Genomic DNA, 56,445 nt, shown 5'->3' on the forward strand with positions numbered 1-56,445 from the left:
GCAGGGCGAGCACATGCAGGCCGTGTTCAACACGCCCGACACCCACAACCTCGTCGTCTGCACACTCTGCTCCTGCTATCCGTGGTCGGTGCTTGGCCTGCCGCCGGTCTGGTACAAGTCGCCGCCCTATCGCAGCCGCGCGGTGATCGATCCGCGCGGGGTGCTGGCCGAGTTCGGGCTGGTCCTCGACCCGCAGACCAAAGTCCGCGTCTGGGATTCTACCGCCGAACTCCGCTATCTGGTCATCCCGATGCGCCCGGCTGGTACGGAAAGCTGGAGTGAGGAACGGCTCGCCGGCCTTGTTACGCGCGACTCAATGATCGGCACGGGCGTTGCGACCGCCCCGGAGGCGGCATGAACGGCCCCCACGATCTCGGCGGCCAGATGGGCTTCGGGCCGGTTGCGCCCGAGACAGATGAGCCGTTCTTCCACGCCGATTGGGAAAAGCGCGCGCTGGGCGTCACGCTTTGCGCTGGCGCGATGGGCCACTGGAACATCGACGAGAGCCGCCACGCGCGCGAATCCCTGCATCCGGCGGTCTATTACGGTTCCAGCTATTACGAGATTTGGACGAGGGCGGTGGAGACGCTGTTGAAGCGCCACGGCTTCCTCAGCGACGCCGAGCTGGCTGCGGAAGCGGCACTTGAAACAGGCACCCCGCCGCGCAGGGTGCTGAAGGCAGCCGACGTGCCTGCGGTTCTGGCACGGGGCGGTCCGTGCGACCGGCCGGTTGCCGCCGAGCCCCGCTTTTCCGTAGGCCAGCGCGTGCGCGCCCGCAACATGCACCCGACCGGCCATACGCGCCTGCCGCGCTATGTGCGCGGCAGGACGGGCGTGATCGAGGCGGTGCATGGCGGCTTCGTGCTGCCTGACACCAATGCGCATGGTCAAGGCGAGAACCCGGAACGGCTCTACACGGTCGTATTCGCTGGGCCGGAGCTCTGGGGCGACGGAGCCGACCCGACCCTGACAGTCTCGGTCGACGCCTGGGAGAGCTATCTTGAACCGGCCTGACGCGTCGCCGGCCGACCCGAAGCCCTTCGATGCCCCTGGCAGGCGCTGGCCTTCGCGCTTGTCGTTGCGCTGCATGAGCGCGGCGTCTTTACATGGGGTGAATGGGCCGAAGCGCTTGGCGCCGAAGTCCACCGCGCCGATGCCGCCCCGGATGGCCACGATTACTACGAGCACTGGCTGGCGGCACTCGAAGCGCTGTTGGGTCGCAAGGGCATCGCGCTTCCGGCTCAGGTAGAGGAACTGGCGGATGCCTGGCAGCGCGCAGCCCACGCCACGCCCCACGGTAGCCCCATCCTGCTGGCCAACGATCCCTCGGGCGGCCCCTGACCTGCTCACGTGCTGGGCTGTCAGGCAAACTCCAGCAGCAGCGGCCGGTGATCCGAGACCTCCGGTTCGGCGAAGACATCGAACGACAGCACCTTCACCGCATCGTTTACGAGCATGTAGTCAGCATAGCGGCCCGCTTTGGTGTAGTGCGACGTCCGAGTATCGGTGAAGCCGCGCGCCGTCACGAGATCAGCAAGGCTGAACCCGCGCAGCACCGCGAAGGTTTCGCTGTCCGGAAGCACGTTGAAGTCACCGCACACGATAACCGGGTCTCCGTCCTCAGCGACGGATCGTGTCAGTTTGAGCAGCCGCGCGGCCTGCGCGGAACGCGCTGGCGTGTCGTGCTTGCCAGTGGGGTCGCGCAACCCGTGCATATGGGCGATCGTGACGGGGCGCTCGGCCTCCGGATCGTAAAGCCGAACCGCATGGGCGCTGCGCGAGCGCGGATGCTCGCCATAGCCGTGCGGCGAGAAGGCGCCGTGCACGAAGCCCTGCCGCTGCCCGATAATCGGGATGGTCGCGCGCACGAATGTCGCAAGCCCCCAGAAGGACGGATAGCGCTGCTCACCGTTCCACAGGTCGCCAAGCGCAGCCGGGCAGAAGGTCGCGACATGGCCGGGCAGGGCGCTACTCACCTCGGCAAAGAAGTTCGCGCGCTGCGGCAGGTCCGTCCCGCCGTCGCGATAGGTGAGCCAGCCGCGGTTGGTGGATGGCGTGTGAACCACCTCCTGCAGGCACAGCACGTCCGGATCTGCTTCCGCGAGGAAGGCGAGCAGCGGTTCATGGAGCTTTCCGCCCCATCCGTTCAGGCAGATAAGGCGCAATGGAAGGCCTCGACTCGTCAATGGATGCGCCGACCATACTGTCAGCACCCGATGCATCAAGAGCCTGCCCGGTATTGCCCCCGTCCTGCGAATCCCGCACTAACGCGCGATGCAGTTCTCACCGCAACAGGACGAGGCGCTCCGCGCCGTGGCGCGCTGGCTGAAGGAGGGGCAGAAGCCGCTCTTCCGTCTCTTCGGCTATGCAGGCACCGGCAAGACGACGCTGGCGCGCTATTTCGCCGAGCATGTCGACGGCCAGGTGCAGTTCGCGGCATTCACCGGCAAGGCAGCGCAGGTGCTGCGCGCCAAGGGCGCGACCAACGCCCGCACGATCCACTCGCTGATCTATCGCCCGCGCGGCGAGGAGGCGGTCGAGGACGAAACCACCGGCAAGACCTCGATCAACCCCACCTTCTCGCTCAACCGCCAGAGCCCCATCGCCAAGGCCGCCCTTGTCGTCGTAGACGAGTGCTCGATGGTCGACGAACAGCTCGGCCGCGACCTGATGAGCTTCGGCACGCCGATCCTCGTTCTGGGCGACCCCGCGCAGTTGCCGCCGATTTCCGGTGGCGGCTTCTTCACCGAGCACGAGCCGGACCACCTGCTGACGGAAATCCACCGGCAGGCGCGCGACAACCCGATCATCCGGCTGGCGCTGGACGTGCGCGAAGGCCGCGAATTCATGAAGGGCGACTACGGCACGGCAAAGGTGATCGGCCGCGACGAGGTGAACCAGGACCTCGTTCTGGCGGCGGACCAGGTTCTTGTCGGCACCAACCGTACCCGCCGCCGCTACAACCAGCGCCTGCGCGAGTTGAAAGGTTTCGACGCATCCTACCCGCAGGCCGGCGACAAGCTTGTCTGCCTGCGCAACGATCCCGCCAAGGGCCTGCTGAACGGCTCCCTGTGGAAGGTGATGACCTCGTCGCGCGAGACGGTGAAGCCCGGCATCAACCTGCTGGTATCGCCCGAGGAAGACGACCCCGATCGCGGCATCTCCAAGATCAAGCTGCTGAAAGCCGCCTTCGAGGACCCTGACGCCGAGATTCCCTGGCAGCAGAAGAAGCGTTTTGACGATTTCGACTACGGCTACGCGCTGACCGTGCACAAGGCGCAGGGCTCGCAGTGGGATGAGGTCGTGCTCTTCGACGAAAGCTACGCCTTCAAGGACACGCGCCAGCGCTGGCTCTATACGGCGATCACGCGCGCGGCCGAGCGGCTTACCGTCGTCCGCTGACCGCGCGATCCTCCACGATTTCGAACAGCACGGCCGTGGCGTCATCCGAAACCTTGAAGCGCGGATAGGTCTGCCCGTCCGGGTCCTCCCGTTGCTCGATCGCGCGCAATTCTGCCAGCAGCGGCACCAGCCCATCCGTGCGTGCGCGCTCTATCAGCGAAGCGGCGTCATAGCGCCCGTAAAGATCCACCAGCGCAGCGAAGCCGTCGGTGCAGAGCAGGCCGCGAGCCGGCAGCGTAGCGGGCAGGGGCTGCGCGACGATGTGGGAAGCGGCTTCCGGGTTGGCGCCCAGCGTCCAGACCGACCCGCCATCGGTGTTATAGAGCGCCCGGCGACGGCGCAGTTCGGCGCGGATTTCGGGCTCGGTCGACAGCGACCTGAACTTGGCCAGGCCGCCGGCATGGGCTACGGCGCGCTTTGCCTCCTCGTTCTCCGCCGCCGCGCCGCCTTCAATGGCGCTCAGCGCGTGCGTGGCGCCGGCCGCGTCCTGCAGGAACAGCCGGCAATCACCGAGGCCATGGCTCACGATGCCGTCTTTCTCGACCCGGATCATCTGGAAACCGGCGCAGGGCAGGTTCCAGGGATCGACCGGCATGGAGCCAGCAAGATCGCCGATGATGCGCGACACGCGCTCGTTGATCTTGCGGACGCTCTTGGCCACCGCGCAGCCGGCCAGCGCGTCTTCCTCGAAGGTTACGGCTGCAAACTTCGCCAGCCACGCCGCATCCGATTCGGACTCGTCGATGATGTTCTCTCCAAGGCCGGTCGCACCGTCGATGACGAAGGCGCAGTTCGCCGCGCCTCCGCTTGCGTCTTCGTTGGGGCGGCGGGGGTCGCCGCGATCGGTGATCGAATCGAGAATGCGCAGATGGGTCATGGTGCGCTCACCTGCACGCCCGCGGTGTAAACAATGTGACGGTTCGTCGGCGATAGTGCGCCGCTAGATGTTTTCTTCGATCTCGTTCGCGCCGAGCCACCGCCATGCTTCAGGCTCGTCAGCGGTTGCGAAATGACGCGTCTCGATGCCGTCGCCGGGGTCGAAGAGCCGCGTCACGCGGTCCGCCCAGCCGCCGTCGTCGATGATCGCACATCGTCCGACATGCTGGGCGACGTGTTCCTTCATGAAAGTGCTCGTCTCCGGCGGCAGATCGGCAGTGTCCACTTCCTGAAGCTCCACGAGGCGCACCAGCAGGTCGAGTGTCGGGTGAATCGCAAAGGCACCCTCCAGAAGGCCGCACAGATTTTCGGCGTCGGCGGATGTGAATTCGCCAGTGATCTCGATAGCGAAAACGGTCGATTTGTCCGTTTCCAGACGCCGGACAGCCGGAACCCGTTCCAATGGCCGCATGTTTGCTCCTTTCGTTCCGCGTGCAGTTTGGTCTGGAACACACGAAACCCGATGTCTGTTCCCCATCAAATGGATATAGGATGACGCGACCGTTTAACCAGAAGACTGCCAAGCAATGCCTGCAAAGCTTTCCGTCAACCTGAACGCCATCGCCCTGTTGAGAAACCGCCGCGACCTGCCATGGCCGAGCGTGACCGGGCTGGGTCGCATTGCGCTCGCCGCCGGCGCACACGGGCTGACGGTGCATCCGCGACCCGACCAGCGTCACACGCGCAATTCGGACCTGCCGGAGCTGCGGGCGCTGATCGACGACGAGTTTCCGGCGGCCGAATTCAACATCGAAGGTTATCCGACCGGCGATTTCCTGGCGCTCGTAGAAGCGGCCGAGCCCGAGCAGGTGACGCTCGTGCCGGACGATCCGGAGCAGCCGACCTCGGACCATGGCTGGGACTTCGTCGCCAACCGCGACATGCTCAAGGCGATCGTCACTCGTCTGAAGAAGACCGGCGCGCGGATTTCGCTATTTTGCGATCCCGACGCGTCCGAGGAGCAGATCGCCGCGGCGCAGGCGACCGGCGCGGACCGTATCGAACTCTACACCGGCCCCTATGGCGGTTGCCATGACGATGCAGAAAAAGCCGCCATGGAACTGGAAAGACTCGGCAAAACGGCCGAGCTCGCCAGAGCGGCTGGGCTTGATGTCAATGCAGGCCACGACCTTACCGTCGCCAATCTCCCGCCGCTGGCCCGGCGCATTCCGCATCTGGCTGAGGTGTCGATCGGCCATGGCCTGACGGCCGACGCGCTGGAGCATGGCATGGCTGGAACCGTGCGCCGTTTCCTGACGGCAAGCGGGTGGTAGTCGTGCGTCTACTGCATGGCGAGGCGTACAAGCCCTCCTAAAGCAGCATTTGTTGTTGCACTGCAACAGGAGTAGAAACCGCGCCCGTCCTTTGAAGGAGGGCACGACATGCATGAAAATGCAGAAGGTTCTGCCGCCGCAGACCATTTGGCCACCAATGGCGGCCAGGAAACCCCGCGTAAAACGTCACAGACGACAACCGCGCTCGCATTGGGTGCGATAGGCGTCGTCTATGGCGACATCGGCACCAGCCCCATCTACGCGCTGCGCGAGGCAACCCGCGCCGTGGCCGGAGACCGTCCGCCGACTGAAGCCGAGATGCTCGGCATCCTTTCGATCATCGTCTGGTCGCTGACGCTCATCGTCTCGGTGAAATACGTGCTTTTCGTGCTGCGCGCCGACAACGACAGGGAAGGCGGCACGCTGTCCCTGATGGCGTTGGCCAGGCGCGATGCCGGCCGCTACGCGCCGCTGATCCTGGTCCTCGGCATGGTTGGCGCAGCGCTCTTTTTCGGCGATGCGATCATTACACCGGCCATCTCCGTGCTTTCGGCGGTCGAGGGGCTTGAGGTCGTTACCCCCGCTTTCTCGGATTACGTGGTTGCCATCACGCTGGCGATCCTCTTGGCGCTGTTTGCCGTCCAGCGTTTCGGTACGGCGGGCGTGGCAAGCGTTTTTGGTCCGGTGACCGCACTGTGGTTCCTCACGCTTGCTGTTTCGGGCGCGATCGAGCTTGCCGAATATCCTGCCGTGCTGGCCGCGCTTGACCCAAGCCATGCGGTCCTGTTCCTCATAGACCATCGCGGCGTTTCCCTGGCGGTCATGGGTGCCGCATTCCTCGCCGTGACGGGCGCGGAAGCCATCTATGCCGATCTAGGCCATTTCGGGCGACGGCCGATCATGCTGGCGTGGTTTGCCCTCGTCTTTCCCGCCCTGCTGATCAACTATTTCGGGCAGGGCGCCTATGTAATCTCGCATGGCGGCCTGGTAGGGCAGCCCCTGTTCCAGATGGTTCCGTCATGGGCGACGCTGCCGATGGTGGTCCTCGCGACGATGGCGACAGTCATCGCCAGCCAGGCCGTGATAACCGGCGCCTATTCGCTGACGCGTCAGGCTATCCAGCTTCAGCTTCTGCCGCGCCTTCAGGTGCAGCATACGTCGGAGACCCAGTCCGGCCAGATCTACATGCCGCAGGTCAACCTCCTGCTTCTCGTCGGCGTCTTCATTCTCGTAGCCGAGTTCGGCTCGTCGGAAGCGCTCGCCTCCGCTTACGGCATATCCGTCGCCGGCGAGATGGTGGTGACGGCGCTGCTGTTGTTCTTCGTCTTCTGGCGCACCTGGCGCCGGCCCGCCTTGGTGGCGGCACTGGTGGTTGCGCCCTTCCTGCTGCTCGATGTCACCTTCCTGTGGGCCAACGCACAGAAGTTCGCGGACGGCGGTTGGGTGTCCATCGCAGTGGCGGCGGCGCTCGCGGTCATGATGATGACCTGGCGCAGGGGCAGCAGGCTGCTGTTCCGCAAGACCCGCAAGACGGAAATCCCCCTCGCGCTGCTCACCGACAACCTGGCTGCGAAGCCGCCGCACCTCGTCGCAGGCACGGCGGTATTCCTGACAAGCGACCCGGAAAGCGCGCCGACGGCCTTGATGCACAGCCTCAAGCACTATCACGTCCTGCATGAGCAGAACGCGATCCTGACCGTCGAAATGACCGAGGACCCCTATGTCGCCGAAGAAGCACGCGCGCAGATCACCCCGATCAACGATCTGTTCATGAGAGTGGTGCTGCGGTTCGGCTACATGGAACAGCCGAACGTGCCAAAGGCGCTCGCGGTCTGCCGCAAGCTGGGCTGGAAGTTCGACATCATGTCGACCTCGTTCTTCGTGTCGCGCCGGTCGTTGAAAATCTCGCGCCGCTCGCTGATGCCGCGCTGGCAGGACAAGCTGTTCATCGTGCTGGCCCGAAACGCCAGCGACGCGAGCGCCTATTTCCAGATCCCCACCGGTCGCGTTGTCGAGATCGGTACTCAGGTCACGCTTTGAGTGAAGGGCGGCGCGAATTCCGCGCCACCCAGCCATTTTAGCCGGCCAGTGCGGGCTTGTTCGCAGCAAGGAAGTCCCGCAGCGCTCGCGGCTTCCGGCCCGACAGGCGTTCGACATCCGTGGTGATTACCCCGAGATCACCTTCCCGTGTAGCCACGTCAAAGGAGACGAGCGTCGGGATGACGGGCTCAGGCACGCCGGCAGCCTTCATGCCCCCGGCCAGCTGCTCGTCGCTCACGTCGACGACCGTGATCGGCTTGCCGATGACATCCGATGCCAGCGCAGCAATCTCCGCGTTGGTGAAGGCCTCGTCGCCTGTCAGCGTGTAGGTGACGCTGCCTTCGGGCGGGTTTGCGAGTTCCGCTGCGATGGCCGCTGCGATGTCGTCGCGGGCGACGAAAACCGTGCGCCCATTGCCTGCGGAGGTGAACCACTGGCCGCTGGCCACGGCTTGCGGCAGGCTCATCTGCAGGTTTTCCTGATACCAGCTGTTGCGGAAGATCAGGTGGGGAAGGCCGGTGGCTTTCACCGCTTCTTCAGACTGATGATGATCCGGAGCAAAGCTGACATGCGAACTCTCTGCCTTGGGAAGCGACGTATAGGCGATGCGCCCGACGCCGGCCTTTGCGGCTGCGGCGATCGCCGCCTTGTGCTGGCGCAGCCGCGTGCCTGCGCCATCCAGCGCGTCGGTGGAGATGATGAGAACCGTCCCGACGCCGGCAAAGCCGTTTTCCAGGCTTGCCGCATCGTCGAAATCGATATGGCGCGTGGTTACGCCTTTCGCGGCGAGGTCCGCCAGTTTCTGCGGGTCGCGCGTACCGGCGATGATGCGCGAGGGCTCGACACCCTGGCTTTCGAGGAGGTGGGTGATGACGGCCCGGCCGAGATGGCCCGACGCGCCGGTGACAAGGATCGTGTTGGACATGGCGGTAACTCTGCTGGTTGCGTTGTTGCTCTCATTTTGAGACCAGCACTACATTGTAGATTGACCGCGTCCCGTAAAGGAGGCAGTTTCGGCTCTGCTGGTAACCTGGAAGGAACCACCCATGGACACGACGGTTGTTTCGGCGCGCCGCAAGATCGAAATCTACCGCGCCAATGTCGGCAATGGCGGGCTCGACAACTGCCCGATCCGCACGGTCGTGCAGAACATTTCGGGGAAGTGGAGCGCCTTGCTGCTGATGGCTCTTGCGGAGCGTCCGTACCGCTTCGGCGAGTTGCGCAGGCTCGTGCCCGACATTTCGCAGCGCATGCTCACCCAGACCTTGCGCGATCTACAGCGGGACGGCTATGTCAACCGCGAAGTCTTTCCGACCAAGCCGCCCAGCGTCGAGTACAGCCTGACGGATCTCGGTCGCTCGATGTACGACTCGATCGAGCACCTGTTCCACTGGGCCGAGAACAATCACCAGCAGGTGCGTGCGGCACGGGTGGAGTTCGACGCGGCGGGCGACTGAAGGTCGGCGGGCAGGGCAGCATTTGAAATCACTCGATATTGCAATTGCCGGTGCGGGACCGGCCGGGCTTGCCGCGGCGCTGTTCCTTCATCGCACCGGCCACCGCGTCACCGTCTTCGAACGCTTCGACACGCCGAAGCCGCTCGGCTCTGGCCTGATCCTGCAGCCGACAGGCCTCACTGTGCTCGATCGACTCGGCCTGCTGCCCGAAATCATGACGCGCGGCAGCCGCATCGATCGCCTCCACGGCAGCGATGCGAAAAGCGGCCGCACGGTGCTGGACGTACGCTATGACGCGCAGCGCAAAGGCCGGTTCGGGCTTGCCGTCCATCGTGCGGCCCTGTTCGGCGTCCTGCATCGTGCTGTCGAAGCGCAGGGCATCGCCATCGAGACCGGCAGCGAGATCGTGGCGCTGGATGCGGGCTCCGCTCATGCGACGCTCAAGGGGGCGGGCGGTCGTGACATCGGTCGCTTCGACCTTGTGGTCGATGCCAGCGGCGCACGCTCACCACTCGCTGCCTTTTCGGCCAGGCCAGCCACACGCCGTCCACTCACCTATGGCGCGTTCTGGGCGACGCTCGACTGGGTTGGCGGAAGCTTCGACGCCCACGCGCTGACGCAGCGCTACCGCCGCGCCAGCGTCATGATCGGTGTGCTGCCGATCGGTAGCGACGAGCCGGGCGGCAAAAAGCAGGCGGCCTTCTTCTGGAGCCTCAAGCCGGACGACGCCGATGCGGTGATCGCCGCCGGGCTCGATGCGTGGAAGGAGCAGGTCGCCGGGCTTTGGCCCGAGACAACTCCCTACCTTGACCAGATCGGCGACTTCTCGCAGCTCACACTGGCGCGCTACGGCCACCACACGTTGAAGGTGCCGGCGGGGCGTCGTCTGGCGGTGATCGGCGATGCCGCGCATTCGACCAGCCCGCAGCTCGGGCAGGGCGCCAACATGGCGCTGCTCGACGCGGCCGCGCTTGCCCACGCCCTTGAGCAATCGGCTGATCTCGAAACCGCGCTTGGTTCCTACGCCCGCTCCCGCAGGCTGCATGTGCGCGTCTTTCAGATGCTCTCGGCCGCCTTCACGCCCTTCTACCAGTCGGATTCGGTTCTGCTGCCGCTACTGCGCGACCGGCTTGTGGCAACGGTTGCAAAGGTCCCGCCGGCCCCGCAGATCCTCGCCTCGATGGTCGCCGGCACGATCATAGATCCCTTCGGCGCGATCGGTCTGCTGGAAAAGGATTGGAACCGCCCCTGACCTCCCGCTGGGTCATCGGTCATCCACGCTGCAATCGACATAACCCGCCATTCGCTAAGTTGACTCATAGAGTCATCTTTTATAGCAGTCGCGCCCAGGGAGCCTCTTTGGCACCCGAAAGGAATCCTCCAACGTCGCAAGGGGGCCGTCGTGTCTGCTCGTTCGTTCCGTACCTTCAACGCCGCTCTGCTCGCTGCAAGCGCTCTCGCATGGCCGACGATCGGCCTCGCGCAGGAAGCCCCGACCGTTCTCGACGTCATCGAAATCCAGTCCGAGAGCAACGACATCCTCGTCCAGGAGGGTTATGTCGCCAAGCAGGACAGGATCGGGACCAAGGTCGATACGCCGATTGCGGATATTCCGCAGGCCATCTCGGTCATCACGCAGGACCAGATCGAGGACCAGAAGCCGCGCACGCTCAACGAGACGCTGTCCTACACCGCGAGCGCCAATCCCAACGGGTTCGGCTTTGACAGCCGCTATGACGCCTTCACCCTGCGCGGCTTCCCGTCCTACTACAATGGCATCTTCCGCGACGGGCTGCGGCAGTACAATGGCCCCTCGGCCTGGTTCAAGACGGAGCCCTACGGCATCGAAGGCCTGACCGTGCTCAAGGGGCCGGCGTCGTCGCTCTACGGCATCAGCGGCCCCGGCGGCCTTGTCAATCTGGTCACCAAGCGGCCGAAGGACGAGCCTTTCCGCGAGATCGAGGTGCTCTTGGGTGGCAACGACCGCTATCAGGCTGCGTTCGACCTGTCCGGTCCTGCCGATGAGGACGGCACGCTGCTCTACCGCCTGACCGGGCTTGCGCGTAAGTCCAACACCGATCTTCCGGGCTACGCCGACGACAAGCTCTATCTTGCGCCCGCGGTCACCTGGAAGCCGGACGAGGGCACCAAGCTGACCGTTCTCGGCGAAATCTCGCAAGCCGTGACCGGCGGGACGGCGTTCTTCTACAACCCTGCCTACGGCGAGGTGTCGAACCTCTACGAAGGTGACCCGGCCTGGAACGATTTCACCGGCTTGCAGGGACGCATCGGCTACGAGTTCGAGCATCGTTTCAACGACACGCTGACAGTGCGCCAGAACCTGCGCTTCAACGCCGTGGATGCCGATCTGCAATATAGCGGCCACTACCTGGTCGATCCGTCCGACCCCGACGATCTCGCCCGCTACTGGGGGCACTACAAGGAGAACGCGAAGAATTTTGTCGTGGACAATCAGGCCCAGTTCGAGTTCGACACCGGTCCGGTCAGCCATGTCGCCGTTGCCGGGTTGGACTATAGCTGGACGGATTACGACGCGCAGAACGCCACGTCCTACGTCTCGGTGGACGACATCGAGGAGATGCCGATGTCGTTCTCCGGCAGCCAGCGAATGCACCAGATCGGTGCTTATGTGCATGACCAGATGCAGTGGAACAACTTCACGCTGTTCGCCAGCGGCCGCTACGACTGGGTCGACACGCAGAGCGTCGACTACCTGTTCAACGAGACCGAGCAGACGGACAGTGCGTTTTCCGGCCGCGTCGGCGTTTCCTACCGCACGGATTGGGGCATCATCCCCTATGCCAATTACTCCACCTCGTTCTCGCCCAATATCGGCTTCGTCTATGACAGCGCCACCAATGAGCGCCGGGTCGCGCGACCAACCAAGGGCAAGCAGGTCGAGATCGGCGTCAAATACGAAATCCCCGACTACAACGCCATCATCAACGCCTCGGTCTTCAACATCGATCAGACGGACGGCGTCGTCTATGACGGCACTTTCGACGATGCCGGCAACCAGCGCCAGCGCCAGCTCGACCTGAATTCGCGCGGCTTCGAACTGGAGGCCGCCACGACGCTGGACAATGGCGTCAGCCTGGTCGGCTCCTACACCTACATGCGCATGAAGATCGACAGGGGTGCGGCCGGCACCGAAGGCAACGAGCTGTCGTCGACGCCCAATCACATCTTCTCGCTGTGGGGCCAATATCGGTTCCGCGACGGTGCGATGGCTGGTCTCGGGCTCGGCGCCGGCGTTCGATATGTCGGCGAGAGCTTCGGCGACGATCAGAACTCGTTCAAGAACGATGACCGCGTATTCGTCGATGCGTCGGTATCCTACGATTTCGGCGTCCGCAATCCTGAGCTCGAAGGCCTGCTGCTGCAGGTCAACGCCAAGAACCTGTTCGACGAGCGCAAGAAGATCTGCACCGCCGGCAACTGCTATTGGGATGAAGGCCGCTCGGTCTTCGGCAGCCTGCGCTACCGGTTCTGACACCGATGGCCGACGGCACGCCAGTGTCAGCCAACCCCGCCGCCGTCGTGTTCGCGGTGGGCGGCCTCTATGTCGCGCAAAGCGTCATCGGCGGGGTGACGTGGACCGGGCTGCCGGCCGTACTGCGCGATCAGGGCCTGTCGCTCGATAATGTCGGGCTTCTGTCGCTGATCGCGCTGCCGTGGGCCTTGAAGTTCCTGTGGGCGCCGATGGTGGAGCGCTATCGCTTGCCGCCGGTGGGCCGCAATCGCTCCGGCGTCATCGTCGCCGTGGGTGGCATCATCTCGATCGCGGGCCTGATCGTGGTTGGCCTGCTCGGGCCGAGCCCGCTGGTGCCCGTTCTTGCCTGCCTCACGGTGGTGGCTCTTGCCGCGGCCACAGTCGACATCGCGTGCGACGGCTACGCGGTCGAAAGCCTGCCGCGCTCCCAGCACGGCTGGGCAAACGCGGCCCAGGTCGGCGGCGCGTATCTGGGGTCCGCCATCGGTGGCGGGCTGTTCTTGCTGCTTGTGGCCGGCCTCGGCTGGACCGATGCGATGTGGGCGATGGCAGCACTTCTGGCGGTCCTTGGATTGCCGTTCCTGCTGCGCTCGCAGGCAGCCGGGGCGAGCGAGGAGCGTCCGCACGTGCCGTCGCTTGCCGCGGCCCTGCGTCGGCCGGCGATACGCCGGGGCCTGCTCGCCGCCGCGCTCTATGTGGTGGCGCAGAAGACGGCGCTGATGATGCTTGGCCCGTTCCTCGTCGATGCCGGGCTCGACCTCGCGACCCTGGGGTTGCTCAATGGGGCCGGCAGCATGGTTGTTGGGCTTGGTGCGGCACTTCTCGGCGGGGCGCTGGTGCGCATGCTCGGCGCGCGCGCCGTGCTGGTCATCGCGCTGGTCCTGCAGGCGCTTGCGCTCGCCACATTCGCATCGCGCGGTCTTCTGTTCATCGACCTGCCGTTGCCGGTGCTGCTCGCCGTCGCAGTCGCCAGTTCCTCGGGCATCATGGCGCTTGGCTTCGTCGCTCTTTATGCGCAGTTCATGCACTGGTCCGACCCGCGCCAGGGCGGCGTCGACTTCACGCTGTTCCAGTCGATGGATGCTCTCGTCAGCATGGCCGGCGGGGTTGCCGCCGGTTTCGTGGCCGAGCATCTCGGCTACGGCGTCTTCTTTGCAGGCGCCGGCCTGATCGCGCTCGCGACGATACCGGCCATCGCGTTCGTCACGCGCCCCACGACACCAGAAATTCCCGCAACGCTCGAGCCGGTCGGAGAAAGCCAGTGACCCCGCAACACACGCTTCGTGCCGAAACCACCATAGCCATTTCATCGCCGCTCGACGTGATGGCAAGGCTGCGCGATCATTTCATCGAACATGGCACGGTGTCGGGTTCCGACGAGCGATGGAGCGCCGATTTCGGTATCGGCACCGTCGAAGCCACCGCAATTGCGCAGGCCATGCAGTTCCGCGTTCAGGCCTCGGACGAGACCTCGCTCGCCTTCCTGCAATGGGGCGTCACCGACCATGTCGGCGAGTTCGCGGATGGCCCCGTGCCGGAAGTGGTCTGGCAGGGCGGTATCCGCGCCGGCGCGCCCTTGCCCTATTTCCGCGAGATGAGGGTTGTCCGCGCAGCCCAGGTCACGCCGCGCATGCGCCGGCTGACGCTTGCCGGCGCCGATTTGCGGCGCTTCAGCTATGGCGGCATCCACATGCGGCTGCTGCTCGCGCCGACGAAGGGTGTCTCACCCGTGTGGCCGGTCATGGGGACGGACGGGCGGCAGGCGTGGCCGGAGGGTCCGAGACCGATCAACCGCGTCTATACCATTCGCCGCATCGACGTCGAGGCAGGTGAGATCGATGTCGATTTCGTTCTGCACGAGGGCGACGAGATGCCGGGCGCGACATTTGCCGCCGAAGCCGCGGCGGGCGATGTCGTCGGCATGACCGGGCCGGGCGGTGGCGAGCTGCGCGATGCGGACTGGTGCGTTCTGGCCGGCGACGAGACGGCCTTGCCCGCCATCGGCCGCATGCTCGAGGAGATGCCGGCCGGCCGCAAGGTGGTCGCCCTGATCGAGATCGCCGACGACGCGGAACGCCAGCACCTGACCACGAACGCCGATCTCGACCTCCGCTGGCTTTCGCGGGAGGGCAGGCCCGCCGGAACGACGAGGCTGCTGGCCGATGCGGTTAAGGGTCTGGCACTGCCCGAAGACGGCCGCTCGATCTTCATCTGGGCAGGCTGCGAGCACGCCGCCGCGCGCGAGATCCGCACATACCTGCGCAAGGAATGCGATCTGCCGCGCGGCAGCAATCTCATTGCCGCCTACTGGCGTCGAGGCAAGAGCGGCGAGGTCGCGGACGCCGACTGATCGGTTCGCGCAGCGCTGTCCATCCCGGCAGGGCAGGGGCGGGCCGCCACGGACAGGAATTTTCCCTAACCCCCGTCTCGGGCCTCTTGCAATCCGCCGGATTTCGGGCGATAGACCCGAACCGTAACGTACGGTACGGGCTTTGAAGCCTTCTGCCGGACCATTGCAACGAGGCGGATCAGGTGCAGGAAACGAGCGCCATCGAGCACGAGGAGACGCTGACGCCCCGCCAGGGCGAGGTGCTCGATGCCGTGCTGGCGCTGCTGGTGGAAGGGCGCGACGCGCTGACCATGACGGCTGTTGCACGGCGTGCGAGCTGCTCCAAGGAAACGCTCTACAAATGGTTCGGGGACCGCGACGGCCTGCTTACCGCCACCGTCAAATGGCAGGCATCCCAGGTCCGTGCTGGCAATTATGACCGGCAGAAGCTGGATGCGGCTGCGTTGCGCGAGAGCCTCGAGCGGTTTGCCGTGAACTGGCTCGGCGTGATCTCGTCGCCCACCTCGATCGCGCTCAATCAGGTCGCCGTGGCTCATGCCGGTTCGGCCAAGAGCAATCTTGGCGGCATCGTGCTCGCCAACGGGCGTTTCGCCATCGGCGAACGGCTGAAGCCGCTGCTCGAAGCTGCCCGAACGGCGGGCCTGATCGACTTCGAAGACGGCGAGGAGGCGTTTCGCACCTTTTTCGGCCTCGTCGGCCGCGACATTCAGATCCGGTTGCTGCTGGGCGACCGGCTGGAAATGACTGAGGCGGGGATCGCGCGGGATGCCGCGCGCGCCACGCGGCAGTTCTTCGCTCTTTATGGGGCAAAACCGACACCGGCGGCGAGCGCCGGCTGAAATCAACGCAAGGGAAGGAAACGACAATGCGGGTTTATTACGATCGCGACGCCGATCTGAATCTCATCAAGGGCAAGAAGGTCGCCATCATCGGCTATGGCTCGCAGGGGCGTGCCCACGCGCTCAACCTCAAAGAGTCGGGCGTTAAGGACATCGCCGTCGGCCTCAAGGCCGGGTCGCCCACCGCGGCCAAGGTGGAAGCCGATGGGCTCAAGGTCATGACGGTTGCGGAAGTCGCCGGCTGGGCCGACCTGATGATGATGGCCACGCCCGACGAACTGCAGGCCGACATCTACAAGAACGAGATCGCCCCCAACATCCGTGACGGCGCGGCGATTGCCTTCGCCCACGGCCTCAACGTCCATTTCGGCCTCATCGAGCCGAAGGCGACCGTCGACGTGCTGATGATCGCGCCGAAGGGCCCGGGCCACACCGTGCGCGGCGAATATCAGAAGGGTGGCGGCGTGCCGTGCCTCGTCGCCGTCCATCAGGATCCCTCGGGCAACGCGCTCGACCTCGGCCTCTCCTACGCCTGCGGCGTCGGCGGCGGCCGTTCGGGCATCATCGAGACCAATTTCAAGGAAGAGTGCGAGACGGATCTCTTCGGTGAGCAGGTCGTGCTGTGCGGTGGTCTGGTCGAGCTCATCCGCGCCGGCTTCGAGACGCTGGTGGAAGCCGGCTACGCGCCCGAGATGGCCTATTTCGAGTGCCTTCACGAGGTGAAACTGATCGTCGACCTCATCTACGAGGGCGGCATCGCCAACATGAACTACTCGATCTCGAACACCGCCGAATGGGGTGAATACGTGTCGGGCCCGCGCATCATCACCGCTGAGACCAAGGCCGAGATGAAGCGCGTGCTCAACGACATCCAGACCGGCAAGTTCACCTCGGAATGGATGCAGGAGTACCGCTCCGGCATGGCGCGTTTCAAGGGCATCCGCCGCATGAACGACAGCCATCAGATCGAGGAAGTCGGCGAGAAGCTGCGCGGCATGATGCCGTGGATCGCCAAGAACAAGCTGGTCGACAAGGCCCGCAACTAGGCGACGCCGTCGGTTCCGCCTGCCGTAGGGATTGTACCCGGCGCCGGCGGTAAAGCATTGCGAAACCTCACCGAGCCGCGGCGCACACTGCGGCTCGATTTTTTGCTAGGCTGCGATCGCGGGCGGGGCGCGTTGGAGGACGCAATGAAGGTCGATTCCGCGCTTGAGCTCCAGGCCCGTATTTTCTCGCAGATTTTCGAGTTCGTCGAAGCGCCGGTGGTTGCCGGCCTGGAATATCCCTCGCCGGGCCTTTTTCTCGATCCGGCACTTCTGGAAACGAAGGCAGCCCGGCCGCGCAAGCCCAGGCACCGCGCCGTCGAGGACATTGCGCTCGGCATAACGACTGACGAAGGCAGGGACGACGCCAGGCTGGCGATCCTCGTTCAGGACCGGCGTAAGGTGAACTGTTCCGTGGTCGAGCAGGCCGTCGAGGCAGCCCGCGGCGAGGCGGAGGTGCTGTATATCGGACGGCAGAAGCCGCTGTGGACCTTGGTCCGCAACGATCCCCTCAGGCTCGGCTGCAGCATCTCGCCGACGATAGTCAGATATGCCGGCACGTTCGGCTGCTTCTGTCGCGACAACGAGAGCGGAAGCGTCGGCATCCTGTCGAACAACCACGTGCTCGCCGACGTCAACAGCACGCCTGTTTCCACCCGGATCATGCAGCCCGGCGCGCGCGACGGCGGCAAGCCGGGGGCGGACGACATTGCGGAATTGACCCGCTTCGTGCCGATCCAGTTCGGCGGTTTCCCGAACCCGGTCGATGCCGCCTTCGCCACGCTCATCGGTCACGACCGTGCCGAAGACAGGGCAACACTCTTCGACAGCGCCGACGAGCCGCAACCTGCCGTCACGCTTCAGCCGGCATCGCCCGTCGATGCGATGCCCGGCATGACCGTGCTCAAAACCGGCCGCACCACGCGCCACACCCGTGGCCTGGTGCGCGCCGTCAACGTCAACAATTTCCTGGTCGACGTGGGCGTGGGCGTCGCCCGCTTCGACAACCAGATCGTCATCGAGACAGCAGCGCCCCCACAGCCTTTCGGCAGGCCCGGAGATAGCGGGTCGCTGATCGTCGACGAAGAGGGCAGACCGGTCGCGCTGCTCTTTGCGGGCTCGGCCTCCGGCGGCGCAGGCAATGTTGGAATTACGGGGGCAAACCCTATATCATCCGTGACCGCTCAACTGGGAGTGACCTTGGTCTGAGGCATCAAATGGTGGCCACGAAACACTCGATGGAACAAGCCATCGAGATACAGAAGGCATTTGAACGCCGCTTCGCCGGCAAAGGCGAAGTGGTGAGCGTCGGCATCGGGCTCAACGGTGCCAAGGACGATCTGGCCATCAATGTATGCGTCTCCCGCCCGAATGAGGCCGAAAACCTGCCCAAGACCTTCGACGGGTTGGATGTCGTTGTCGACGTCGTGGGCGCGATCCGCGCTTACTAGGCAGCGCAATCCCGACGCTTTCACTACAAACGCCGGAGGCCCGCTTCCGGCTGTTCTGTTTCGGCACAGCGCATCTGGCACGTCTTTCGCTGGAAAGACGGGATCGAAGCAGGGGAGTTTCGCTATGGAATCCATCACGACCAAGTCGATCGGCCTCGATGGCGAGGTGTTCGAGGAACGGCGACGGGAAACGCGTCGGCGTGCGTTCAAGGGCGCAACACTCACCTTCAACGGCGGTTATGGCGCATTCGAATGCGTGGTCCGCAACATTTCGGAAGGTGGAGCCAGGCTCACATTCGGGGAGGCTTCGGCCGTCCCGGCCCGGTTCGACCTGGCCATGTCGGGCGACGTTCGCAGCCGGGCGGCCGTTGTCCGCTGGCGCTCGCTTACCGACGTGGGTGTTGAGTTCGTGCCAGCCTGAGTAAAAAAATGCCCGAAGCGAATGGTCGCTCCGGGCATTTCCGTCTGCAAAAGCCTTAGTAGTAGGGCGACACGCACTCGCGGCGCGGGCCGTTATAGGGCTGGTAGCTGTTGTCATATGCCCTGTACGACCGCCAGCGCGCCTCACACCAGCGATAATGGGCCGCCGACAGGCGATAGCCGGGGCGTGGCCGGTAACGCGGCGCCGGCGCGACATGGAACTCGATGGTCGGGCGCGGGCGATAGTGACGGCGGTAGCGCCAGCGGTCGTCGTCGCGCCAGTCACGGCGGCCACGCCAGTCGCGGCGATCACGGTAGTCGCCGCGGTTGCGCCAGCGCTCGCCGTCTCTGCTCCAGTGACGCCGGTCGTTTTCACCTTGCACGAGCTGGATTGTCGGCTTCTGCGCGCTGTCGGCAGTTGCCGATGCTGCGTTGAGTGCAGCCGCTGGCGAGGCCATGGCACCCGAACCCAGCCCCAGACATACCGCCGCGGCGAGGGCAAAGGCAGCGATCTTATGTTTCATGGTTATGCTCCTTGGTGTAGCCCACCCTTCATGGCGGACACTATCGCTTCTGCCAAATGAACGAGCGATGAACGCAAATTAACGCGGTTTGCGGGTTTTCGTTGCCGGCCGGTGCTTGCATTCGCGCGTGCGGTTGGGTCAAGTGCCGGTCATGTCGCTGCGCCTTGCCACCTTCAATGTCGAGAACCTGATGAACAGGTTCGATTTCTCCGGTTTCCGCAACGAACTACACCAGGACAGGGTGCTGTCGCTTTACGAGATCAAGGACGAAGCCGAATACCGCCAGCTCGAGCGCGCCCGTGCGATTTCCCATACGGATGATGCGCGCCAGCTCTCCGCATTGGCGATCGCAGCGGCGCGCGCCGACATTTTCTGCCTGCAGGAGGTCGACAATATCGAGGCGTTGCGCGCCTTCGAATACGGCTATCTCTTCAAGATGATCGGCCACGGCTACCGCGAGAAATACACGACCCAGGGCAATGACGGGCGAGGCATCGACGTGGCCGTCATGGTGCGCGACCAGACTGTCCACGGCCAGCCGATCGAATTCGTATCCATGCGCAGCCACGCGCATCTGACCTATGCCGATCTGGACCTGTTCACGCCGGGGCTGGCGGAACTGGGCGAAGAGCCGCATGAGCGCATCTTCCGGCGCGATTGCCTCGAGCTCGACCTACGCATCGGCGGCAAGCCGATGACGATTTATACGGTCCACTTCAAATCCATGGGCAGCCCGCGCAACGGGTTGAATGGACGCGATGCGACGATGCCGGTCCGCTTCGCCGAGGCCGCTGCCGTGCGCCGGATCATCGAAGACCGTTTCGGCGTCGATCATGCCGCGGACAAGCGCTGGGCCATCTGCGGCGACTTCAACGACTATCGCGAGCGCGTCGTCATCACCGGCGACGCACACAACGGCTTCGCCTTCGACCCGGTGCGCGAGGCGCGCTCCAGCATAGACGTGCTCACCGCCGGAGACTTTTGTGAGAACGTGGTCGAGCGTAGGGCCGAGCTCGACCGCTGGACGCTCTACCATACGCGGGGGCCGGCCGAACGGCACCTCTGCCAGCTCGACTACATCATGCTGTCGCGCGGCCTGGCGCGGCGCAACGCCACGGCGATGCCGGAAATCGTCCGCGCAGGCCAACCGTTCCGCACGCCTTTCCCTCCGGGACAGGAGGTGGACCGGTTCCCGCGCACCGGCTGGGATAGACCGAAGGCTTCCGACCACTGCCCCGTCGTCGTGGAACTCGACATCGCATGAGCTTCGACCTTCCAGCCGACGTCATCCTTCCGGTGCGAAACGTCTCCGTGCGGCTCGATCCTGCGCCGCACCCGTTCGGCGTCGCGAATGAGGAAGCGATCGCGCAGCACTGGCAGCGCGCGGTGGCCGCCAATCCAGCACTTTTCAACGGCGAGGTGGCCTTGCTTTCGAGCTTGCGATGGGAGGAGGGCGATCTGATCGGACGCTGCCATATCGTCCGCTATGCCACCTTCCTCTACTGGCGCAGCCTCAGGCCGATCAGCGGGGCTGGGCATGCCTATACCCACGCCATGCTGGTGAGCGCCGACAATGCGCTGGTGGCGATACGCATGGGGCCGTCGACCATCAATGCCGGGCTGGTCTATTTCGCTGCCGGGTCGTTCGAGCCGGTCGATTTCCGCGGCGGCCAGGCCGACCTCGAATTCAACATGCACCGTGAGGTCGGCGAGGAAACCGGCATCGACCTTTCCGGCGTGCGGCATGAGGATCGCTACCACCTTTTGTCGAAAACGACCGGCACCGTGCTCTTCCGCCGCTACTTCCTCGACCGGCCGGCCGACGAGCTCGCCGAAGAAATCCGCCGTCATGTTGCCGCCGAAGACGATCCCGAGATCGAGGGTCCCGTCATCATCCGCGATCCGAACGACATGCCGGACCGACTTGCCGCCCAGATGCCGGGCCTGATCGACTGGCATTTTTCGACGCCGCGCGAGGCGTGACGCGGGCGCTATTTATCATCCTGCGTCCTTCGAGGCTCGCTCCACTCGCACCTCAGGATGAGGGAAGTGGGTTAATCAAACCTACGACGCCGTTGGCTCGATGAACGTCAACGGAACCAGTCTCGAGCCCACTGCTTGCCCGAGCGCTGCACTGCAGTCCTCATCCTGAGGTGCGAGTGGAGCGAGCCTCGAAGGACACACAACTCCATTAACGACTGTTATTCGTGCCGCAGCGCGTCGATCGGGTCGAGCCGCGCGCCGCGCAGGGCGGGGAAGAACCCGAATACCATGCCGATCATGGCAGAGAAGCCGACGGCGAGCGCAATCACCGCAAGGCTCGGCACGAACGGGATGGACAATGTCGTCGTGGCCAGCACGGCCAGCAGAAGCCCCAAGGCGATGCCGATCAACCCGCCCAGCAGCGACAGCACCGTCGCCTCGACGAGGAACTGTACGAGAATGTGCTTCTCATGCGCGCCGATGGCGAGCCGGATGCCGATCTCGCGCGTGCGCTCGGTCACCGAAACCAGCATGATGTTCATTATGCCGATGCCACCGACCAGCAGGCTCACGCCCGCCAGCGCGCCCAGCATGCCGGTCATCACCGTCGTCGTGCTCGTCATCGCGTCTGCGATTTGCGTCATGTCGCGCACATCGAAATTGTCTTCCTGGCCGGGTCCTATGCGGCGCGTATCGCGCAGGATCTGCTCGATGTTCGTCATCACCTCGCTGGTCGAGACGCCGTCCTGCGCCGCGACATAGATCATGTCGATGTCGCGATTGCCGGCGATGCGCCGTTGGAACGTGCTGTGCGGCATGACGACGATGTTGTCCTGATCCTGGCCGAAGCCGGATGTGCCCTTGGCGGCAAGCACGCCGATTACCCGGCAGCTCATTCGCCCGACCCGGATCGCCACGCCCGTCGGGTCGCCTGCGCCGAAAAGCTCGCTGCGCACGGTCTCGCCCAGCAGGCACAGATTTGCGCCGCCCCGCACTTCCGAATCCGTGAAGGCGCGCCCCAGCGCGACATCCCATTCGCGCGCGATGAAATATTCCGTGTCGGCACCCGTGACCTGCACGGCCATGTTGTCGGCACCATAGACCACGCGCACGGTCTGCTGCGATGCCGCCGAGACTGCCTTCACGCCCTCCAGCCCCTCGGCCAGGCCCTCCAGGTCGCTTTCGCCGAGCGCGCGCGGGGTGAAGTTGGTCAGCCCGCCGCGCATCGGGCGCGAGGCACGCACCATCAGGAGGTTGCTGCCCAGCTTGCCGATGTCCTGCTTGACCTTTTCCGTGGTGCCGGAACCGATGGTGATCATGGCGATGACCGCCGCCACGCCGATGACGATGCCCAGCAGCGTCAGGAACGAGCGCAGCGCGTTGCGGCGAACCGAGCGCAATGCCAGCCGGATTGTCTCGAACAGCATCAGGCCGTCTCCATCCGGGCGGTGTCGGACGCGATCTTGCCGTCGACGAAGGAAACGATGCGGTCTGCGTAGGCCGCGACGTCTGCTTCGTGCGTCACCATGACGACGGTCAGGCCCTTTTCCGCGTTCAGGCTGGTCAGCAGGTCCATGATCTCGTGCGTGCGGGCCGTGTCGAGATTGCCGGTCGGTTCGTCGGCGACGAGCAAGGTCGGCTGAGTGACGATGGCGCGCGCGATCGCCACGCGTTGCTGCTGTCCACCTGAAAGCTCCGCCGGCGTATGGCTCTCGCGGCCCCGCAGCCCGACCTGCGCCAGCGCCTGCATGGCAAGCTCGCGGCGCTCGCGTCCGGGCACGCCGCGATAGATCAGCGGCAGCTCGACATTCTCCGCTGCAGTGGTGCGCGGTAACAGATTGTAGCCCTGGAAGACGAAGCCGATGTAGCGGTTACGCAGCATCGCCCGCCGCGAGCGGTCAAGCGCGCCGGCGTCGATGCCGAGAAAGCCGTGAACGCCGCGCGTCGGCGTGTCGAGGCAGCCGATGATGTTCATCGACGTGGATTTGCCGGAACCCGAAGGCCCCATGATCGCGACGAATTCGCCCCGGCGGATGGTGAGATCGACGCCGGCCAGCGCATGCACCTGCGCTTCGCCGGCGCCATATGTCTTCCATACGTCGCGAAAGGTGAGGAGAGGGGTATCGGCCATCACGTTCATGGCCGGCCGCTCCGCCCGCCTCCCTCGGCCGCTGCGCGCGGTTGGCGCTGGGAAACGCCGACGATCACGCGATCGCCCTGTTCGAGCCCGGAGAGGATTTCGACGAAATCGCCGTCGGTGGCGCCGGTCTCCACGCGCACCTGCTGAGGCTCGCCGTCGCGCAGCACATAGAGCGGACGGCCGTCGCTGTCGGCGTCACCACCGGACCGCCGCCCGAAACCACGGCCCATGCGCATGCGCGGCATGAACAGCGATTGCAGCGACCAGCCTGCGCGCTCTTCCGTCTGCGGCGGGCTGAAGCGGAAGGCGGCGGCCGGCGCGAGCAGCACGTCATCGGCCTCGCGCGTGACGATGTCGACCGTCGCCGTCATGCCCGGGCGCAACAGAAGCTCGCCATTATCGACGTTGAGCCGCGCCTGATAGGTCACCACGCCTTCTGTCTCGGCTGAGGCGTAGGAGATGTCGCGGATCGTCGCGTCGAACCGGCGCCCCGGAAACGCGTCGACGGTGAAGCGGGCATTCTGGCCGGCCTCCACCGTGCCGATGTCGGCTTCATCGACAGCCGCTTTCAATTCCATCGTCTCCAGATTTTCGGCGATGACGAACAGCACCGGCGCCTGCATGGAGGAGGCAACGGTCTGGCCCGGATTGACCGCGCGGCTGAGAACGATGCCCTCGATAGGCGCATAGATCGTGCTCTTGGCGAGATCGGCCTGCTGCAGCTTGAGCTCGGCCTCGGAGACCGCGAGGTTGGCGCGGGCGATCGATACCGCGCTTGCTGCCCGGTCGTTGGAGGCGGTGGCAGTTTCCAGCGCCTGCTCGGTCGCCATCCCGCGCCCCGAGAGCTGGCGCGTGCGCTCCAGCACCTGCTGGGTCTCCCGCTGCGTCACCTCGGCATCGACAACGCGTGCCCTGGCGGCCGCCACATTGGCTTCGGCCCGCTCGATCTGCGCGACGATGCGCGTCGTGTCGAGCTGCGCCAGCACGTCGCCGGCTGAAACCCTCTGGTTTTCCTCGACATCGACCGAGCGCACGACCCCCGAAAGCTCGCTCGAGATTTCCACCTGCGTCAGCGGCTGCAACGTGCCCGTTGCGGACACCTCCACGGTCAGCGACCCCGGCTCGATCGGAACGGCCCGGTAGGAAACCTGCTGTGTGGACGCGCCACCGAACTGCCACCACGCAAACCCACCGCCGGCGGCAAGCACCAGCAGGACGAGCAGCGGCCATCGCCGCCTTCTGCGCCCTGCGCCTTTAAGCGCAAGCGCTTCCTCGATCGGTTCCGGGAGGCGAACGTTGCCTTCTCGGGGCGCTCGACGATCTGGTCCATGCGCTCGTCCGCCTATAGTCTATCAATATCCCTTCAACCGACACATCATGGAAATAGCACGGGATTTCAAATTAAAGTTTGGCCATCTTTTGTAACGCGCCATGGTTGAAGGAGGCTCGAAACACCCAATGCCGCAACGCCCATACCTCATCTACGACGTGTTTGCCGACCGCCGGCTAGCCGGCAACCCACTCGCCGTGGTGCTCGATTCCACCGGGCTCGACGATGACGCGATGCAGAAGATCGCAGGCGAGTTCAACCTGTCGGAGACTGTCTTCGTCGCGCCGGCTTCGAATGGGGCGCACACGGCCGCGATCCGCATCTTCACGCCGAAATACGAGCTTCCGTTTGCCGGTCATCCGACCGTAGGGACTGCCATCGCGCTTGCCGAACGCGGCAGCGGCGATGGTCCTGCCAACGACGCCGCAGCGATTCTCGTGCTGGAAGAAAAGATCGGCAATGTGCGCTGCGCGGTCACGCATGAGGACGGCCTCGCCTTCGCAGAGTTCGATCTGCCGCAGCTTTCGCAGAAGCTCGAGTTCGAACCGGACAACGCGGCCATCGCGGCAGCGATAGGTCTGGGGCCGCACGAAATCGGCTTCGAGAACCACCAGCCCAGCCTTTGGTCGGCCGGCGTGCCCTATCTCGCCGTGCCGGTCGCGGGCCTCGAGGCAATGGCGCAGATCCGCTTCAATGGTCCCGCCTGGCTCGAACTTGCACCGCGTCGCGGAGACGGCAATCCCGCCTGCGCCTATCTCTACTGCCGCGAGACCGTCGGCCATGACAGCGCGTTTCATGCGCGCATGTTCGTGCCTGGCCCGCCGACCTATGAGGATCCGGCGACCGGTTCGGCCGTGGCGGCGTTCTCCGGTGCGCTGCTGCATTTCGACCAGCCGCGCAACGGCACCCACACATACTGGATCGAACAGGGCGTTGAAATGGGCCGTCCATCCCGCATTCGGCTGGAGATCGAGGTCGAGGGCCTCGCTGCGAAAACGGCGCGCATCGGCGGCAACGCGGTGAAGATCGCCGAAGGCGTCCTCACCGTTTAAGTCTTCCGTCGTGATCCGTCTCCGTCAGAGGCCGAGCAGCGCCTTGGCTTCCTCGAGCGCGGCCATCGATCCGTCATGGTCGCCCGCCCCATGGAGCTCTTCTCCCCGGGCGCGCAGTTCGGCAACCTTGGCCGCGTCCTCGCTCGAGAGTTCGGCGTCAGGCAGGGCGGCATCGATTTCGCCCATCAGGACAGGGCAGGAGTGTGCAAACGCGGCAACAGGCGTAAGCGCCAGACCCGCGGCGACAAGCATTATACGCAACATGGTTTCCTCCTTCGCCGGCTTGGTCGGCTCGTATCGAGCGACCTGCGACCGACCGCAAAAGCCTACACCCGTGCAGGCCCGCAAAACAGGCTTGCCGGATAATTTGATTGGTGGCCGCATTTGCGTCTGGACAGCCGTACCATGAGCCGCTATAGGGGCCTCCTCTTGCAGCGCCCGCGCGGCTGCGGCCCGGCGGGTGATTAGCTCAGTTGGTAGAGCAGCTGACTCTTAATCAGCGGGTCGTAGGTTCGATCCCTACATCACCCACCATCGCCCATATCCTGGCGACTATATCTGGCGCCGCTTGCATTGATCTCGGCGTCGTTCGTTGGCGTCTAGCTTCGCGGGCATGGAACATCGGCCCGCGAACGCCGTTGGACACGCTGGAGCGTGACGATGGCCGTATCGACCCGAAACTGGTCTGCCGAAGTGACCGAGAAGAGCGATGCGCTCGATCTCGAGCAGGACGTGTTCGCGCAGAACGATCCCAAGGCGATTGCAAGTTCCTTGAAGCGCTCGGCCGACAGGAGCGAACGGCGCAAGGGCGAGCCGTTCCGATCGGCGATGTCGATGTTGACCTTCTATATCAATCGCGCCGGCAAGAACCTGCCGGCGAAACAGCATCAGGTGCTTGAGGCGGCCAAGGACGAGTTGCGCGGGCTCTACGGAAGGAAGAGGACAGATCGATGACGCCAAGGCAGACCGACAACAGGCGAGAAACCGGCAAACGCATCGCCAAACCCGTCGCACCCGACGATCCCTCGAAGGATTTTTCTCAGGACGCGGCAGCAAACCGCAAGCCCAGCGGAGGGAACGGGTTGTCTGAACCCGTGGAAGAAACGCAGGCGCATACCCGCAAGTCGGAGGGCGTCGACGGAGCCGCCGACAAACGGCGCAACAGCGACGGCAAGTCGTGACATCACAGAGGAGATAAGCCTGATGGCGAAGATACTGGTTCTCTACTATTCGAGCTGGGGACATATGGAGGCGATGGCGCAGGCGGCGGCCGAGGGCGCCCGTGAGGCAGGCGCCGATGTGACCATGAAGCGCGCGCCCGAACTCGTGCCCGAGGAAGTTGCCATGAAGGCGGGCTACAAGCTCGACCAGAAAGCGGAAATCGCCGATCCGCTGGAACTGGCCGATTACGACGGCATCATACTCGGCATCTCCACGCGTTTCGGTGCCATGGCGTCGCAGATGAAGAACCTGCTCGACCAGACCGGCCCGTTGTGGGCGAAGGGTGCGCTCGTCGACAAGACCGCCACCGTCATCTCGTCGACGGCAACGCAGCACGGCGGCGCGGAACTGGCGATCCTGTCCGCGCAGGCTTCGCTTCAGCACCACGGCATGATTATCGTGCCGCTGTCTTATGCTTACGAAGGCCAGAGCGGAAACGACAAGGTGCGCGGCGGCTCGCCCTACGGGATGACGACGACCGCCGACAGCGACGGAAGCCGGATGCCTTCGGAGCAGGAACTCGAAGGAGCCAAATTTCAGGGCCATCGCTTCGCGAAGATCACCCAGCGGCTTGCGAGCACGGCTTCATAAGCGATCTGAAGCGCGGGTGCGTTCGTAGGCGCCCGAAGGTGTTTGCGGCGACCACCCTCTTCGTTGGTGGCACGCGCTTCGCCAGAGCTGGCGCTCGTCGATCCATTTGCCGACTGCCTCATCGGAGCTGCGATGCAGGCTGAAGAAAAGCAAGGCAATTGGCACGGCGGCGGCATTTGCAGCACTCAGCGGACCGGCATCGCCCCGGATTCTGCTGCACTGCAGCACAGTTTTTCCCCAAAGAGGCTATTGAAATCGATTTCATTGCCGATACAATCGATTTCATTGAGTTCTTTGGGAGGAGTTAAATGTCCAGACTTTCCGCATTCGCAGCATCCGTCGCCGCCATCGCGCTTACCGCGTCCGTCGCGCAGGCAGACGAGTTCACCATCGGTCTTTCCAACGGCTGGGTCGGCTCCGAGTGGCGCACGCAGATGATTGAGGAAGCGCAGGCCGCCGCAGCCGCCTGGGCCGACAAGGGCCACACCGTCAACGTTGTGGTGCAGAGCGCCAATGTCGACGTGCCGGGCCAGATTGCGCACGTGCGCAACTTCATCAGCCAGGGCGTCGACGCCATCATCATCAACCCGAACAGCCCGACGGCGTTCGATCCGGTCTTCGCGCAGGCCAAGGAAGCCGGCATCCTCGTGATCTCGACCGATGCCGAGGTGTCGTCGCCTGATGCGATCTATGTCGGCATCGACCAGACCGCCTGGGGTGCTGCCGGCGCCGAGTGGCTTGCCAAGACGCTCGACGGCAAGGGCAAGGTCGTCGCCATCAACGGCGTTGCCGGCCACCCGGCCAACGAGATGCGCGTCGCCGGCTATCGCTCGGTCTTCGAGAAGCACCCCGACATCGAGGTCGTCAACGAGGTCAACGCCAACTGGGATCAGGCGCAGGGCCAGCAGGCCATGCAGAACCTGCTCGCCACCTATCCGGACATCAATGGCGTCTGGGTGCAGGACGGCATGGCCGCCGGCGCGTGGAAGTCGATCATGGATGCCGGCAAGGCCGGCGATATCGCAGCCACCGGCGAAATCCGCAAGGATTTCATCGACCTGTGGACGGCGGATAACCTGAACTCCGGCGCGTCGGTGAACCCTCCCGGCGTGATGGCCTCGGCGCTCAACGTCGCCGTGTTCATGCTGGAAGGCCGCGAGCTGAAGGAGCCGGCCACGGCGGGCCAGTACGGCAATGCCATGTATCTGCCGATCCCCTTCATCGACTCGTCGAACCTCTCGGAGGCCGCGGCGCAGGTCGAGGGCAAGCCAGGGCATTACTCCTACACCAGCGAGCTCTCCATCGAGGACGCCGAAGCGCTCTTCAAGTAGGCGCATCGCGGCTGGCGCGCCGTCTCCTGCGGCGCGCCGGCTTACCTTTCAGTTCGAGGCAAGACGATGACCGAGCTGCTCATCCGCGGCGCGCGGAAAGCCTATGGCGCGACGCTGGCTCTTCGCCGCGGCGATTTCGACCTCAAGGGCGGTGAAGTGCACGTGCTGATCGGCTCGAACGGGTCGGGCAAGAGCACGCTGTGCAAGATCGTCGCCGGTTCGGTGAAGCCGGACGCCGGCGAGGTCATCCTAAACGGCCAGCCCGTCACCATCGCCGGCCCGCAGGCTTCCCGCGCGCTCGGCATCGGCATCTTCTATCAGGAGCTCAGCCTGTCGGCGCGGCGTACGGTCGCCGAGAACATCCTTTTGCCCGACCTGCCGATGAAGGGTGGGCTGTTCGTTGATCGGGTGGCGCTCGCCAGCCGCGCAGCGCGCTACATCGCGGAGTTCGACGGCGTTTCCGGCGAAGGGTTCGCCGCCGACACGCCCGTCTTCAAGCTGCGCGCCGACCAGCGCCAGCTCGTCGAGATCATGAAGACGCTGGCGACCGAAGCGCCCATCCTCATCTTCGATGAGCCTACCTCGGCGCTCGACCGGGCGCAGGTCGAACGGTTTTTCGAAATCCTCAAGCGGTTGAAGGGCGAGGGCAGGGCCATCGTCTTCATCTCGCACCGCATGGACGAGATCTTCGCTATCGGCGACCGCGTCACCGTCATCCGCGATGGCGAGACGGTGGCAACCTCCAACATCGCCGAAACGGATGTCCCCTCCGTTATCCGCCAGATGGTCGGCGATCATGACGAGGTTGTCGCAGCCCCGCCGGCTGCACCTGCCGTATCCGGCGATACCGGCACTGCGCTCGGCGTGGAAGGTCTCGGCGGAAGCGGCTTTTCCAACGTGAGTTTTTCAGTCGCGCGCGGTGAAATCCTCGGTTTCGGCGGTCTGCACGGGCAGGGCCAGTCGGCGGTGCTGCGCGCGATCTTCGGCGCCGCGCCGCGTGCGTCCGGCGCCATTGCGGTGCGGGGCGAGCCTTTCGCAGCGGCCAACCCCCGTCAGGCGATCGCCCGCGGCGTTGCCTATGTGTCGGGCGATCGCGGCCGCGACGGCATCGTGCAGGGCAGGCCGATCCTGGAAAACGTGACGCCGGTCCATTTCCTGCGCAACCGCCTGCGCATCGTGCGTCCGGGAGAGCTGCAGAAGAAGGCGGCTGGGCCGCTCGATGCGCTCAAGACCAAGTTCCAGACCATCGACCATCCGATCAATTCGCTGTCGGGCGGCAACCAGCAGAAGGTAGTCATCGCCCGCTGGCTGATCGACCGGCCAGACGTCCTCTTGCTCGATGATCCCACCAAGGGCATCGACCTTCAGGCCAAGTCGGACCTTTTCGCGCTGATCCGCCAGCTTGCCGGCGAAGGTCTCGGCATCGTCCTCTATTCGTCCGAAGATGCCGAGCTCTTGGCCAATGCCGACCGCATCCTTGTCTTCAACTCGGGCAGCGTCACGCGCGAGCTGAGCGGCGAGGACCGCACCCGTTACAACCTCTACCACGCCGCTTACGAGGCCGCCTGATGACGAGCCTTTCCGCTTCATCCCAACGCAGCGGCTTTGCAGCCGCAATCGAGCGCCTGCCGTTCCTGCCGGCCTTGCTCATTCTGGTCGTGCTCATTGCGCTCAATGGGTGGTTCGAGCCCAACAGCCTCGGCTTCCGCGCCGTCACGGGCTTGGTCAGCACCTATCTGGCGCTGATGATGCTGGCCATTGCCCAGACCTATGTGGTGATGGCCGGCGACATCGACCTGTCCGTGGGCGCGATCCTGTCGCTGGTCAACGTCGTCGTCATCGTGCTGATGGAGCAATGGGGTGGGGGCGGATTGACGGTTCTGGCGGCCTGTTTCGTCGGCATCCTCACCGGTCTCGCCTGTGGACTGGTCAACGGCCTCGTGGTCGCGGCCCTCCGGCTCCAGGCGATCGTTGCGACTTTTGCCACCTCGATCTTCTTCACCGGGCTTGCTCTCTACGTGCTGCCGGTTGCGGGTACGCCGGCGCCGGCCGCGTTCTGGCGCACCTATGGCGGCCGCATTCTCGAAGTCCCGTTCGTCTTCTGGGCCGTGGCAGTGCTTGCGCTCCTCCTCGTGGCCTTGGTGCGCACGCGGCTGACCACGCTGCTGCTCGCCGTCGGTGATGATGCGCAGGGCGCATTCCAGAGTGGCCTGCCGGTCGTTGCCATCCGCATCAAGGGCTATGTGCTTTGCGGCCTGTTCGCCGCGCTTGCCGCGCTCTGCGTCACCGGTGACACGGCCAGCGGCGACCCGTTGGTCGGCGGCAAGATGACGCTCTACAGCGTCGCGGCCGTCGTTCTCGGCGGCAGCGCGCTTTCCGGCGGCAAGGGCACTGTGGTTGGGTCGCTGGTCGGCGCGCTCATCATCGGGCTCATCAATTCGCTGGTGTTTTTCGTCGGCACGCCGTCCGAATGGCAGAACCTCGTCCAGGGCCTCGCCATCCTCATCGCGCTGATGGCGGGCGTCTTCGTCGGCCGGAGGGTGGGACAATGAGCGCACCGGTAAGCACCCAAAAAACGGCGCCCGGCGGCAATGTCATGCTCGATCTCGTCAAGCAGCCCATCGTCGTCGCGCTGATCCTGATCGCAGTTTTGCTCGCCCTTGGCGAGGCGCTGTCGCCCGGTTTCGCCTCGCTGCAGCAGATCCTGCGGCTTGCCATCGTGGCCGCATTGCTCGGCATCGTGGCGGCCGGCCAGAACCTGGTCATCCTCGGCGGCCGCGAAGGCATCGACCTGTCGGTCGGCGGCGTCGTGTCCCTGTCGGCGATCCTCGCCGGCAACATCATGTCGGGGCAGGATGGCGGCATCCTGCCGGCAGTGCTTGCCTGCGTTGCCGTCGGCGCTCTCTTCGGGCTCTTCAACGGCCTCGGCGTCACCTTGCTGCGCATCCCGCCGCTGGTCATGACGCTGGGCATGCTGGGCGTGCTTCAGGGGCTGCTGGTGGTCATCCGCCAGGGCATTCCCTCCGGGCGCGCAGCACCCGCCCTGTCGCAGTTCGTGTCCCAGCCGTTCCTGTTTGGCCTGCCCGGCATCATCTGGCTGTGGATCGCGATCGGCCTGTTCATGGCCTTCCTGCTCAAGCGCACGGTGTTTGGTCACCGCATCTATGCGGTCGGCTCCAACGAGCAGGCGGCTTTTATGGCAGGCGTTCCGGTGCGCACCATCAGGGTCGCGCTGTTCATGCTGTCGGGCATGTTCGCGGCCGTGGCCGGCATCTGCCTGCTCGGTTATTCCGGCTCGTCCTTCGCTAATGTCGGCGAGACCTACATGCTGCCGTCGATCATCGCGGTGGTGCTTGGTGGCACGCCGCTTGCCGGCGGTCGCGGCGGCTACACCGGCACGATGGCGGGCGCTATGCTGCTGGTGGTGCTGCAAAGCATTCTGACGACCATCAACATAGACGAATCCGGCCGCCAGATGATCTTTGGCGCCACGCTTCTGGTGCTGATGCTGTTCTACGGCCGCGGGAAGGCGATGCGGGGATGAACAGCCGCGCCAAGATCAAGGACATCGCGGCGTCGGTCGGCGTGTCGCCGGCCACCGTCTCGCGCGCGCTGACCGGGTCTGGCCTCGTGGCGGAACCCACGCTCAGCCGCATCCGCGAGGCGGCGCAGAAGATGCACTATCGCCCAAACGTCTCGGCGCGCAACCTGCGCACCCAGCGCTCGATGGCGGTGTTGATGGTCGTGCGCGACGTTGGCAACCCCTTCTATCTTGAGATCCTCAAGGGCGTGGAGACGACGGCTCGCGAGGCCGGCTATTCGGTGCTGATGGGCAACACCGAGAACAATCCGGAGCGCGAGGTCGAATATTTCGACATGCTGCGCGACGGCCATGCCGACGGCATGATCCTGATGACGGGCAAGCTGCCCGACCGCGCCGGCTATTCCGAACAGGTGAGAGGCCTGCCCGTCGTTGTGGCGCTGGAAGAGATCGCCGAAAGCGGGCTCCCGCACGTCATGATCGACAATGAGGCTGCATCGCGCCGCGCCGTCGAGCATCTGATCGGCCTCGGCCATCGCCGTATCGCCCACATCACCGGCCCCGTACCCGAAATCATGAGCCTGCGCCGTCAGGACGGCTATCATCGTGCCATGTCCGATGCGGGGCTGCCGATACCGGAGGGATACGAACCCGTCGGTGATTATCTGCTGCATACCGGCGAGCGCCTTTGCCGCGAGCTGTTCTCGCTGGCCGAGCCGCCCACCGCCGTCTTCGTCGCCAATGACGAGATGGCCTTTGGTGCGATCAACGAACTGCGTCGCATGGGGCTCGACGTGCCCGGCGACGTGTCGGTGGTCGGCTTCGACGACCTTTTCCTGAGCCAGGCCTTCCATCCGCCGCTGACCACAGTCAGCCAGCCGCGCATGGCCATCGGCCAGCAGGCGATGGAGCTGCTGCTGCGCGTCTTTTCCGACGAGGGCGTGGCCCCGTCGGCGGTGGAGATGCCGACCGAACTCAAGCTGCGCGGGTCGACTGCTGCGCCGCGCCCCCAATCCTGAAAAGACAGAACAACGGAGACAACCCATGGGCTTCGAGCCGAAGAACACGCTGCGTATCGGTCTGGTCGGCACAGGCTTCATCGCCCAGTTCCATCTGCGCTCCATGCTGGGTGTACGCAATGTCGAGGTGACCGGCGTATACAGCCGCAGCAGCGACAGGCGGCAGAAGATCGTCGAACTGGTCGACGAACTGGGCCTCGGCCACTGCACTGCGCATGAGAGCCTGGAAGGCCTGCTGCAGGCCGGCGATGTCGATGCGGTCTGGATTCTCTCGCCCAACCACACCCGGCTCGACATCATGCGCACCATTCATCAGGAGGTGACGGCCGGGCGTTCGAAGATTTTCGCCGTCGCCTGCGAAAAGCCGCTGGCGCGCACCATCGGCGAGGCGCGCGAGATGCTCCGGCTCGCCGAGGAGGCCGGCCTCAACCACGGTTACCTCGAGAACCAGGTGTTCTGCACGCCCGTCATTCGCGGCAAGGAGATCATCTGGCGCCGCGGCGCATCGACCACCGGCAGGCCCTATCTGGCGCGCGCGGCGGAGGAGCATTCCGGCCCGCACGAGGCGTGGTTCTGGCAGGGCGACAAGCAGGGCGGCGGCGTGCTGTCGGACATGATGTGCCACAGCGTCGAGGTCGGCCGGCACCTGCTGACGGCGCCAGGCGCGCCGCGCAATTCGCTCACCGTCAAGGCTGTCAACGGCATGGTCGCCAACCTCAAATGGACGCGCCCGCATTATGCTGACCAGCTTCGTGAGCGTTACGGGACCGAAGTCGACTACCGCAATCGCCCGTCTGAGGATTTCGCCCGCGCGACGATTTCGCTGGAGGACGAGGAAGGCAACGAACTGGTGATCGAAGCCTCCACCTCCTGGGCCTATGTCGGTGCCGGCCTGCGTATCCAGCTCGAACTGCTGGGGCCCGAATATGCGATGGAATTCAACTCGCTGGCGACCGGCCTGAAAGTCTTCATGTCGCGCGCCGTAACCGGGTCGGAGGGTGAGGACCTCGTCGAGAAGCAGAATGCCGAGCAGGGGCTGATGCCGGTGCTTGAGGACGAGGCCGGCGTCTACGGCTACACCGACGAAAACCGCCACATGGTGGAGTGCTTCCGCAAGGGCGAGACGCCCCTCGAGACCTTCCATGATGGCCTCGCCGTCGTCGAGATGCTGATCGGCCTCTACCGTTCGGCCGAGACCGGGCAGACGATCAATTTCCCCGCGCCGGAGCTGGAAGACTACGTGCCGCCCGTCGCGCGTCCCCGGGCCTGACGGTCGCACCGTGGAAGCCGAACGCATTCTGGTTCTGGGCAACGTCAACGTCGATCTCGTCATGGGCGAGGTCGACGGCTGGCCTGCCGTCGGCACTGAAGTCATCCTGCCACGCAGCGAGATGCGTGCGGGCGGCTCCGCCGGCAACACAGCTCTGGCCTTGTCAGGCCTGCGCGTCCCCCACCGGTTGGTCGCCTCGGTCGGCACCGACATGATGGGCGACTGGCTCGCCGGTTGCTTCGACGACGCCTACTCGACCTGGATCGCAATGGACGGCGCCACCACGCAGACGGTCGGCATCGTGCACAAAGGCGGGGACCGCGCGTTCTTCACGACAACCGGGCATCTTGCCCTCGCGGGCGTCGAGGACCTTCTGGCGCATGTTCCAGGAGCGCCGGCGGGCAACGCATACGCCATCATCTCCGGCGGCTTTCTCATGCCCGAGATCGAACGGGAGACCTCTGCCCTGATCGCCGCGCTGCAGGCGAGGGGATGGACGGTCGCCATCGATCCGGGTTGGCCGCCGGCCGGCTGGACCGGAGAGACCCGCGACCGGATGCGCGCATGGCTGGCCGAGGCCGACATCGCGCTCATCAATGCGGAAGAAGCAAAGGGCATTGCGGCAACGGATACGCTCGATGCCGCGATTGCATTCCTGCGTCCGGACAGCGCTTCGGACCGTATTCTGGTGGTCAAGAGCGGCGCCGACGGTGCTCTCGTGATGCAGCGCGACGAGACCATCGCAGTCGAAGCCCCGAAGGTCGAGGTCATCGACACGGTCGGAGCCGGTGACACGTTCAATGCCGGCTTCCTCGCCGTGCTTGCGCGCGGGGGCAGCCTGCACGAGGCGGGGGAGGGTGGCGTTCGCGCAGCCTCCAGTGCCATCTCAACCTTCCCGCGACGTTACGACCTCTGATCCGCCCTACACGGGTGGAGCGTTTTTCACCTCCGCGCGTTGTTCGCGCAGAGGAGACTGATCATGACTGAGATACTCTGGCTGCTGATCGTTATTGGCGGCCCCATTTTGATCGCCGTACTTTTGGCCTACGCGATGCTTAATCGCCGGAAACGCTCGACGGGCGAGGCGGCAGCGCAGCGCAGTGCCACGCGCCAGCTCTACGAAGAGAAGGAAGGGCCTTCGCCGCTCGACAAGGCGGTTAAATCCGATGAGCCGCGGGAAACGCCGGCGACGCGCTCTTTCCGCGCCGAGCAGGCACGCGCGGATGCCGAGGAAGAACTGGAAGAGGGGCTGGAAGACACGTTTCCCGCCAGCGATCCTGTTTCAGCCACGTCCACCACAACCACCGGCGCGCCGAAGCAGCGCCGCAACGGTCAGTAGTCGCGCTCGAAGAACACGCCGAGGGACGAGTCGCCGTCGCTTCCGAGCGAGCCGCGCGCCTTCAGTTCCTCGGTGATGTCGAGATTGATCGTACCGCGCGTCGAGCCCTGCGCGCCGGCTTCCACGCCCAGATAGATGTTGTCGCTGATGTAGCGGCCAGCCCGCACGGCGGCGTTGCCCTCGCTGTCGGTCACGACGTCGAGATCGTCGAGGCCCGTCGCGTTGCGCAGGCTGCCGAGCAGCGACGTGTTCGAGCCGCCCGCCAGTTCGGCCGCCGCGCCGCAAGCTGCGCGATCTGCAGTGGCGACAATTCGCTCAGGCCACGGTTGAAGATCAACCGCGCCAGCACCTCATCCTCAGGCAGCGCCGGCTGCGAGGAGAATGAGATATCGAGATCGGAAACGCGTCCCGACACCGTGATGAACACGGTGATGTCGCTGCTGGCCGAACGGGCGACGAAGTTGAGGAACGGATCGAGGTCGCCCACCAGCGTTACCGTGCCTTCGTCGAAGGTGATACGCTGGGCGAGGATCGAAAGCCGGCCGCGAATGAGGTTGAAGCCGCCCACCGGCTGGATGTCGGTCACCGGCCCTGTAAGCTGCACCCGCCCGCCGAGTTCCGCGTCGAGCCCTCGGCCGCGCACGAAGATGCGGGCAGGGGCGTTCACACCGATATTGAGCCGCAGCACGCTCGGCCGCGCCGAGGGCGTCGGCGTGCCGTCATTGGCCCGCGCGCGCTCCAGTGTCCGCTGTACGCCGGGCGGTGGGTTTCGGTGGATGACGTCGATGGAAGCAGCACCTCCGGCCAGATTGTCCGGCACGGTGATCTCCGCGCGCTCGACGTTGATCTCGCCTGCAAGAACCGGGTCCCGGGTCAGCGCGCCGGTAACTGCAAGGTTGCCGTTCACCGTCGCGACCACCATGTCGCCGTCTGCATAGCGCGCCTGGTTCAGCGCGACGCGGATGTCGGCCGGGAAGCCCGCCGCTGCGTTGGTCGAAATCGTACCGCTGGCGCTCAGACTACCGCCTGCCGACAGCGAGGCATTGGCGGAGCGGATGGTCACGGTCTCGCCGTCGATCGACGCCATCACGTTGATGTCGCGCAGGCCCACATTGCTTTCGGGATCAATCACCTGCGCGCCGTTGGTCGAGGCCATGCCGCGGATGACCGGCTGCTGGATGCTGCCTGACACAGAGCCGCTGAGTTGCACGACGCCGACGAGCTGCGTGCCGCGATCGGCAAGGAAGCGGTTCGCCAGCGACAGCGGTGCAGCACCGTTGAGGTTCACGGAAAGGCCGTTGCCGGACAGGGGCACCGTGCCGCTCGCGTCGAGCGACAAGCCAGCCGGGCCGGTGACGGAAACGGATGAAAGCGTCACCGCCTGGTCGGCGAAGCGGCCCGCTGCGGTCGCGTCCAGCGAAGCAATGCCGGCCGCCTGCAGGGGAGCGGCGCTGAGGCTGCTGCCGCGCAGGTTGAAATTCGCCTGCGGGGCGCTCGTCGTCCCGGCAACCCGCGCGGTTCCGGTGATGGTCCCGCCGAGGTTCTGGCCGGGCGCAACGCGGTTCAGCGCCGCCAGAGGAAACGCATTGAGGTCGATGTCCAGCGCGAGCTGGCCGTCATCGAGCGGCACGCCTCCGCGCACATTGGCGCGCAGGCCTTCCGGGCTGCTGACGGAGGCATCCACATTCAGCCGCTGCCCGGTCGTCTCGCCGCTCGCCCGCACGTTCAGGGAGCTCTGTCCGGCCTGTTGCAGCGCGGCGGCGGTGATGGCGTCGCCGTTAAGCGTGAACCGCGCGTTTGGCGCGTCGCGCTCGCCGGAAACTGTCGCTTCGGCGTTGAGCGTGCCGCCCAGGCCGAGGTCGGGGCGTACCAGATTGGCGATCGACAGCGGCAGCCGTGCGATCGACACGTCGAGATCGATGGTACGCGCGATGCTTCCATTCGCCGAAATGCGTCCGCCCGCGACATCGACGGCCAGCGAATCAATCTCGATATTGTCACCGACGATCAGGAGCGATGCCGGTTCCAGCAGGCGGGCGGTGACGACGCCCTGGCCGAGCGACGCTTCCTCGAGACCGATGCGGAAGCCTTCACCTTCTGGCGAAAGCGCTCCGCGCGCCCGAGCCTGGGTGCCGTTGTCCAGCCTTGCGTCGGCCTCGAAGGCGGTGGTCTCGCCGCTGCTCCGTGCCGTTGCGTTCAGCGTAGCCACGTCGACCCCGCCGGCTACCAGCGCCTGCGCGTTGACCGTGCCGTTGACGACGGGCACACCGAAGAGATCCTCGAGCTGCGCCCGCACATCGGCCTGGCCGAGTTGCGTTTCGCCCATGCGGAAGCCGCGCACGGTCGCCTCCGCCGTTGCGTTCTGTTTGCCTTCCTCGGTTGAGGAAAGCGCCACAGTCGCATCGACGGCGCCCGCCGCTTCGACGAGGAAAAGCGCTGCAGCCGTCGAGATGTCTGCGGCGTCCACGGCGAGATCGCCGTCAAGCAGGCCGGTCGGGCCCTGCGTGACCGATCCGGTGAGCCGCGCGCCGCCGGCGGTGAATTCCAGGTCGCTTAGGCGGCGCTCGCCGGCCGCTGAAGCAACGCCAGCCGAGAGCTGGACGCGCACGCCGTCGAGGAAGGCGTCGCCGCCGACCGTGCCAGCAACCGCGCCGCCATCGAGCGTGCCGTCGAAGGCGATCTGCGCCTGCGTCAGGCGCTTGCCCGCGAGGCTGCCGTCGGCCACCCGCGCCAGCGTGTTGATGGCGATCGGCCCTTCGCTGCCGGAAAGCCGTCCGCGCGCTTCAAGTCGGCCCTGCGCCTGTTGCGATACGAGCGCGAGGTCGGAAAGGGTCAGCGCATAGTCGAAATCGGCCGCGCCCGTGGCGATTGTGCCGTCCGCGGTCAATTCGATGCGCTCGTTGCCGACGCGTAGGTTCTCGGCGGCCAGCCCGTTCTCGCCGCGCGCGACCCGGCCGGTGATCGTTGTTTCCCCGCCAAGAAGATTGTCGGCAGCCTCGATCCCAATGCGCAGTTCTCTGGCCGAACTGTCGATCGTCAGGTCGAAAGCGCCGCTCACAGGCCGCACCTCGCCACTGGCACGCAGGTCAAGAGCACCCTGCAGGTCGCGACCGGCGAGGCCGGAGAAGGGCGCTATGCTCTGCGCCTGTACCGCCATGTCGCCGTTGAAGGCCAGTTCGGCGATTTTGCCTTCCAGCGAGACCGAGAGGCCGTTGCCTGAAAGGACCGCGTTGGCGAGGTCTACCGGCGCGCCGGCATTCCACGAGCCGTCGACGTCGAGCGTGATCTCGTCGCCCAGCGCTTCGCCGACGTCGGCACGCGTCGCGATGATGCCTGACAGGGCCCCGTCGACGCCAAAGGTGATGCTGCGCGCATCCGGTCGGTCTAGGTTGCGAGCGAGCCCCCGAGATCGAACACCGCGCGCTCGGCGGTGAACTCGGGCGTTGCCAGCGCGTCGACCGCGATCTGGCCCGACCATTCCTCGCTGCCGGCTTCTCCGAAGGAGAGGTCCACCGTGGCGCGTCCGACTGTTGTCTCGCCGCCCGGCAGCGGTAGCACCACGCGCTCGTCGCTCCCGTTGTCGATTGTCGCATCGAGGTTCAGACGGCGCAGAAACCCGTCGGCCTGCGTTTCGGCTGCAGCCTGCAGAGACAGTGCCGCGCTGCGCAGATCGAGCGTATCGAGCCGCATGCCGCCTGCATCCTTGACGAGGCCGCGCGCCTCAAGCGTCGTCTCCGCGCCGAAGAAGTCGCGGAACTGCACCGGGATGAGCCTTGCGATAGGCCCGGAAAGCTCTGCGCCATAGGCCAGGCCTTCGTCTTGCCGGCGGATCTGCGTGATGCCGCTCAGCACGCGCTCGCCGTCGGCGTCGAGCGCGAGCGTCACGTCGAGGCTCGACAATGGCCCCGCGCCGGTAACCTCGAGAGCGACCGGCGGGCGGCCCTCGATGTTCAGCGCGTTGGCGACGATGCCGTCTGCCGGTTCGGAAAGCTTCAGATCGAGGTCCAGCTCCTCGGTTTCGTTCGCATAGGTCGCGGTCAGGCCGAACTGCCCGCCGGGGCCGTCCAGTCGGGTGATGTCGAGGGCGGTATCGAGCGAACCATCTTCCAGCCGGATGCGGCCCGCGACCGAGAGCTCGGACTCAAGGCCGAACACGTCCTGTCCGAAGCTGATCGAAGGCACTTCCAGCGCATCCAGATTGATCGCGATGGGTAGTTCCGGGATCTGGAACGAGCTCGATTCCGGCGCCGGCAGGCTTTCGTCCGGGATCGGCTTGCGAACCACCTCGATCCGTTCGGCGCTCAGCGTGTCGATCTGCAGGCGCTGCCGCAACAGCAGCGTCGTCCGGCTCCACACGATGGAGGCGTTGACGATGCGCAGCCACACACCTTCATTATCGGCGACGGTGATCTGGCCGATCTGCGCGTTTGACGACAGAACGCCCTGGATGCCCTGTATCCGGATCTGACGGTTCGGCGCGGACAGCCGGTCCTCGATGAAGGACATCAGGAGCCCGCGTTCCTCTTCCGGCGTTTCCTGCTGCGCAAGGGCAGGGGCCGTCATTAGGAACATCAGAAGGGCGGCGAGAATGCGCATCAGAATGCCTGTCCTATGCCGACATAGACGCCGACGCTGGGATCGCCCTCCCGCCGGTCGAGCGGAACGGCCACGTCGAGCCGGATCGGCCCGAGCCCGGTGATGTAGCGCAGGCCCACACCAGCGCCGACCCGCACGTCCTCGTTGAAGCTCGGGATCGTGTCCTCGCCGACATAGCCGGCATCGACGAACCCGACGACGCCGATGGAATCGGTGACGCGAACGCGCGCCTCGACCGATGCTTCCGCCAGCGAGCGGCCGCCAATCACATTGCCGGCGGCCGTCGGCACACCGATATTGCGGTAGCCGTAGCCGCGTACCGAGCCGCCGCCGCCGGCAAAGAACAGCATGTCCGGCGGCAGTTGGGCGATCGAGGGGCCCGTCAGCATCCCCAGCTTGAGGCGACCAGCCAGCACGAAGCGGTTCTCCGCGCCGAACCCGTAATAGGCGCGGGCCTCGGCGGTGGCTTTGAAGGCCGGGTTGCCGTATTCGAACTCGTAGAACGGATACGCCGTCGCCTCGAGAAACAGGCCCTCGGTTGCGTCCGCGGCGTTGTCGCGGCTGTCATAGCTGAGGCTGCCCGACACGCCGACGGTGGTGAAATCGCGCCTGCCGAATTCGTCGTCGTCGAAACGCGCCCGCCCACCCATCAGGAACAGCTTGGCCGACAGCTCCTCGCTGAAGAGGTGCGTGAAGCCGCCGGTTGCGGTGACGGCGGTGCGGGTATAGGCGTCAAGCACCTCGCGGTCGCCGAAGAGCGATGCCGTGAAATCGGTATCCGGCGTATAAACGCCGGGCTTCACGAAGGTCGCGCCCACGCGATAGGTGAATTCGTCCGGCTTGAAGGTTTCGCCGATGCCTGCGACCTTGGCTTCGACACGCAGCCGCTCGGCGCGCCCGAAGAGGTTGCGGTGCAGCCAGAAGGTCTCGAGCCCGAGTCCGTCAATGGTCGAATAGGTGCCGCCGACGCCGAAGCGGCGCGGCAGCCGTTCCTGCACGATATAGGTGATCGGCAGCATGCCGTTGGCGTCCAGCATCTCCGCTTCCTGGAAGCGCGCGGCGCGGAAGACGTCGAGGCGGGCGATGCGCGTGCCGGCGCGCTTGATGTCGTCTGGGTCGTATTCCTGCCCCTGCCGCAGCCCGGTCATCCAGGCGAGCCATTCCGGGTCGATCCGCTCCGCGCCCTCCACGGTCACCGGTCCGTAATAGGCCTTCTGGCCCGGATCGACGGTAATGCGTGCATCGATGACATCGGCGTCGTGCGCGGCCTCCACGCGCCGGTCGGCGATCTCGGCCTTGGCATGGCCCTGCTGGCGCCAGGCTTCCACCGCAAGCCGCTCGGCGCGCAGCACGGCGCCCGACTTTGCGACCTCACCAGCGGCGAAACCTTCGTCACGCGGGTCGTCGACCTCGTCGCGGCGGTTGGTTGCCGGCGGCGCCTGGTTGACGATCTCGGCCTCGCGGAAAGTGAAGAGGGGGCCGGGATCGACGGTCACCAGGACGGTGGCCGGCTCGGCCAGCGTCGTCGGGCGCAAGCTCGGCGGCCTCACGTCCGTCTATGCGGATCGAGATCGTGCCGCCGTAGCGTCCTTCGGAATAAAGCGTCGCAAGCAGCCGGCGATAGTCGCCACGGGCCTTTGCCAGCAGGCCGGCAGCGCCCGAGGCCGGTTCCTCGCGGTCGGCCCATAGCGTCGAGGCGCCGCGCAGCTTTCGCTCCAGCCCGTCCTCGTCCTCGCTGACGGCGAACTCGACGTCGTAGTTCTGCGGCTCGCCGATCACCAGATCTTCCTCGGCCGGTTCATCGCGGCCGAAGAGCTTGAGCCCGAAAATCTCGAACGCATGCGCGGGCAGCGGCGCGGCCATGGCCACGCACACGACACCCGCAACGACACGGAAAGCCAATCCTGGAGACGACCTGCGCCCGATCAAGCGTACACCTTACACATCACAACAATCGCGCTGGCTTCTGGCTGCCACCGGCGCGATTATCGATGTCATAACCTTAAGAATCCGCTTTCAACGGACCGCACCCGGCGCAATCTACCGATGCGGCACCCCCTTGTCCAACGCCCCCGGTCACGGAATGTTACGGAACATCCTGTTGTTCTTCACGTTTTCTTGTTTCGGCGGGGCCGCGAAACAGGAGTGAGCACCATGCCTGCGACATCCAAGGCACAGCAGAAGGCAGCCGGGGCAGCGCTAGCCGCCAAGCGCGGCGAGATCAAGAAATCCGAGCTGCAGGGCGCGTCGCGCGAGATGTATGAATCGATGACCGAAGACCAGCTCGAGGACTTCGCGGAGACTAAGCGCAAAGGCCTGCCTGAGAAGAAGTCGGACTAGTTATCGCGCCGCCAGGAACGCGGCGATTGCCGGTATCCGCAAATGCTCGACCAGCGCCACGCGGTCGGGCGTGAAGTGACCCTCGACATCGAGCATGTTGACGGTACCCAGCACCTTGCCGCGCACGAAGACCGGCATGTTGATGCAGGAGCGGCAGCCGATCGAGCCGATCAGCTCCCAGTCGGAGGAAGTGGCCGGCGATCGCCTCCAGCGTGTTGGCGACGAACAGTTGCTTGCCGATGACCACCTGTTGGAACCAGGGATCGACGGTGATCGGCTTGGTCCCGGAGACCGGATAGGCCTCCGGCATGTTGGTATAGAGCCGCCGCGCGACTTCCGCGTCGAGGTCGACCGTCGTCACCGTGAACAGCTTTGCGCCGACGATTTGTTGTGCAAGCGCCTGCAGCGCCTGCCAGGGCTTCTGCGGACCGGTTTCCTCTGCGATGGCGCGGTGAAATGCGCCGAGCGCGGCTTCGATGTCATGCGATGTCATGGGTTTCCTCAGGCGGATAGGCGCGTCGTGCTCTTTTCGACGAGTTCGCGCGAATAGGGGGCGGTCATGGTGTTGGTCTTGAGCGCGTCGACCGTCGCCACCTCCACGATGCGGCCCTGCCGCATCACGGCCAGCCGGTCGCACAGGAAGGAGACGACAGGCAGGTCGTGGGTGACGAGAATGTAGGTCAGGCCCTGTTCGCGGCGCAGGCGCTTGAGCAAATTGAGGATTTCGGCCTGGACCGAGACGTCGAGCGCCGAGGTTGGCTCGTCCAGCAGCAGGATCTTCGGCTTGAGCATCAGCGCGCGGGCAATCGCCACGCGCTGCCGCTGCCCGCCGGAAAGCTGGTGCGGCAGCCGGAACCGGAATTTCGGGTCGAGCCCGCAGGCGTCCATCATCTCGGGAACGCGCTGGTCCGCCCCGCCGATGCCGTGGATGGTCAGCGGCTCGGACAGCGTCGCGTCGACCGTCTGGCGCGGATGCAGCGATCCGTACGGATCCTGAAACACCATCTGGCAAAGTGCTGCGAATGTCCGGTCGATGCGCTTTCCGCGCGCCTTGCCGAACAGCGAGATTTCGCCTTCCCAGTCCGGCGCGAGCCCGGTAATGGCGCGCAGCACGGTCGATTTGCCGGACCCGCTCTCACCCACCAGCCCGAAGCATTCGCCCTCGGCGATGTCGAGCGAGAGGCCTTCCACGACAAGGGTATCGCCGTAGGAGATGTCGAGGTTGCGCAGTGAGATCGCGTTCATGCCGTCTCCCATTGGCTTCGGTCGAGCACGGGAAGCTCCTCGCGCGTTTCATCCAGCCGCGGCACGGATGCCAGCAGGCCGCGCGTATAGGGGTGCGTCGCCTTGTCGAGTTCGCTCGCTAGGCATTCCTCCACCACCTCGCCGCGATACATGACGAGGATGCGGTCGCAGAAGGCGGACACCAGATGCAGGTCGTGGCTGATGAAGATCAGCCCCATGCCGTTTTGGGTGATCAGCTCGTCTATGATCTTCAGAACCTCGCCCTGCACCGAGACGTCGAGCGCCGAGGTCGGCTCGTCTGCGATCAGGATCGATGGGGCAGGGATCAGCATCATGGCGATCATCACGCGCTGGCCCATGCCGCCCGAGACCTCATGCGGGTAGAGGTCGAACACCCGTTCGGGATCGCGGATCTGCACCGCCTCCAGCATGTCGAGCACCCGCTGGCGTATCTGCTTTCGCGGCAGCCTCTCGTGCACGGCCAGAGCCTCGCCAATCTGCTCGCCGACGGTGAGCACCGGGTTGAGCGAGAATTTCGGGTCCTGCATCACCATCGAGATGCGCGCGCCGCGCACCTTGCGCATCTCGCGCTCGGAGATCGACAGCAGGTCCTGGCCCTCGAAGCGCAGCCTGTCGGCGGTCACCACCCCGGCGCGCGGATGAGGCGCAGGATCGAGCGGCCGGTCATCGACTTGCCCGAACCGCTTTCGCCGACGATGCCCAGCCGCTCGCGGCCGAGCGAGAAGGAAACGCCGCGCACCACCTCCACCGGGCCGGTCGCAGTGGGGAAGCGCACCCGCAGGTTCTGGACCTCCAGAAGCGGCTCTGTCATTGCTTGCCTCCGCTCTTGGGATCGAGCACGTCGCGCAGCCCGTCGCCGAGGAAGCAGAAGCCGAGCGAGACGATCACGATGGCGAAGCCCGGCATTGTGGCCACCCACCACTGGTCGAGGATGAAGGCGCGGCCACGCGAAATCATCGCGCCCCATTCCGGCAGCGGCGGCTGTGCGCCGAGCCCGAGGAAGCCGAGGCCCGCCGCCGTCAGGATGATGCCGGCCATGTCGAGCGTAACGCGGATGATGACCGAGGACGAGCACAGCGGCAGGATATGGCGCAGGATTACCCGCGCGGCCGAGGCGCCCTGCAGGCGGATCGCGGCGATGAATTCGGAGTTGCGGAAGGTCAGCGTCTCGGCGCGTGCAATGCGCGCATAGGCCGGCCATGACGTGATGGCGATAGCGATCACCGCGTTCTCGATGCCCGGCCCGAGTGCCGCCACGAAGGCGAGCGCCAGGATCAGCTTCGGCATCGACAGGAAGACGTCGGTGATGCCCATCAGGATGCGGTCCGTCCACCCGCCGAAATAGCCTGAAATGGCCCCGACGATCAGGCCGAGCGGCGCCGCGATGGCGGCCACCAGCAACACGATCACCAGCGTGATGCGCGCGCCGTAGACGATGCGCGACCAGATGTCCCGCCCGAGTTCGTCGCTGCCGAGCCAGAATTCAGGCCCCGGAGGCTGCAGCCGGTCGGTCAGTGTGCCGGCATAGGGCGAATGCGTGGCGAAGAACGGCGCGAAGACCGCCAGAACAACCAGCACCAGGATGATCAGCGCGCCGATCACCGCAAGCGGGTTGCGCATCAGCGCCATGAAGACGCGATAGGAGCGCCCGAGCCGCGCCTGCATGCGCGAGGCGGGGGATTCCGTCAGAAGCCATTCGCGGGTCGTCATGGCGCGCTCCTCGACGTAGGGTCGCGAATGACGAGTTCTTGCGCGCCCCCTCTGTCCTGCCGGACATCTCCCCCACGCGCGGGGGATCGGTCCGCGCGCCACTTTTCGCCAACCTTCAGCGTTGCAGACTAGGTGCGGAAGCAAATGAAGGCTGATCTCCCCCATGTGGGGGAGATGTCCGGCAGGACAGAGGGGGCAACGTAGAGCGCGGCGTGTGGATCGAGAGGTCTTGCATCGTCCTCACCTCGCTCTCGGGTCCAGCACGCGATAGAGCACGTCGGAGACCTTATTGATGGCGATGAAGACCGCGCCGATCACCAGCGTCGCGCCCAACACTGCATTCATGTCCGCATTGAGCAGCGCCGATGTCAGGTAGTTGCCGATGCCCGGCCAAGAGAACACGGTTTCGATCATCACCGAGCCTTCCAGAAGCCCGGCATAGGAGAGGCCGATGACCGTGATCAGCGGCACCCGGATCGGCCTGAACGCGTGGCGCCAGATTACCTGCCGCTCGGGCACGCCCTTCACGCGGGCGGTGATGACGTATTCCTGGCTCAATTGGTCGAGCATGAAGGAGCGGGTCATGCGTGCGATGTAGGCGAGGCTGAAGAAGCCGAGGATCGAGGCCGGCAGCACCAGATGGCTGACGGCATTCCAGAACACCGTCCAGTCGCCTGCGATTATGCTGTCCACCAGCATCAGGCCGGTCACCGTCGGCACCAGCCCGTCATAGAAGATGTCGAGCCGGCCCGGCCCACTCACCCATTGAAGGCGGGCGTAGAAGAGCAGCAGCCCGATGAGGCCGAGCCAGAAGGCGGGAACGGAATAGCCGAGCAGGCCGACGACGCGGATCGCCTGGTCGGTGAGGCTGCCGCGCCGCGCCGCCGCCACGACGCCCATCGGCACGCCGAGCACCACGCCGATGATGATGCCGAGCGTCGCCATTTCCAGCGTGGCGGGAAAGACGCGCGCGAGGTCCGAGGCAACAGGCCGGCCGGTGGTGACAGATGTGCCGAGATTGCCGGTCAGCACGTCTCCGACATAGGATGCGAACTGCATGACAAGCGGCCGGTCGAGCCCCATCTCCACCCGCACCCGCTCATAGACTTCCTGCGGCGCGCGGTCGCCGACGACGGCGAGAACCGGGTCGATCGGGATGATGCGGCCGATGAAGAAGGTGATCGCCAGCAGCCCAAGGAAGGTAAGCGCGATGGTGATCGCGAACGCCCCCGCCGACATCGCGAAACGCCGGCCTGCGCGCATTCGGCCTCCAGCCGCGCTCGTCTGGGCACGGCCGATACCCGGCTCGACTGCTGGTTCGATCGACAAGCTGAGATTGCTCCGCTGGCGTCGCACGATCTGTCGATAGTACCCAACAGGAAAAACGCGCGCTCTCGAAATTTCAGACTTGGATAATACAAATAATTTTGCTTGTATCAAAAAAATTTTGATGGAGTGCGCCGGCCTGTGAATATCCCGCAGCACCAAAGCCCGGCCCAGCAATCGGCGCAGCCGCGTGTGGGCGCGTTGATCCGGGCGCGTCGGCGCCAATTGCACATGACGTTGCAGGCGCTCGGCGAGGCGGCCGGGCTCTCCGTCGGCTTCCTCAGTCAGGTCGAGCGTGACCAGGCGACACCGTCTCTGGGCGCGCTTGCGGGGATCGCACGCGGCCTTGGCGTCGATATCGACTACTTTGTCGCCACGCCGTCGATCGGCAACGGCGTCACCCGCGCCGGCTCGCGCCAGACCTTCTCGCTGCCGGGCTCATCGGTGATGTACGAGCGGCTGCACGCCGAGTTTCCGGGCAGGGGGCTTTCGTCCTTCGTCATGATCGTGCCGCCGGGCCACCATTCCGAGATGGTCCATCACGAGGGCGACGAGCTGCTCTACGTCCTCGACGGCGAGATCGCGCAGACGGTGGACGGCGAGACGATCCGCCTCGGCGCCGGCGACAGTCTCCATTTCAGGGGCTCGAGCAATCATAGCTGGGCCAATGAGAGCGACCGGCCGGCGCGCATTCTCTGGACCGGCACCATGGCGCTCCTGCGTCCAAGGCAGGAGACGGACCGCCACCAGTCGGCCGACACGGACAGAAACCCGGCGGTCGTCACCGAACTCAATCACACCGCTTCAGCAGGGAGAACAAAACCATGAAAATCCTCAAGCAGGCCGTCCTCGCGGCAATGCTGTCGACCGCAGCACCCTTCGGTGCGGCCTTTGCCGCCACCCCGGCCGACGTGCTGGTCGTCGCGCAGAACATCGACGACATCGTCGCCATCGATCCGGCCCAGGCCTACGAGTTCTCGTCTGGCGAGCTCGTCACCAACATGTACGACCGGCTCGTGCAGTACGAGCCCGAGGATCTGGAGACGCTTGCCGGCGGTCTCGCCTCCGAGTGGACTGTCGACCCGGAAGGCAAGACCATCACCTTCACGCTGCGTGACGGCGTCACCTTCCATTCCGGCAACCCGCTGCGGCCCGAAGACGTGCTGTTCTCCTTCAGGCGCGTGGTGGCGCTAGAGAAGGCGCCCGCCTTCATCCTTACCCAGCTCGGCTGGACCGCCGACAACATCGAGGAGATGGTCACGCTTGGCGACAACACCGTCACCATTAAGTATGAAGGTGACTTCTCGCCGAACTTCGTGCTCAACGTGCTCGCCTCGCGCCCGGCGTCCATCGTTGACGAAGCGACGGTGATGGAAAACGAGGTCGACGGCGATTTCGGCAACGCCTGGCTCAACACGAATTCGGCTGGCACGGGCCCGTTCAAGCTGCGTGTCTATCGCCCGGCGGAACTGGCGACGCTGGACGCGAACCCCGACTATTTCAAGGGCGCGCCAAAGGTCGGCTCCGTCATCATCCGTCACGTCGCCGAGGCTGCGACCCAGCAGCTCCTGCTGGAATCCGGCGATGTCGACATGGCCAAGAACCTGACGCCAGACCAGATCGCCTCGCTCGAGGGCAAGGACAATGTGGAGATCGAGACCTACCCGCAGGCAGCCGTGCACTGGTTCTCCTTCAACCAGAAGGTCGAGGCGCTGACCAACGAAGCGGTGTGGGAAGCGGCACGTTATCTCGTCGACTATGAGGGCATGGCCTCCACCTTCCTCAAGGGCCAGATGCAGGTGCATCAGGCGTTCTGGCCGTCGGGTTTCCCTGGCGCTCTGAACGACACGCCCTTCACCTACGATGTGGAGAAGGCGAAGCAGATTCTCGCGGACGCCGGCGTCGAACTGCCGATCACGGTCACGCTGGACGTCATCAACTCGACGCCCTTCACAGACATCGCCCAGTCGTTGCAATCGACTTTCGCCCAGGCCGACATCAATTTCGACATCGTGCCCGGCACCGGCGCGCAGGTCATCACCAAGTACCGCGCCCGCACGCATGAAGCGATGCTGCTCTACTGGGCGCCGGACTTCATGGACCCGCACTCCAACGCCAAGGCGTTCGCCTACAACGCTGACAACTCGGACGACAAATACGTCTCCACGACCACATGGCGCAACGCTTGGGCCGTGCCGGAGGAGATGAACAAGGAAACCATGGCCGCGCTCGCAGAACCCGATCAGGAAAAGCGAAACCAGATGTATATCGACCTCCAGAAGCAGGTGCAGGAGAAGGCGCCGTTCGTGGTGATGTTCCAGGCCGTCAAGCAGGTCGGCATGGCGCCGCAGGTCGAGGGCTTCGTCAACGGCGCGATTTCCGATTTCGTGTTCTACCGTCTGGTCGACAAGAACTGACCGGACAGTAGGCGGGCCGTCGGGGGCCGACGACGGCCCGCTTTCATTCTTCCCGACTTCTGATCAATTGAGGAAAATGCCGTGACGGATATTGTCACCGAGCGCATTGCGCGCCTGCGCGAAAAAATGAAGCAGACCGGAACCGGGCTCGTCGCCGTCGGGCCGGGCACGCACATGCAGTGGCTGGTCGGGTTCTATCCCCATCCCGACGAGCGCCCCTGCCTGTTGCTGGTGGGCCCGGAAAAGGCGGGCTTTCTGATGCCGGCGCTCAACGCCGAAGCGGCGAAGCAGCAATCCGGTCTGCCGATGTTCGAATGGGCCGACGCCGATGGCCCCGACGCGGCGCTCGCCGAGGCTCTTGCCGCGATTTTCCTCAACAAGGAAGGCCGCATCGTGCTCGACGAAACGATGCGTGCCGACTTCGCCTTCCTGCTGGCCGACGCGCTTCCGGGCCTCGCCCGCGCCTTCACCGGCGATACGCTCGGCCTGCTGCGTTCGATGAAGGATGAAGAGGAATACAGGCGGCTCAAAGCCTGCGCCCTCCTCAACGACGAGGCGATGAAGGCCGCTTGGGCCGCCATCAAGCCGGGCATGACCGAGATGCAGTTAGCTGACGTCGTACGCGGCCACTTCTCCGACAATGGCGGCGCACCACTGTTCTGGATCGTCGGCGCCAGCGAGAACGGAGCCCATCCGCACCATGCCACCAGCGATCGCGTGCTGAAGCGCGGCGACGCCGTGGTGCTCGACATCGGTGGCCGGCGCAACGGCTACCCAAGCGACATGACCCGCATGGCGATTATCGGCGAGGCGCCCGAAGGCTACGCCGAGGTCCATGAGGTTGTTGAGCAGGCGGTGCAGGCGGCCCTGGCTGCGGCAAAGCCCGGCGTCAAGGCGAAGGATGTCGACAAGGCCGCGCGCGACGTCATCACGGCCGCCGGCTACGGCGAATATTTCGTCCACCGCACCGGCCACGGCCTCGGCATCGACGTCCACGAGCCGCCTTACATCACTGCCACGTCGGATACGGTGCTGGAGGAAGGCATGGTCTTTTCCATCGAGCCCGGCATCTACCTGCCGGGGCGCTTCGGCATCCGCCTGGAAGACATCGTCTTCCTGCGCGCCGACGGCCCCGAGATTCTCTCAAGCCTGCCTCGCGGCGCGCATGTCGTAAAAATCTGACATCGGCTTTGCGGTGCGTCCTTCGAGGCTCGCTGCGCTCGCACCTCAGGATGAGGACCGTAGTGTGTCGAGCCTGCTGCGCCGCAGGTACGATCAAACCTATTTCCTGCTCCTGGTGTGCAAGGGCGTCGAGCCTGCCACATCAGGGATTCGCGAGCCAATCTCCCTCATCCTGAGGCGCGTCGAACCGACGGGCGGTTGGCTAAATGCACAACCGTCCTCATCCTGAGGTGCGAGCGCAGCGCGCCTCGAAGGACGCACGACCCCGATGCCTCACACGAAGGGCATGCCCGGGTCGAAGCGCCTCGGCAGCAGGCGGTCGAGATAGGCGTGGCCCTTCGCTGACAACCGGTTCTCGTCCGGTTCCAGGAAATCATCCGGCATGTGCCGCGTCTTGCCGGCCACCGCCGAAAGCGGCACCAGCCGGATGACCGTCTTGCCGTCTTCCTCCTGCAGCGCTACGGAGCCGCCGCCGCGCGTGGCGGCGTCGAAGGCGAAGACGCCCGCGTCGAACGCTTCCTGCGCGTCGACCGGGCTGATCATGCCGATATTACCGCGTGGCAGGTAGCCGAACGTATCGACCCGCGCCCGCACGCCTTTCAGGTCTTCGGCCAGAATCCGCTCGATGGCCTGGCCGAGATCGGTGCCGGAGAGGCGCACATTGCCGTGCGCGTCGCGCTCCAGCATCTCCGCCGGGATCAGGTCCTCAACCAGCGAGCGCCCCGACGCTGATGAAATGCCTTCCGAAAGCGCGATGATGCAGCGCCCGTGGCGCGCCATCGTCGCCTTGATGTCGTCTACGAACCGCGCCCGATCGAACGCCCGTTCGGGCACGTAGACGAGATGCGGGCCTGAATCCTCGTCAAGCCGCCATGCGGCCGACGCGGCTGTCAGGAAGCCCGCATGCCGGCCCATGACGATGCCTGCATAGATGCCGGGCAGGGCGCGGAAATCGAGGTCGACGCTCAGGAAGGCCGATGCCACGAATTCGGCCGCCGAGATGAAGCCGGGCGTGTGGTCGTTTTCCTCCAGGTCGTTGTCGATGGTCTTCGGTGCGTGCACGAAGGCAATGGACCCGCCCGAAGCGTCGGTCAGGATCTGCTGGGTGCCCGCCGTATCGTTGCCGCCGATATAGATGAAGGCGTCGGCGCTCACCTTGCGCAGGCCGGCAAGGATCGTTTCACAATAGGCCGCATCGGGCTTGTCGCGGGTGCTGCCCAGCGCTGCGCTCGGCGTCGCAGCGATCCGCCGCAGCTCGTCCTCGGAGCGGCCCCCAAGATCGACATAGTCGCCGTCCCTGATCCCGCGCACGCCATGGCGCGCGCCGAGCACACGACAGCCGGGGTGCCGTCGACGCGCTTCCAGTACCGCGCCTGCAAGCGTCTGGTTGATGACGGCGGTTGGCCCTCCGCCTTGTGCGATGACGATCGTTTCGCTCACGGCGCTCCTCCCTTGATTTCGAGCCATCATTAAATCGATTTAGCAATCCATGCAACGCCGCCGGGTCGGCATCACGTTTGCGCGCGCTGGCGCCAATCCGCAGTGCCAACGCGCAACGATTCTGCTAATTGCTTCGTTGAAGGGCGTTCTTGCGATCGAAAGGAACGTTGATGTTACGTCGTTTCATTGTCACTGCCGCGGCACTTGCCGCTGTTGCCGGCCCGGCGCTTGCACAGGGCCGGCCCGATGCGCGCACCATGAGCTGCGGCCAGGTTCACGGATTGATCGACCAGCGCGGGTCGGCGGTGCTGACCACGGGGCGCTACACATACGACCGCTACGTGGCCGACCGGCGGTTCTGCATGATGGAGGAAACGGTGCGGACGGTCTCCATCCTGACCAGAGACACCGACGATTGCCGGGTCTATCTGTGCGAGCTCGACAGCCGCGACCCGATCTGGGACCGTGGGAACTGACCGATTTAGGCTCTGACCCGCTCTGCCTTCGGATCGTACAGCGGCCGCAGCGACGCGTCCGCTGCAACCCGCGTGCCTGCGATCTCGACCTCGTAGCGTGAAGCGAGTACCTGCGCTTCGCTTTCGCCGGGGCAGGGAACGTATCCAAGCCCCACCGCGCCGCCGAGATGATGGCCGTAATTGCCTGACGTGATCGTCCCCACGATCTGCCCGTCGCGCAGGATCGCCTCGTTGTGGAACAGCAGCGGCTCGGGAGCGCGCAGCCGGAACTGCACCAGCCGGCGCGACAGGCCGGCGTCCCGCTTGGCAAGCACCGCGTCGCGGCCGATGAAGTCGCCCTTGTCCGCCTTCACGGCGAAGCCGAGGCCAGTCTCCAGCACATGATCTTCGTCGGTGATGTCGTGACCGAAATGGCGGAACGCCTTTTCGATCCGGCAGGAATCGAGCGCATGGAGGCCGCAGAGTTTCAGATCCAGTCCGTCGCCGGCTTCCGCGATCGCCTCGAACACATGCGCCGCCTGATCCGACGACACATAAAGCTCCCAGCCAAGCTCCCCGACATAGCTGACCCGATGCGCGCGGGCGATGCCGTAGCCGATCTCGATCTCAGCAAACGTGCCGAAGGGATTCTTTTGATTCGAGAAATCGGCCGGGCTCACCTTCTGCATCAGTTCGCGCGACCGCGGTCCCATCACGCACAGTACGGCTTCGCTGGCCGTCATGTCGGTGACGGTCACGAACGCGTCGCCGACATGCCGCCTGATCCAGGCGAGGTCGCGTTGTAGCGTCGCGCCCGGCACCACCAGCAGGAACGCAATTTCAGAAAGCCGTGACACCGTCAGGTCGCTCTCGATGCCGCCGCGCCGGTTGAGCATCTGCGTATAGACGATGCGCCCGGTCTCCACGTCGACATCATTCGCGCAGAGCATTTGCAGGAAGGCGCAGGCGTCGCGCCCCTCAAGCTTGATCTTGCCGAACGAGGTCATGTCGAACAGGCCGACGCCTTCGCGCACGGCCAGATGCTCGTCGCGCTGGTTTTCGAACCAGTTCTGCCGCCCCCATGAATAGCGGTATTCGCGCTCCTGGTCCGCCCGTGCGAACCAGTTGGCGCGTTCCCAGCCGGCAGTTTCGCCGAACACTGCGCCACGCGCCTTAAGGTGCTCGTGGATCGGCGAGCGCCGCACCCCGCGCGCCGAAGCCATCTGGCGATAGGGAAAATGGTCGGCATAGAGCAGGCCGAGCGTCTCCCTTGAACGGTCGTAGAGATAGGTCCTGTTGGCCTGGAACGGCTGCACGCGTCTGATGTCCACGTCCCACAGGTCGAAGGGCGGCTCGCCGCCCTCCATCCATTGCGCCAGAGCCATGCCAGCGCACCGGACGACTGGATGCCGATAGAATTGAAACCGCAGGCCACCCAGAAATTGCGTAGGTTCGGTGCCTCGCCGAGATAGTAGCGGTCGTCGGGCGTAAAACTCTCCGGCCCGTTGAAGAACGTATGGATGCCGGCGTCGGCCAGCAGCGGCATGCGCCGCACCGCCTTGTCGAGGATCGGCTCGAAATGGTCGAAATCCTCTGGCAACTGGTCGAAGCAGAAATCCTCGGGGATGGGCTGGCCAAGCGGCGGCCACGGCTTCGCCACCGGCTCAAAGGCTCCGAGCAGTATCTTGCCCGCATCCTCCTTGTAATAGGCGCATTCGTCGGGCACGCGCAGCACCGGAAGCTGCCCCAGCCCCGCGATCGGCTCGGTCACGATGTAGAAATGCTCGCAGGCATGCAGCGGCACCGCCACGCCCGCCATCGCACCCACCCCATGCGTCCACATGCCGGCGCAATTGACGACATGCTCGCAGGCGATGTGCGCCGGCTCGCCGCCGGCATCGACATCCACCCCGGTCACGCGGCCCTTCTCGCTGCGGATCGCGGTCACCTTGGCATTCTCGACGACCCGCACCCCGCCACTGCGCGCCCCGCGCGCCAGCGCCTGGGTGATGTTGGTGGGGTCGCCCTGGCCGTCGCGCGGGATATAGACCGCGCCGGCGACATCGGCGGTTTCGAGATGCGGATAGCGCTCCTTCACCTCGGCGACGGAGATTTCCTCGACCTCGACGCCGTTGGCGCGGCCCATCGTGGCAGACCGCAGCAGTTCCTCCCGGCGTTCCGCTGTCAGCGCCACCGAGATTGAACCGCACTGCCGCATGCCGGTGGCGATGCCGGTTTCGTCTTCCAGCTTCACGTAGAGGTCGGCCGTGTATTTCGCCAGCCGCGTCATGTTGGCGCTTGCCCGCAACTGCCCGATCAGCCCCGCCGCATGCCATGTCGTGCCGCTGGTCAACTGCTTGCGTTCCAGCAGCATGATGTCGGTCCAGCCGAGCTTGGCCAGGTGATAGGCGACCGAGCACCCGGCCACCCCGCCGCCGATGATCACGACACGCGCCGAGGCGGGCAGGGCGGTCATGCGAGTATCCCCGTCTTTACGGCCCGGAACGATTTTGCCGAGCCACCTCCCCACAAGGAGGAGGGGTACGCCAGCGTCGCGCTGTTCCTTACAGCTAGACACCTGGCGTAAGGGTGGGCGCTGCGTGGATGTCCTCCCTCCCCCTTGTGGGGAGGGGTAAGGGGCGGGGGTATGTCTCCGGAGCCGGTCGTCAAAGCCATCACGCCGCGTCCCGCTTGTAACCGCCGACGAACCGTTTCAGCCGCGTCGCCGCCTCGCGCAGCACTTCGTCCGGCTGGCACAGGCTGATGCGGATATGACCCTTCGCGGCGTCGCCGAAGCTGCCACCCGGCATCACCGCGACCTTTTCGGCTTCCAGCAGCGCCCAGGCGAAGGCCTCGCAGTCGGGCTCCAGCGCCGACACATCAAGCATCACATACATGCCGCCTTCCGAGCCGCGCATCGTCACGTCGTTCATGCCTCGGATCGCGTCGAGGAATGCGGTCCGGCGCTTGGCGTAGCGCTCGGCGATGTCGGCGACGCCGTGGCCGTTCTCCAGCGCGTCGACGGCCGCGCGCGAGATGAAGTCCGGCAGCCCGTAGGTGGAAACGAGATTGAGGCTGATGAGCATGGTGATGAAGTCTTCCGGCCCCGTCAGCCAGCCGATGCGCCACCCCGTCATCCCATGGCTCTTCGACATCGAATTGACCACTAGCGTGCGTTCTTCCATGCCGGGCAGCGAGCGGGGCGAAACGTGCCTCCGCGCGCCGGCGATCGTCCAGTAGACCTCGTCGGAGATCAGCCACAAATCGTGGCGCCGGCAGACATCTGCGATGCCTTCCAGCGTCTCGTGCGTATAGACCGCGCCGGTCGGGTTGTTCGGTGTGTTGATCAGGATCGCCCGCGTCCGCGGCGTTATCGCTGCCTCGATGGCTGCTGCCTGCGGCTGAAACCCATCTTCGGCGTGCGCATCCACGATCGAAATGTCCACCTGCGCGGCGCGGAAGGTCGGCGGGTAGGTGGCATAGAAGGGTGCCACGATGATAGCGTGATCGCCTGCGTCACAGGTCGCAAGTGCCGATGCAAAAAGCGCGGCCTGCCCGCCCGGCGTCGACAGGATCTGCGCGGGCGATGTCTCCACTCCCGTGCACGCACTCGTCGCCTTCGCCATCGCCGCTCGCAGGCGTGGGA

General features: G+C 65.3%; 54 protein-coding genes, 1 tRNA gene and 3 pseudogenes (2 of these 58 only partly in view). 36 read left to right on the forward strand and 22 right to left on the reverse strand.

The genetic code is table 11. The features are described 5' to 3' along the window. The 3 genes and pseudogenes from nthA to HK436_RS13740 all read left to right on the forward strand — a co-directional run. Positions 1-358: the 3' portion of a nitrile hydratase subunit alpha gene (nthA, locus tag HK436_RS13730; RefSeq protein ID WP_173190605.1), read on the forward strand. 272 nt of this gene lie to the left of the window's left edge; the window shows 358 of its 630 coding nt (coding positions 273-630); its start codon lies beyond the left edge, outside the window; the stop codon is at positions 356-358. Beyond that, positions 355-1,014, forward strand: a complete 660-nt coding sequence (gene nthB, locus HK436_RS13735; protein WP_173190607.1) for a nitrile hydratase subunit beta — start codon at positions 355-357, stop codon at positions 1,012-1,014. The genes nthA and nthB overlap by 4 nt, the downstream gene beginning before the upstream one ends. Before the next feature lie 33 nt (positions 1,015-1,047). Further along, positions 1,048-1,341, forward strand: a pseudogene (locus tag HK436_RS13740) (nitrile hydratase accessory protein); the annotation flags it as partial. Between the two features lie 20 nt (positions 1,342-1,361). Here HK436_RS13740 and HK436_RS13745 read toward each other — a convergent pair. After that, entirely contained in the window at positions 1,362-2,165 is an 804-nt protein-coding gene (locus HK436_RS13745; protein ID WP_173190609.1) for an endonuclease/exonuclease/phosphatase family protein, read from the reverse strand. Between the two features lie 109 nt (positions 2,166-2,274). Here HK436_RS13745 and HK436_RS13750 point away from each other — a divergent pair, with 109 nt between their 5' ends. Next, a complete protein-coding gene (locus HK436_RS13750) occupies positions 2,275-3,402 on the forward strand; it encodes an ATP-dependent DNA helicase (RefSeq protein WP_173190611.1) in 1,128 nt (375 codons plus the stop codon). Here HK436_RS13750 and HK436_RS13755 read toward each other — a convergent pair. Continuing rightward, a complete protein-coding gene (locus tag HK436_RS13755) occupies positions 3,386-4,279 on the reverse strand; it encodes a hypothetical protein (RefSeq protein ID WP_173190613.1) in 894 nt (297 codons plus the stop codon). The two genes, HK436_RS13750 and HK436_RS13755, sit on opposite strands and share 17 nt — an antisense overlap. Before the next feature lie 63 nt (positions 4,280-4,342). Further along, entirely contained in the window at positions 4,343-4,750 is a 408-nt protein-coding gene (locus HK436_RS13760) for a SpoIIAA family protein (RefSeq protein WP_173190615.1), read from the reverse strand. Between the two features lie 115 nt (positions 4,751-4,865). Between HK436_RS13760 and HK436_RS13765 the strand changes: the two genes are divergently transcribed. Continuing rightward, positions 4,866-5,612: a pyridoxine 5'-phosphate synthase gene (locus tag HK436_RS13765; protein WP_173190617.1), complete on the forward strand. Its 747-nt coding sequence runs from the start codon at positions 4,866-4,868 to the stop codon at positions 5,610-5,612. 108 nt (positions 5,613-5,720) lie between these two features. Then, positions 5,721-7,652 (forward strand): potassium transporter Kup, encoded by a 1,932-nt coding sequence (locus HK436_RS13770; RefSeq protein ID WP_173190618.1) that lies wholly within the window; start codon positions 5,721-5,723, stop codon positions 7,650-7,652. A 37-nt stretch (positions 7,653-7,689) separates the two neighbouring features. On the opposite strand, the gene HK436_RS13775 is transcribed toward HK436_RS13770, so the two are convergent. Further along, complete coding sequence (locus HK436_RS13775; protein WP_173190620.1) at positions 7,690-8,577, reverse strand: SDR family oxidoreductase; 888 nt, start codon at positions 8,575-8,577, stop codon at positions 7,690-7,692. 121 nt (positions 8,578-8,698) lie between these two features. Between HK436_RS13775 and HK436_RS13780 the strand changes: the two genes are divergently transcribed. From HK436_RS13780 to HK436_RS13825, 10 genes are all read left to right on the forward strand, one after another. Further along, a complete protein-coding gene (locus HK436_RS13780) occupies positions 8,699-9,109 on the forward strand; it encodes a winged helix-turn-helix transcriptional regulator (RefSeq protein WP_173190622.1) in 411 nt (136 codons plus the stop codon). Between the two features lie 22 nt (positions 9,110-9,131). Further along, a complete protein-coding gene (locus HK436_RS13785; RefSeq protein WP_173190624.1) occupies positions 9,132-10,361 on the forward strand; it encodes an FAD-dependent oxidoreductase in 1,230 nt (409 codons plus the stop codon). Positions 10,362-10,511: 150 nt separating this feature from the next. Next, positions 10,512-12,623, forward strand: coding sequence for a TonB-dependent siderophore receptor (locus HK436_RS13790; RefSeq protein ID WP_173190626.1), 2,112 nt, complete (start codon positions 10,512-10,514; stop codon positions 12,621-12,623). A gap of 5 nt (positions 12,624-12,628) precedes the next feature. Further along, positions 12,629-13,888, forward strand: coding sequence for an MFS transporter (locus HK436_RS13795; protein ID WP_173190627.1), 1,260 nt, complete (start codon positions 12,629-12,631; stop codon positions 13,886-13,888). Next, on the forward strand, positions 13,885-14,973 hold the full coding sequence (locus HK436_RS32995; protein WP_312860602.1) for a DUF2218 domain-containing protein: 1,089 nt from the start codon (positions 13,885-13,887) through the stop codon (positions 14,971-14,973). Before HK436_RS13795 ends, HK436_RS32995 begins: the two co-directional genes overlap by 4 nt. Positions 14,974-15,155: 182 nt before the next feature. Then, a complete protein-coding gene (locus HK436_RS13805) occupies positions 15,156-15,812 on the forward strand; it encodes a TetR/AcrR family transcriptional regulator C-terminal domain-containing protein (protein WP_312860603.1) in 657 nt (218 codons plus the stop codon). A gap of 26 nt (positions 15,813-15,838) precedes the next feature. Beyond that, entirely contained in the window at positions 15,839-16,858 is a 1,020-nt protein-coding gene (gene ilvC / locus HK436_RS13810) for a ketol-acid reductoisomerase (protein WP_173190629.1), read from the forward strand. Positions 16,859-17,002: 144 nt separating this feature from the next. After that, positions 17,003-18,064, forward strand: a complete 1,062-nt coding sequence (locus HK436_RS13815) for a chymotrypsin family serine protease (RefSeq protein ID WP_173190631.1) — start codon at positions 17,003-17,005, stop codon at positions 18,062-18,064. A gap of 29 nt (positions 18,065-18,093) precedes the next feature. Continuing rightward, complete coding sequence (locus tag HK436_RS13820; protein ID WP_173190633.1) at positions 18,094-18,306, forward strand: hypothetical protein; 213 nt, start codon at positions 18,094-18,096, stop codon at positions 18,304-18,306. A gap of 124 nt (positions 18,307-18,430) precedes the next feature. Beyond that, positions 18,431-18,727, forward strand: a complete 297-nt coding sequence (locus HK436_RS13825) for a PilZ domain-containing protein (protein WP_173190635.1) — start codon at positions 18,431-18,433, stop codon at positions 18,725-18,727. 55 nt (positions 18,728-18,782) lie between these two features. Here HK436_RS13825 and HK436_RS13830 read toward each other — a convergent pair whose 3' ends face one another. Further along, positions 18,783-19,250 carry a BA14K family protein gene (locus HK436_RS13830; RefSeq protein ID WP_173190637.1) on the reverse strand — a complete coding sequence of 156 codons (468 nt, stop codon included), beginning with the start codon at positions 19,248-19,250 and terminating at the stop codon, positions 18,783-18,785. Positions 19,251-19,401: 151 nt separating this feature from the next. On the opposite strand from HK436_RS13830, the gene HK436_RS13835 reads away from it, so the two are divergent. Together HK436_RS13835 and HK436_RS13840 are read left to right on the forward strand one after the other, a co-directional pair. After that, on the forward strand, positions 19,402-20,514 hold the full coding sequence (locus HK436_RS13835; protein WP_173190639.1) for an endonuclease/exonuclease/phosphatase family protein: 1,113 nt from the start codon (positions 19,402-19,404) through the stop codon (positions 20,512-20,514). Then, positions 20,511-21,233: a hypothetical protein gene (locus tag HK436_RS13840; RefSeq protein ID WP_173190641.1), complete on the forward strand. Its 723-nt coding sequence runs from the start codon at positions 20,511-20,513 to the stop codon at positions 21,231-21,233. The genes HK436_RS13835 and HK436_RS13840 overlap by 4 nt, the downstream gene beginning before the upstream one ends. Positions 21,234-21,451: 218 nt before the next feature. On the opposite strand, the gene HK436_RS13845 is transcribed toward HK436_RS13840, so the two are convergent. Genes HK436_RS13845 through HK436_RS13855 form a run of 3 tightly spaced genes read right to left on the reverse strand, consistent with a single transcriptional unit; the run spans position 21,452 to position 24,581 of the window. Beyond that, positions 21,452-22,660, reverse strand: a complete 1,209-nt coding sequence (locus tag HK436_RS13845; RefSeq protein WP_173190643.1) for an ABC transporter permease — start codon at positions 22,658-22,660, stop codon at positions 21,452-21,454. After that, positions 22,660-23,364: an ABC transporter ATP-binding protein gene (locus HK436_RS13850; protein ID WP_173193461.1), complete on the reverse strand. Its 705-nt coding sequence runs from the start codon at positions 23,362-23,364 to the stop codon at positions 22,660-22,662. The genes HK436_RS13845 and HK436_RS13850 overlap by 1 nt, the downstream gene beginning before the upstream one ends. Positions 23,365-23,369: 5 nt before the next feature. Beyond that, a complete protein-coding gene (locus tag HK436_RS13855) occupies positions 23,370-24,581 on the reverse strand; it encodes an efflux RND transporter periplasmic adaptor subunit (RefSeq protein ID WP_312860604.1) in 1,212 nt (403 codons plus the stop codon). 250 nt (positions 24,582-24,831) lie between these two features. Between HK436_RS13855 and HK436_RS13860 the strand changes: the two genes are divergently transcribed. Continuing rightward, complete coding sequence (locus HK436_RS13860) at positions 24,832-25,755, forward strand: PhzF family protein (protein ID WP_173190645.1); 924 nt, start codon at positions 24,832-24,834, stop codon at positions 25,753-25,755. A 24-nt stretch (positions 25,756-25,779) separates the two neighbouring features. Here the strand turns inward: HK436_RS13860 and HK436_RS13865 are convergent, their stop codons facing one another. Further along, positions 25,780-26,019 carry a PA2433 domain-containing protein gene (locus HK436_RS13865; RefSeq protein WP_173190647.1) on the reverse strand — a complete coding sequence of 80 codons (240 nt, stop codon included), beginning with the start codon at positions 26,017-26,019 and terminating at the stop codon, positions 25,780-25,782. Between the two features lie 194 nt (positions 26,020-26,213). Here HK436_RS13865 and HK436_RS13870 point away from each other — a divergent pair. The 12 genes from HK436_RS13870 (at position 26,214) to HK436_RS13925 (ending at position 36,067) form a co-directional block, all read left to right on the forward strand. Continuing rightward, positions 26,214-26,289: transfer RNA gene (locus tag HK436_RS13870), tRNA-Lys, on the forward strand. 126 nt (positions 26,290-26,415) lie between these two features. Next, positions 26,416-26,709 (forward strand): DUF3175 domain-containing protein, encoded by a 294-nt coding sequence (locus tag HK436_RS13875; protein WP_173190649.1) that lies wholly within the window; start codon positions 26,416-26,418, stop codon positions 26,707-26,709. Next, complete coding sequence (locus tag HK436_RS13880) at positions 26,706-26,936, forward strand: hypothetical protein (protein WP_173190650.1); 231 nt, start codon at positions 26,706-26,708, stop codon at positions 26,934-26,936. The genes HK436_RS13875 and HK436_RS13880 overlap by 4 nt, the downstream gene beginning before the upstream one ends. Positions 26,937-26,958: 22 nt before the next feature. Next, positions 26,959-27,567, forward strand: coding sequence for an NAD(P)H:quinone oxidoreductase (gene wrbA, locus HK436_RS13885; protein ID WP_173190652.1), 609 nt, complete (start codon positions 26,959-26,961; stop codon positions 27,565-27,567). A 308-nt stretch (positions 27,568-27,875) separates the two neighbouring features. Beyond that, positions 27,876-28,898: an ABC transporter substrate-binding protein gene (locus HK436_RS13890; protein ID WP_173190654.1), complete on the forward strand. Its 1,023-nt coding sequence runs from the start codon at positions 27,876-27,878 to the stop codon at positions 28,896-28,898. A gap of 66 nt (positions 28,899-28,964) precedes the next feature. Beyond that, positions 28,965-30,467, forward strand: coding sequence for a sugar ABC transporter ATP-binding protein (locus HK436_RS13895; RefSeq protein WP_173190663.1), 1,503 nt, complete (start codon positions 28,965-28,967; stop codon positions 30,465-30,467). After that, on the forward strand, positions 30,467-31,450 hold the full coding sequence (locus tag HK436_RS13900; protein ID WP_173190665.1) for an ABC transporter permease: 984 nt from the start codon (positions 30,467-30,469) through the stop codon (positions 31,448-31,450). The genes HK436_RS13895 and HK436_RS13900 overlap by 1 nt, the downstream gene beginning before the upstream one ends. A gap of 44 nt (positions 31,451-31,494) precedes the next feature. Then, complete coding sequence (locus HK436_RS13905) at positions 31,495-32,442, forward strand: ABC transporter permease (protein WP_376769192.1); 948 nt, start codon at positions 31,495-31,497, stop codon at positions 32,440-32,442. After that, complete coding sequence (locus tag HK436_RS13910) at positions 32,439-33,458, forward strand: LacI family DNA-binding transcriptional regulator (protein WP_173190669.1); 1,020 nt, start codon at positions 32,439-32,441, stop codon at positions 33,456-33,458. The genes HK436_RS13905 and HK436_RS13910 overlap by 4 nt, the downstream gene beginning before the upstream one ends. A 25-nt stretch (positions 33,459-33,483) precedes the next feature. After that, a complete protein-coding gene (locus tag HK436_RS13915) occupies positions 33,484-34,728 on the forward strand; it encodes a Gfo/Idh/MocA family protein (protein ID WP_173190671.1) in 1,245 nt (414 codons plus the stop codon). 10 nt (positions 34,729-34,738) lie between these two features. After that, positions 34,739-35,644, forward strand: coding sequence for a carbohydrate kinase family protein (locus tag HK436_RS13920; protein WP_312860605.1), 906 nt, complete (start codon positions 34,739-34,741; stop codon positions 35,642-35,644). Positions 35,645-35,707: 63 nt separating this feature from the next. Further along, entirely contained in the window at positions 35,708-36,067 is a 360-nt protein-coding gene (locus tag HK436_RS13925) for a hypothetical protein (protein ID WP_173190138.1), read from the forward strand. Here HK436_RS13925 and HK436_RS34005 read toward each other — a convergent pair. From HK436_RS34005 to HK436_RS33010, 5 genes are read right to left on the reverse strand one after another with little or no spacing between them, the layout of a single operon-like run. Next, positions 36,061-36,333, reverse strand: coding sequence for a translocation/assembly module TamB domain-containing protein (locus HK436_RS34005; RefSeq protein ID WP_312860675.1), 273 nt, complete (start codon positions 36,331-36,333; stop codon positions 36,061-36,063). The two genes, HK436_RS13925 and HK436_RS34005, sit on opposite strands and share 7 nt — an antisense overlap. Beyond that, positions 36,258-39,545, reverse strand: a complete 3,288-nt coding sequence (locus HK436_RS34010) for a translocation/assembly module TamB domain-containing protein (protein WP_312860606.1) — start codon at positions 39,543-39,545, stop codon at positions 36,258-36,260. Before HK436_RS34010 ends, HK436_RS34005 begins: the two co-directional genes overlap by 76 nt. Next, positions 39,452-40,663: a hypothetical protein gene (locus tag HK436_RS33005; protein WP_312860607.1), complete on the reverse strand. Its 1,212-nt coding sequence runs from the start codon at positions 40,661-40,663 to the stop codon at positions 39,452-39,454. Before HK436_RS33005 ends, HK436_RS34010 begins: the two co-directional genes overlap by 94 nt. Continuing rightward, positions 40,663-42,159 (reverse strand): autotransporter assembly complex protein TamA, encoded by a 1,497-nt coding sequence (locus HK436_RS13935; RefSeq protein WP_312860608.1) that lies wholly within the window; start codon positions 42,157-42,159, stop codon positions 40,663-40,665. Before HK436_RS13935 ends, HK436_RS33005 begins: the two co-directional genes overlap by 1 nt. Then, positions 42,056-42,592 carry a hypothetical protein gene (locus tag HK436_RS33010; protein ID WP_312860609.1) on the reverse strand — a complete coding sequence of 179 codons (537 nt, stop codon included), beginning with the start codon at positions 42,590-42,592 and terminating at the stop codon, positions 42,056-42,058. The genes HK436_RS13935 and HK436_RS33010 overlap by 104 nt, the downstream gene beginning before the upstream one ends. 225 nt (positions 42,593-42,817) lie before the next feature. Between HK436_RS33010 and HK436_RS13940 the strand changes: the two genes are divergently transcribed. After that, positions 42,818-43,003 carry a DUF3008 family protein gene (locus HK436_RS13940; protein ID WP_173190673.1) on the forward strand — a complete coding sequence of 62 codons (186 nt, stop codon included), beginning with the start codon at positions 42,818-42,820 and terminating at the stop codon, positions 43,001-43,003. Here HK436_RS13940 and HK436_RS34015 read toward each other — a convergent pair. The 5 genes and pseudogenes from HK436_RS34015 to HK436_RS13965 all read right to left on the reverse strand — a co-directional run bounded on the left by HK436_RS34015 (position 42,966) and on the right by HK436_RS13965 (position 47,242). Then, a complete protein-coding gene (locus HK436_RS34015) occupies positions 42,966-43,496 on the reverse strand; it encodes a hypothetical protein (RefSeq protein WP_446685680.1) in 531 nt (176 codons plus the stop codon). The two genes, HK436_RS13940 and HK436_RS34015, sit on opposite strands and share 38 nt — an antisense overlap. Before the next feature lie 8 nt (positions 43,497-43,504). After that, positions 43,505-44,248, reverse strand: coding sequence for an ABC transporter ATP-binding protein (locus HK436_RS13950; RefSeq protein WP_173190675.1), 744 nt, complete (start codon positions 44,246-44,248; stop codon positions 43,505-43,507). After that, positions 44,245-45,080 (reverse strand): annotated as a pseudogene (locus HK436_RS13955) (ABC transporter ATP-binding protein). Before HK436_RS13955 ends, HK436_RS13950 begins: the two are co-directional and overlap by 4 nt. After that, entirely contained in the window at positions 45,077-45,979 is a 903-nt protein-coding gene (locus HK436_RS13960; RefSeq protein ID WP_173190677.1) for an ABC transporter permease, read from the reverse strand. Before HK436_RS13960 ends, HK436_RS13955 begins: the two are co-directional and overlap by 4 nt. Before the next feature lie 240 nt (positions 45,980-46,219). Beyond that, positions 46,220-47,242 (reverse strand): ABC transporter permease, encoded by a 1,023-nt coding sequence (locus HK436_RS13965; protein ID WP_173190679.1) that lies wholly within the window; start codon positions 47,240-47,242, stop codon positions 46,220-46,222. A gap of 294 nt (positions 47,243-47,536) precedes the next feature. On the opposite strand from HK436_RS13965, the gene HK436_RS13970 reads away from it, so the two are divergent. The 3 genes from HK436_RS13970 (at position 47,537) to HK436_RS13980 (ending at position 50,904) form a co-directional block, all read left to right on the forward strand. Then, positions 47,537-48,133, forward strand: a complete 597-nt coding sequence (locus HK436_RS13970; protein WP_173190681.1) for a helix-turn-helix domain-containing protein — start codon at positions 47,537-47,539, stop codon at positions 48,131-48,133. Further along, positions 48,130-49,722 (forward strand): ABC transporter substrate-binding protein, encoded by a 1,593-nt coding sequence (locus HK436_RS13975; RefSeq protein ID WP_173190683.1) that lies wholly within the window; start codon positions 48,130-48,132, stop codon positions 49,720-49,722. The genes HK436_RS13970 and HK436_RS13975 overlap by 4 nt, the downstream gene beginning before the upstream one ends. Positions 49,723-49,803: 81 nt before the next feature. Next, positions 49,804-50,904, forward strand: a complete 1,101-nt coding sequence (locus HK436_RS13980; RefSeq protein WP_173190685.1) for a M24 family metallopeptidase — start codon at positions 49,804-49,806, stop codon at positions 50,902-50,904. A 273-nt stretch (positions 50,905-51,177) separates the two neighbouring features. Here HK436_RS13980 and HK436_RS13985 read toward each other — a convergent pair whose 3' ends face one another. Next, positions 51,178-52,344 carry a diphosphate--fructose-6-phosphate 1-phosphotransferase gene (locus tag HK436_RS13985; RefSeq protein ID WP_173190687.1) on the reverse strand — a complete coding sequence of 389 codons (1,167 nt, stop codon included), beginning with the start codon at positions 52,342-52,344 and terminating at the stop codon, positions 51,178-51,180. A gap of 170 nt (positions 52,345-52,514) precedes the next feature. On the opposite strand from HK436_RS13985, the gene HK436_RS13990 reads away from it, so the two are divergent. Beyond that, positions 52,515-52,820 (forward strand): hypothetical protein, encoded by a 306-nt coding sequence (locus HK436_RS13990; RefSeq protein WP_244648966.1) that lies wholly within the window; start codon positions 52,515-52,517, stop codon positions 52,818-52,820. Between the two features lie 5 nt (positions 52,821-52,825). Here the strand turns inward: HK436_RS13990 and HK436_RS13995 are convergent. Then, positions 52,826-55,275 (reverse strand): annotated as a pseudogene (locus HK436_RS13995) (GcvT family protein). A 199-nt stretch (positions 55,276-55,474) separates the two neighbouring features. Next, positions 55,475-56,445: the 3' portion of a pyridoxal phosphate-dependent aminotransferase gene (locus HK436_RS14000; protein WP_173190691.1), read on the reverse strand. The gene runs 214 nt beyond the window's last position; the window shows 971 of its 1,185 coding nt (coding positions 215-1,185); its start codon lies beyond the right edge, outside the window; its stop codon occupies positions 55,475-55,477.

It is taken from the genome of Neoaquamicrobium sediminum (genome assembly GCF_013240295.1).
GTDB lineage: Bacteria > Pseudomonadota > Alphaproteobacteria > Rhizobiales > Rhizobiaceae > Aerobium > Aerobium sediminum.

Bases quoted from the DNA above. Each gene is read 5' to 3' on its own strand.
- nthB (WP_173190607.1), top strand. From the start codon at position 355: ATGAACGGCCCCCACGATCTCGGCGGCCAGATGGGCTTCGGGCCGGTT.
- HK436_RS13750 (WP_173190611.1), top strand. From the start codon at position 2,275: ATGCAGTTCTCACCGCAACAGGACGAGGCGCTCCGCGCCGTGGCGCGC.
- HK436_RS13755 (WP_173190613.1), bottom strand. From the start codon at position 4,279: ATGACCCATCTGCGCATTCTCGATTCGATCACCGATCGCGGCGACCCC.
- HK436_RS13760 (WP_173190615.1), bottom strand. From the start codon at position 4,750: ATGCGGCCATTGGAACGGGTTCCGGCTGTCCGGCGTCTGGAAACGGAC.
- HK436_RS13765 (WP_173190617.1), top strand. From the start codon at position 4,866: ATGCCTGCAAAGCTTTCCGTCAACCTGAACGCCATCGCCCTGTTGAGA.
- HK436_RS13770 (WP_173190618.1), top strand. From the start codon at position 5,721: ATGCATGAAAATGCAGAAGGTTCTGCCGCCGCAGACCATTTGGCCACC.
- HK436_RS13775 (WP_173190620.1), bottom strand. From the start codon at position 8,577: ATGTCCAACACGATCCTTGTCACCGGCGCGTCGGGCCATCTCGGCCGG.
- HK436_RS13780 (WP_173190622.1), top strand. From the start codon at position 8,699: ATGGACACGACGGTTGTTTCGGCGCGCCGCAAGATCGAAATCTACCGC.
- HK436_RS13795 (WP_173190627.1), top strand. From the start codon at position 12,629: ATGGCCGACGGCACGCCAGTGTCAGCCAACCCCGCCGCCGTCGTGTTC.
- ilvC (WP_173190629.1), top strand. From the start codon at position 15,839: ATGCGGGTTTATTACGATCGCGACGCCGATCTGAATCTCATCAAGGGC.
- HK436_RS13815 (WP_173190631.1), top strand. From the start codon at position 17,003: ATGAAGGTCGATTCCGCGCTTGAGCTCCAGGCCCGTATTTTCTCGCAG.
- HK436_RS13820 (WP_173190633.1), top strand. From the start codon at position 18,094: ATGGAACAAGCCATCGAGATACAGAAGGCATTTGAACGCCGCTTCGCC.
- HK436_RS13825 (WP_173190635.1), top strand. From the start codon at position 18,431: ATGGAATCCATCACGACCAAGTCGATCGGCCTCGATGGCGAGGTGTTC.
- HK436_RS13830 (WP_173190637.1), bottom strand. From the start codon at position 19,250: ATGAAACATAAGATCGCTGCCTTTGCCCTCGCCGCGGCGGTATGTCTG.
- HK436_RS13835 (WP_173190639.1), top strand. From the start codon at position 19,402: ATGTCGCTGCGCCTTGCCACCTTCAATGTCGAGAACCTGATGAACAGG.
- HK436_RS13840 (WP_173190641.1), top strand. From the start codon at position 20,511: ATGAGCTTCGACCTTCCAGCCGACGTCATCCTTCCGGTGCGAAACGTC.
- HK436_RS13845 (WP_173190643.1), bottom strand. From the start codon at position 22,660: ATGCTGTTCGAGACAATCCGGCTGGCATTGCGCTCGGTTCGCCGCAAC.
- HK436_RS13850 (WP_173193461.1), bottom strand. From the start codon at position 23,364: ATGGCCGATACCCCTCTCCTCACCTTTCGCGACGTATGGAAGACATAT.
- HK436_RS13860 (WP_173190645.1), top strand. From the start codon at position 24,832: ATGCCGCAACGCCCATACCTCATCTACGACGTGTTTGCCGACCGCCGG.
- HK436_RS13865 (WP_173190647.1), bottom strand. From the start codon at position 26,019: ATGTTGCGTATAATGCTTGTCGCCGCGGGTCTGGCGCTTACGCCTGTT.
- HK436_RS13875 (WP_173190649.1), top strand. From the start codon at position 26,416: ATGGCCGTATCGACCCGAAACTGGTCTGCCGAAGTGACCGAGAAGAGC.
- HK436_RS13880 (WP_173190650.1), top strand. From the start codon at position 26,706: ATGACGCCAAGGCAGACCGACAACAGGCGAGAAACCGGCAAACGCATC.
- wrbA (WP_173190652.1), top strand. From the start codon at position 26,959: ATGGCGAAGATACTGGTTCTCTACTATTCGAGCTGGGGACATATGGAG.
- HK436_RS13890 (WP_173190654.1), top strand. From the start codon at position 27,876: ATGTCCAGACTTTCCGCATTCGCAGCATCCGTCGCCGCCATCGCGCTT.
- HK436_RS13895 (WP_173190663.1), top strand. From the start codon at position 28,965: ATGACCGAGCTGCTCATCCGCGGCGCGCGGAAAGCCTATGGCGCGACG.
- HK436_RS13900 (WP_173190665.1), top strand. From the start codon at position 30,467: ATGACGAGCCTTTCCGCTTCATCCCAACGCAGCGGCTTTGCAGCCGCA.
- HK436_RS13905 (WP_376769192.1), top strand. From the start codon at position 31,495: ATGCTCGATCTCGTCAAGCAGCCCATCGTCGTCGCGCTGATCCTGATC.
- HK436_RS13910 (WP_173190669.1), top strand. From the start codon at position 32,439: ATGAACAGCCGCGCCAAGATCAAGGACATCGCGGCGTCGGTCGGCGTG.
- HK436_RS13915 (WP_173190671.1), top strand. From the start codon at position 33,484: ATGGGCTTCGAGCCGAAGAACACGCTGCGTATCGGTCTGGTCGGCACA.
- HK436_RS13925 (WP_173190138.1), top strand. From the start codon at position 35,708: ATGACTGAGATACTCTGGCTGCTGATCGTTATTGGCGGCCCCATTTTG.
- HK436_RS34010 (WP_312860606.1), bottom strand. From the start codon at position 39,545: ATGGTCGGGCCAGATCGCGGTCGACGCGCTGGCAACGCCCGAGTTCAC.
- HK436_RS33005 (WP_312860607.1), bottom strand. From the start codon at position 40,663: ATGCGCATTCTCGCCGCCCTTCTGATGTTCCTAATGACGGCCCCTGCC.
- HK436_RS13940 (WP_173190673.1), top strand. From the start codon at position 42,818: ATGCCTGCGACATCCAAGGCACAGCAGAAGGCAGCCGGGGCAGCGCTA.
- HK436_RS34015 (WP_446685680.1), bottom strand. From the start codon at position 43,496: ATGACATCGCATGACATCGAAGCCGCGCTCGGCGCATTTCACCGCGCC.
- HK436_RS13950 (WP_173190675.1), bottom strand. From the start codon at position 44,248: ATGAACGCGATCTCACTGCGCAACCTCGACATCTCCTACGGCGATACC.
- HK436_RS13960 (WP_173190677.1), bottom strand. From the start codon at position 45,979: ATGACGACCCGCGAATGGCTTCTGACGGAATCCCCCGCCTCGCGCATG.
- HK436_RS13965 (WP_173190679.1), bottom strand. From the start codon at position 47,242: ATGCGCGCAGGCCGGCGTTTCGCGATGTCGGCGGGGGCGTTCGCGATC.
- HK436_RS13970 (WP_173190681.1), top strand. From the start codon at position 47,537: ATGACGTTGCAGGCGCTCGGCGAGGCGGCCGGGCTCTCCGTCGGCTTC.
- HK436_RS13975 (WP_173190683.1), top strand. From the start codon at position 48,130: ATGAAAATCCTCAAGCAGGCCGTCCTCGCGGCAATGCTGTCGACCGCA.
- HK436_RS13990 (WP_244648966.1), top strand. From the start codon at position 52,515: ATGTTACGTCGTTTCATTGTCACTGCCGCGGCACTTGCCGCTGTTGCC.